General features: G+C 66.4%; 58 protein-coding genes, 1 tRNA gene, 1 rRNA gene and 1 pseudogene (1 of these 61 running past the window's edge). 21 read left to right on the top strand and 40 right to left on the bottom strand.

Annotated features, from left to right (window positions below):
* On the bottom strand, nt 1-404 hold the 5' end (the start) of the coding sequence (locus AB0I14_RS28595) for a class I adenylate-forming enzyme family protein (protein ID WP_358029195.1). 967 nt of this gene lie to the left of the window's left edge; only the first 404 of its 1371 coding nucleotides appear in the window; its start codon is at nt 402-404; its stop codon lies beyond the left edge, outside the window.
* 145 nt (nt 405-549) lie between these two features.
* Here AB0I14_RS28595 and AB0I14_RS28590 point away from each other — a divergent pair, with 145 nt between their 5' ends.
* Nucleotides 550-861, top strand: coding sequence for a 2Fe-2S iron-sulfur cluster-binding protein (locus AB0I14_RS28590; protein WP_358029193.1), 312 nt, complete (start codon nt 550-552; stop codon nt 859-861).
* Here the strand turns inward: AB0I14_RS28590 and AB0I14_RS28585 are convergent.
* From AB0I14_RS28585 to AB0I14_RS28570, 4 genes are all read right to left on the bottom strand, one after another.
* Entirely contained in the window at nt 846-1931 is a 1086-nt protein-coding gene (locus AB0I14_RS28585) for a CoA transferase (RefSeq protein WP_358029190.1), read from the bottom strand. The genes AB0I14_RS28590 and AB0I14_RS28585 overlap by 16 nt on opposite strands.
* Before the next feature lie 67 nt (nt 1932-1998).
* On the bottom strand, nt 1999-2955 hold the full coding sequence (locus tag AB0I14_RS28580) for an LLM class F420-dependent oxidoreductase (RefSeq protein WP_358029188.1): 957 nt from the start codon (nt 2953-2955) through the stop codon (nt 1999-2001).
* 1 nt (nt 2956) lies between these two features.
* Nucleotides 2957-3352: a cobalamin B12-binding domain-containing protein gene (locus AB0I14_RS28575; protein ID WP_358029186.1), complete on the bottom strand. Its 396-nt coding sequence runs from the start codon at nt 3350-3352 to the stop codon at nt 2957-2959.
* On the bottom strand, nt 3352-4941 hold the full coding sequence (locus AB0I14_RS28570; protein ID WP_358029184.1) for a methylmalonyl-CoA mutase family protein: 1590 nt from the start codon (nt 4939-4941) through the stop codon (nt 3352-3354). Before AB0I14_RS28570 ends, AB0I14_RS28575 begins: the two co-directional genes overlap by 1 nt.
* 256 nt (nt 4942-5197) lie before the next feature.
* On the opposite strand from AB0I14_RS28570, the gene AB0I14_RS28565 reads away from it, so the two are divergent.
* Genes AB0I14_RS28565 through AB0I14_RS28555 form a run of 3 tightly spaced genes read left to right on the top strand, consistent with a single transcriptional unit; the run spans nt 5198 to nt 7844 of the window.
* On the top strand, nt 5198-6046 hold the full coding sequence (locus AB0I14_RS28565; RefSeq protein WP_358029181.1) for an NAD(P)-dependent oxidoreductase: 849 nt from the start codon (nt 5198-5200) through the stop codon (nt 6044-6046).
* Nucleotides 6043-7545 (top strand): fatty acid--CoA ligase family protein, encoded by a 1503-nt coding sequence (locus AB0I14_RS28560; protein WP_358029178.1) that lies wholly within the window; start codon nt 6043-6045, stop codon nt 7543-7545. The genes AB0I14_RS28565 and AB0I14_RS28560 overlap by 4 nt, the downstream gene beginning before the upstream one ends.
* Complete coding sequence (locus tag AB0I14_RS28555) at nt 7542-7844, top strand: hypothetical protein (protein WP_358029176.1); 303 nt, start codon at nt 7542-7544, stop codon at nt 7842-7844. The genes AB0I14_RS28560 and AB0I14_RS28555 overlap by 4 nt, the downstream gene beginning before the upstream one ends.
* Nucleotides 7845-7857: 13 nt before the next feature.
* Here the strand turns inward: AB0I14_RS28555 and AB0I14_RS28550 are convergent, their stop codons facing one another.
* Entirely contained in the window at nt 7858-8493 is a 636-nt protein-coding gene (locus AB0I14_RS28550; protein ID WP_358029173.1) for a helix-turn-helix domain-containing protein, read from the bottom strand.
* A 90-nt stretch (nt 8494-8583) separates the two neighbouring features.
* Between AB0I14_RS28550 and AB0I14_RS28545 the strand changes: the two genes are divergently transcribed.
* Nucleotides 8584-9018, top strand: coding sequence for a nitroreductase family deazaflavin-dependent oxidoreductase (locus AB0I14_RS28545; RefSeq protein ID WP_358029171.1), 435 nt, complete (start codon nt 8584-8586; stop codon nt 9016-9018).
* Between the two features lie 114 nt (nt 9019-9132).
* Here AB0I14_RS28545 and AB0I14_RS28540 read toward each other — a convergent pair whose 3' ends face one another.
* The 8 genes from AB0I14_RS28540 to AB0I14_RS28505 all read right to left on the bottom strand — a co-directional run bounded on the left by AB0I14_RS28540 (nt 9133) and on the right by AB0I14_RS28505 (nt 16643).
* The gene (locus tag AB0I14_RS28540) at nt 9133-9870 is read right to left on the bottom strand and encodes an SDR family oxidoreductase (protein ID WP_358029168.1); all 738 of its coding nucleotides are present in this window, start codon (nt 9868-9870) and stop codon (nt 9133-9135) included.
* A 73-nt stretch (nt 9871-9943) separates the two neighbouring features.
* The gene (locus AB0I14_RS28535; RefSeq protein WP_358029165.1) at nt 9944-11029 is read right to left on the bottom strand and encodes a phosphotransferase; all 1086 of its coding nucleotides are present in this window, start codon (nt 11027-11029) and stop codon (nt 9944-9946) included.
* The gene (locus tag AB0I14_RS28530; protein WP_358029163.1) at nt 11026-12228 is read right to left on the bottom strand and encodes a cytochrome P450; all 1203 of its coding nucleotides are present in this window, start codon (nt 12226-12228) and stop codon (nt 11026-11028) included. Before AB0I14_RS28530 ends, AB0I14_RS28535 begins: the two co-directional genes overlap by 4 nt.
* Before the next feature lie 102 nt (nt 12229-12330).
* Nucleotides 12331-13323, bottom strand: a complete 993-nt coding sequence (locus tag AB0I14_RS28525; RefSeq protein ID WP_358029161.1) for a LacI family DNA-binding transcriptional regulator — start codon at nt 13321-13323, stop codon at nt 12331-12333.
* Nucleotides 13320-14630: an MFS transporter gene (locus tag AB0I14_RS28520; protein ID WP_358029453.1), complete on the bottom strand. Its 1311-nt coding sequence runs from the start codon at nt 14628-14630 to the stop codon at nt 13320-13322. Before AB0I14_RS28520 ends, AB0I14_RS28525 begins: the two co-directional genes overlap by 4 nt.
* A 120-nt stretch (nt 14631-14750) precedes the next feature.
* Complete coding sequence (gene ahpD / locus AB0I14_RS28515; protein WP_358029160.1) at nt 14751-15284, bottom strand: alkyl hydroperoxide reductase AhpD; 534 nt, start codon at nt 15282-15284, stop codon at nt 14751-14753.
* A 2-nt stretch (nt 15285-15286) separates the two neighbouring features.
* Entirely contained in the window at nt 15287-15874 is a 588-nt protein-coding gene (locus AB0I14_RS28510) for a peroxiredoxin (RefSeq protein WP_358029158.1), read from the bottom strand.
* Nucleotides 15875-15992: 118 nt separating this feature from the next.
* Nucleotides 15993-16643 (bottom strand): nucleoside/nucleotide kinase family protein, encoded by a 651-nt coding sequence (locus tag AB0I14_RS28505; protein WP_358029156.1) that lies wholly within the window; start codon nt 16641-16643, stop codon nt 15993-15995.
* 98 nt (nt 16644-16741) lie between these two features.
* Here AB0I14_RS28505 and AB0I14_RS28500 point away from each other — a divergent pair, with 98 nt between their 5' ends.
* The 4 genes from AB0I14_RS28500 (at nt 16742) to AB0I14_RS28485 (ending at nt 21244) form a co-directional block, all read left to right on the top strand.
* Nucleotides 16742-18175 carry a peptidase gene (locus AB0I14_RS28500; protein ID WP_358029154.1) on the top strand — a complete coding sequence of 478 codons (1434 nt, stop codon included), beginning with the start codon at nt 16742-16744 and terminating at the stop codon, nt 18173-18175.
* 27 nt (nt 18176-18202) lie between these two features.
* Nucleotides 18203-18757: a DUF4333 domain-containing protein gene (locus AB0I14_RS28495; protein WP_358029152.1), complete on the top strand. Its 555-nt coding sequence runs from the start codon at nt 18203-18205 to the stop codon at nt 18755-18757.
* A 93-nt stretch (nt 18758-18850) separates the two neighbouring features.
* Nucleotides 18851-20683, top strand: a complete 1833-nt coding sequence (locus tag AB0I14_RS28490) for a fatty acyl-AMP ligase (protein ID WP_358029150.1) — start codon at nt 18851-18853, stop codon at nt 20681-20683.
* Between the two features lie 231 nt (nt 20684-20914).
* Nucleotides 20915-21244, top strand: a complete 330-nt coding sequence (locus AB0I14_RS28485) for a hypothetical protein (RefSeq protein ID WP_358029148.1) — start codon at nt 20915-20917, stop codon at nt 21242-21244.
* 48 nt (nt 21245-21292) lie between these two features.
* Here the strand turns inward: AB0I14_RS28485 and AB0I14_RS28480 are convergent, their stop codons facing one another.
* The 3 genes from AB0I14_RS28480 to AB0I14_RS28470 all read right to left on the bottom strand — a co-directional run bounded on the left by AB0I14_RS28480 (nt 21293) and on the right by AB0I14_RS28470 (nt 23224).
* Entirely contained in the window at nt 21293-22189 is an 897-nt protein-coding gene (locus AB0I14_RS28480) for a hypothetical protein (protein ID WP_358029147.1), read from the bottom strand.
* A 195-nt stretch (nt 22190-22384) separates the two neighbouring features.
* Nucleotides 22385-22753: an STAS/SEC14 domain-containing protein gene (locus AB0I14_RS28475; protein ID WP_358029146.1), complete on the bottom strand. Its 369-nt coding sequence runs from the start codon at nt 22751-22753 to the stop codon at nt 22385-22387.
* 54 nt (nt 22754-22807) lie between these two features.
* Nucleotides 22808-23224 carry a hypothetical protein gene (locus AB0I14_RS28470; RefSeq protein WP_358029145.1) on the bottom strand — a complete coding sequence of 139 codons (417 nt, stop codon included), beginning with the start codon at nt 23222-23224 and terminating at the stop codon, nt 22808-22810.
* A gap of 316 nt (nt 23225-23540) precedes the next feature.
* Here AB0I14_RS28470 and AB0I14_RS28465 point away from each other — a divergent pair, with 316 nt between their 5' ends.
* Nucleotides 23541-24287, top strand: coding sequence for an ion channel (locus tag AB0I14_RS28465; RefSeq protein ID WP_358029450.1), 747 nt, complete (start codon nt 23541-23543; stop codon nt 24285-24287).
* A gap of 53 nt (nt 24288-24340) precedes the next feature.
* Here AB0I14_RS28465 and AB0I14_RS28460 read toward each other — a convergent pair.
* Nucleotides 24341-24424 (bottom strand) — tRNA-Leu (locus tag AB0I14_RS28460).
* A 52-nt stretch (nt 24425-24476) separates the two neighbouring features.
* Complete coding sequence (locus AB0I14_RS28455; protein WP_358029144.1) at nt 24477-25175, bottom strand: DUF6882 domain-containing protein; 699 nt, start codon at nt 25173-25175, stop codon at nt 24477-24479.
* Nucleotides 25176-25253: 78 nt separating this feature from the next.
* Here AB0I14_RS28455 and AB0I14_RS28450 point away from each other — a divergent pair, with 78 nt between their 5' ends.
* The gene (locus AB0I14_RS28450; RefSeq protein ID WP_358029143.1) at nt 25254-25634 is read left to right on the top strand and encodes a hypothetical protein; all 381 of its coding nucleotides are present in this window, start codon (nt 25254-25256) and stop codon (nt 25632-25634) included.
* Nucleotides 25631-25993 (top strand): DUF3817 domain-containing protein, encoded by a 363-nt coding sequence (locus AB0I14_RS28445; protein WP_358029141.1) that lies wholly within the window; start codon nt 25631-25633, stop codon nt 25991-25993. The genes AB0I14_RS28450 and AB0I14_RS28445 overlap by 4 nt, the downstream gene beginning before the upstream one ends.
* A 102-nt stretch (nt 25994-26095) precedes the next feature.
* Here the strand turns inward: AB0I14_RS28445 and rdgB are convergent, their stop codons facing one another.
* The 11 genes from rdgB to clpS all read right to left on the bottom strand — a co-directional run bounded on the left by rdgB (nt 26096) and on the right by clpS (nt 33459).
* Nucleotides 26096-26713 (bottom strand): RdgB/HAM1 family non-canonical purine NTP pyrophosphatase, encoded by a 618-nt coding sequence (rdgB, locus tag AB0I14_RS28440; RefSeq protein WP_358029140.1) that lies wholly within the window; start codon nt 26711-26713, stop codon nt 26096-26098.
* Nucleotides 26714-27493, bottom strand: a complete 780-nt coding sequence (gene rph, locus AB0I14_RS28435) for a ribonuclease PH (protein ID WP_055116103.1) — start codon at nt 27491-27493, stop codon at nt 26714-26716.
* Between the two features lie 17 nt (nt 27494-27510).
* On the bottom strand, nt 27511-28278 hold the full coding sequence (locus AB0I14_RS28430) for a cyclic nucleotide-degrading phosphodiesterase (protein WP_358029138.1): 768 nt from the start codon (nt 28276-28278) through the stop codon (nt 27511-27513).
* 64 nt (nt 28279-28342) lie between these two features.
* Nucleotides 28343-29167: a glutamate racemase gene (gene murI / locus AB0I14_RS28425; protein ID WP_358029136.1), complete on the bottom strand. Its 825-nt coding sequence runs from the start codon at nt 29165-29167 to the stop codon at nt 28343-28345.
* A 4-nt stretch (nt 29168-29171) separates the two neighbouring features.
* A complete protein-coding gene (locus tag AB0I14_RS28420; RefSeq protein ID WP_358029134.1) occupies nt 29172-29837 on the bottom strand; it encodes a rhomboid family intramembrane serine protease in 666 nt (221 codons plus the stop codon).
* A 10-nt stretch (nt 29838-29847) separates the two neighbouring features.
* Nucleotides 29848-30819 (bottom strand): cysteine synthase, encoded by a 972-nt coding sequence (locus AB0I14_RS28415; protein ID WP_358029132.1) that lies wholly within the window; start codon nt 30817-30819, stop codon nt 29848-29850.
* Between the two features lie 3 nt (nt 30820-30822).
* Nucleotides 30823-31095: a MoaD/ThiS family protein gene (locus AB0I14_RS28410; RefSeq protein WP_358029130.1), complete on the bottom strand. Its 273-nt coding sequence runs from the start codon at nt 31093-31095 to the stop codon at nt 30823-30825.
* Nucleotides 31096-31107: 12 nt separating this feature from the next.
* Nucleotides 31108-31521, bottom strand: coding sequence for a M67 family metallopeptidase (locus AB0I14_RS28405; RefSeq protein WP_358029128.1), 414 nt, complete (start codon nt 31519-31521; stop codon nt 31108-31110).
* 10 nt (nt 31522-31531) lie between these two features.
* Nucleotides 31532-32566, bottom strand: coding sequence for a P1 family peptidase (locus AB0I14_RS28400; protein ID WP_358029126.1), 1035 nt, complete (start codon nt 32564-32566; stop codon nt 31532-31534).
* A 5-nt stretch (nt 32567-32571) separates the two neighbouring features.
* On the bottom strand, nt 32572-33150 hold the full coding sequence (locus AB0I14_RS28395) for a DUF2017 domain-containing protein (RefSeq protein WP_358029124.1): 579 nt from the start codon (nt 33148-33150) through the stop codon (nt 32572-32574).
* A 6-nt stretch (nt 33151-33156) separates the two neighbouring features.
* Nucleotides 33157-33459 carry an ATP-dependent Clp protease adapter ClpS gene (gene clpS, locus AB0I14_RS28390; protein ID WP_358029123.1) on the bottom strand — a complete coding sequence of 101 codons (303 nt, stop codon included), beginning with the start codon at nt 33457-33459 and terminating at the stop codon, nt 33157-33159.
* Nucleotides 33460-33524: 65 nt separating this feature from the next.
* Here clpS and AB0I14_RS28385 point away from each other — a divergent pair, with 65 nt between their 5' ends.
* The 3 genes from AB0I14_RS28385 (at nt 33525) to AB0I14_RS28375 (ending at nt 38455) form a co-directional block, all read left to right on the top strand.
* Complete coding sequence (locus tag AB0I14_RS28385; protein ID WP_358029121.1) at nt 33525-34841, top strand: nicotinate phosphoribosyltransferase; 1317 nt, start codon at nt 33525-33527, stop codon at nt 34839-34841.
* Nucleotides 34842-34850: 9 nt separating this feature from the next.
* Nucleotides 34851-36920 (top strand): ATP-dependent DNA helicase, encoded by a 2070-nt coding sequence (locus AB0I14_RS28380; RefSeq protein ID WP_358029119.1) that lies wholly within the window; start codon nt 34851-34853, stop codon nt 36918-36920.
* 92 nt (nt 36921-37012) lie between these two features.
* A complete protein-coding gene (locus AB0I14_RS28375) occupies nt 37013-38455 on the top strand; it encodes a neutral zinc metallopeptidase (RefSeq protein WP_358029116.1) in 1443 nt (480 codons plus the stop codon).
* A 4-nt stretch (nt 38456-38459) separates the two neighbouring features.
* Here the strand turns inward: AB0I14_RS28375 and AB0I14_RS28370 are convergent, their stop codons facing one another.
* The 3 genes from AB0I14_RS28370 to AB0I14_RS28360 form a co-directional block, all read right to left on the bottom strand.
* Nucleotides 38460-39188, bottom strand: a complete 729-nt coding sequence (locus AB0I14_RS28370; protein WP_358029113.1) for an MspA family porin — start codon at nt 39186-39188, stop codon at nt 38460-38462.
* Between the two features lie 76 nt (nt 39189-39264).
* On the bottom strand, nt 39265-40044 hold the full coding sequence (locus AB0I14_RS28365) for a virginiamycin B lyase (protein WP_358029448.1): 780 nt from the start codon (nt 40042-40044) through the stop codon (nt 39265-39267).
* Between the two features lie 65 nt (nt 40045-40109).
* Nucleotides 40110-42731 (bottom strand): glycosyltransferase family 1 protein, encoded by a 2622-nt coding sequence (locus tag AB0I14_RS28360; RefSeq protein ID WP_358029110.1) that lies wholly within the window; start codon nt 42729-42731, stop codon nt 40110-40112.
* A 180-nt stretch (nt 42732-42911) separates the two neighbouring features.
* Here AB0I14_RS28360 and AB0I14_RS28355 point away from each other — a divergent pair, with 180 nt between their 5' ends.
* Together AB0I14_RS28355 and glgB are read left to right on the top strand one after the other, a co-directional pair.
* Nucleotides 42912-45008: an alpha-1,4-glucan--maltose-1-phosphate maltosyltransferase gene (locus AB0I14_RS28355; protein WP_358029107.1), complete on the top strand. Its 2097-nt coding sequence runs from the start codon at nt 42912-42914 to the stop codon at nt 45006-45008.
* 7 nt (nt 45009-45015) lie between these two features.
* Nucleotides 45016-47223: a 1,4-alpha-glucan branching protein GlgB gene (gene glgB, locus AB0I14_RS28350; RefSeq protein WP_358029104.1), complete on the top strand. Its 2208-nt coding sequence runs from the start codon at nt 45016-45018 to the stop codon at nt 47221-47223.
* A 6-nt stretch (nt 47224-47229) separates the two neighbouring features.
* On the opposite strand, the gene AB0I14_RS28345 is transcribed toward glgB, so the two are convergent.
* From AB0I14_RS28345 to AB0I14_RS28335, 3 genes are read right to left on the bottom strand one after another with little or no spacing between them, the layout of a single operon-like run.
* Nucleotides 47230-48144, bottom strand: coding sequence for a tetratricopeptide repeat protein (locus AB0I14_RS28345; protein WP_358029101.1), 915 nt, complete (start codon nt 48142-48144; stop codon nt 47230-47232).
* A gap of 13 nt (nt 48145-48157) precedes the next feature.
* A complete protein-coding gene (locus tag AB0I14_RS28340) occupies nt 48158-48541 on the bottom strand; it encodes a DUF3817 domain-containing protein (protein WP_358029098.1) in 384 nt (127 codons plus the stop codon).
* Between the two features lie 59 nt (nt 48542-48600).
* Entirely contained in the window at nt 48601-49803 is a 1203-nt protein-coding gene (locus AB0I14_RS28335; RefSeq protein ID WP_358029095.1) for an acetyl-CoA C-acetyltransferase, read from the bottom strand.
* Between the two features lie 83 nt (nt 49804-49886).
* On the opposite strand from AB0I14_RS28335, the gene mce reads away from it, so the two are divergent.
* Complete coding sequence (mce, locus tag AB0I14_RS28330) at nt 49887-50360, top strand: methylmalonyl-CoA epimerase (RefSeq protein ID WP_358029093.1); 474 nt, start codon at nt 49887-49889, stop codon at nt 50358-50360.
* Nucleotides 50361-50364: 4 nt separating this feature from the next.
* On the opposite strand, the gene AB0I14_RS28325 is transcribed toward mce, so the two are convergent.
* Entirely contained in the window at nt 50365-50646 is a 282-nt protein-coding gene (locus AB0I14_RS28325; RefSeq protein WP_358029090.1) for a hypothetical protein, read from the bottom strand.
* On the bottom strand, nt 50646-51317 hold the full coding sequence (gene nucS, locus AB0I14_RS28320; protein ID WP_358029087.1) for an endonuclease NucS: 672 nt from the start codon (nt 51315-51317) through the stop codon (nt 50646-50648). The genes AB0I14_RS28325 and nucS overlap by 1 nt, the downstream gene beginning before the upstream one ends.
* 46 nt (nt 51318-51363) lie before the next feature.
* Between nucS and AB0I14_RS28315 the strand changes: the two genes are divergently transcribed.
* The gene (locus tag AB0I14_RS28315) at nt 51364-52968 is read left to right on the top strand and encodes an adenylate/guanylate cyclase domain-containing protein (RefSeq protein WP_358029084.1); all 1605 of its coding nucleotides are present in this window, start codon (nt 51364-51366) and stop codon (nt 52966-52968) included.
* Here AB0I14_RS28315 and glsA read toward each other — a convergent pair.
* Nucleotides 52965-54248, bottom strand: a pseudogene (glsA, locus tag AB0I14_RS28310) (glutaminase A). The gene AB0I14_RS28315 and the pseudogene glsA overlap by 4 nt on opposite strands.
* Nucleotides 54249-54335: 87 nt before the next feature.
* Here glsA and AB0I14_RS28305 point away from each other — a divergent pair.
* Entirely contained in the window at nt 54336-55829 is a 1494-nt protein-coding gene (locus AB0I14_RS28305; protein ID WP_358029081.1) for a DNA-3-methyladenine glycosylase 2 family protein, read from the top strand.
* Nucleotides 55826-56323, top strand: coding sequence for a methylated-DNA--[protein]-cysteine S-methyltransferase (locus AB0I14_RS28300; protein ID WP_358029078.1), 498 nt, complete (start codon nt 55826-55828; stop codon nt 56321-56323). The genes AB0I14_RS28305 and AB0I14_RS28300 overlap by 4 nt, the downstream gene beginning before the upstream one ends.
* A gap of 108 nt (nt 56324-56431) precedes the next feature.
* Here AB0I14_RS28300 and rrf read toward each other — a convergent pair.
* Nucleotides 56432-56516 (bottom strand): 5S ribosomal RNA (gene rrf, locus AB0I14_RS28295); the annotation flags it as partial.

Genomic DNA, 56516 nt, shown 5'->3' with positions numbered 1-56516 from the left:
CCGGTGGTTCCCGAACTGAAGACGAACAGCGCGTCGCTATCCGGGTCGGGCCGACCGAACTGCCGGCGGCCCGGGGTGATCGGCTCGTCCAGATGCAGCATCGACATCTGCGAGGCCAGCACCTCGTGGTCACCCACCGCGTAACTCGGTTCGGTCAGCGCCAGGGCATGAGCGGCCTCGGTTTCTTTCCATGCCGGGCTGATCAACACCGCGACGGCACCCAGACCCCAGATCGCCCGCAACGCCACGACGAACTCGGGGCGATTGGACGACATGATCGCGACCCGATCGCCCGGGCGTACGCCGCGATGCTCCAGCGCGGTGGCCATCCCACTGGTCAGCGCGTCGAGCTCGGCCAGGGTGTACTCACGGTCGTCGAACGCGAGCACTGCGGACGTGCGCACGCAAGGAGCAGTTGTGACCTCAGTCAAGATCTACAACCCCTCTCCCGAGAACTCTCGTTGGGTGCCGAGCATCCCGAGAAGATACTATCATTTAGCGAGAATGGTATTCTCTTTCTATCAGAACGTACGTGCACAGGGGAGTCACATGACCGCAGAACCGATGGCCGGCAGCGAAGCGGACGGCAAGGTCACGATCGTGTTCGACCGCGAGCAGTTGTCCGTGCCCCGCAGGCAGGGCGAGACGCTGCTGGAGAGCGCGCGCCGGGCCGGCATGACGCCGCCGTTCTCGTGCGAGGCCGGCAACTGCGGCACCTGCATGGCCAAGCTCCTCGAGGGCACCGCCACCATGCGGGTCAACGACGCACTCGACGACGACGAGGTTGCCGAGGGCTACGTGCTGACCTGCCAGGCCGTCCCGGACTGCGATTCGGTGACGGTCTCCTACGACGAGGACTGAGCATTTGATGACGGCGCTGCCGATTCCCCGAAGGGGGCGGCAGCGTACTCATCGAACAACGGCGCGGGCCGGTAATCCGGGGAGTACCCGGCGACGTGCACCGGACTCCCCACCAACCGGAAATCCCCAGCGGTGACCAGCATCTCCGGCGTCGCGTCCAGCGCCTGAGGCAGAGTACGCACCGCAGCCGCCGGAATCCCCAGCGGTTTGAGCCGAGACTCCCAGCCTGCGGCGGTATCGGTCGCCAACACGGCAGTCACCACATCGAGAACCTCATCCCGTCGGGCGGCCCGTTCGGCCATGGTCTCGAAACCCTCGATCCCGGCCTCACCGGCGAACGACTTCCAGAAGCCGTCGTGGGTGATGAACAACGCCAGATAGCCGTCGGCGGTCGGAAACAGCTGCGCGGGTACGTAATAGGAATGTGCACCGAACGGATGGCGGCGCGGCTCGGTACCGTCGTTGAGGTAGGCCGAGGCGCGGTAGTTCAGCTGCGAGAGCATGACATCACGCAGCGAGACGTCCACCTGCCCGCCTCTTCCCGAGACGATCATCGCCAACAGGCCCAGCGCAGCGGTCAGCCCCGTCGAGTTGTCCGCCGACGAGTAGCCCGGGAGCGTGGGCGGCCCGTCGGGATCGCCGGTCATCGCGGCCACTCCGGTGGCGGCCTGGATGACGTAGTCGAACGCCGGGTCATCTCCCCCGTCCAGCCCGAATCCCGTCATCGCGACGCAGACGATCTCGGGGTTGAAGCGCGAGAGCGCTTGATACGTCAGCCCCAGCCGGCGGATCACCGACGGCTTCATGTTCACCAGCAGCGCATGCGAGTCAGCTACCAGCTCACCGAGTTTCGCCTGACCAGCTTCTGAGGCGAGGTCGAGGCAGATGCTGCGCTTACCCCGATTGAGGCTGGCGAAATAGCTGTCGCTGACTTGGCGTGAGATCTCACCGCCCGGCGGTTCGACCTTGATCACCTCGGCACCGAGATCGGCCAGCATCATGGTGGCGTACGGGCCGGCCAGCATGACGCCGACCTCGATGATGCGGATGCCCGCGAGCGGCCCGGTCATTTCGCCGAGACTACGGTTTGTGACGCGATCAAGCCGAAAAGTCGCCATAAAGCGTAGTTTCGGCGGCTCATCGCACGGCCTTGGCGAGTTCCGCGATCACCTCACGCGTCCGGTACTTCGACGCGATCAGCTCGTCACGGGTCTCCCCGATCGGCAACAACCGCACCGACAGATCTGTCACCCCGGCGTCGGCGAACTGCTTGAACCGCTTCAGGATTGACTCCTCGTCGCCCGCCGCGCACAGGTCGCCGACGTTGCGGGCCTCACCGCGGTCGAGCAGCCGCTGGTAGTTCGGCGACGTCTCGGCCTCGGCCAGGACGCGGTTGGCCCGGTCCTTGGCCTCCTCGATCTCGGAGTTGGCGCACAGGGTGACCGGGATGCCTGCGACGATGCGCGGTGCGGGCTTACCCGCTTCGGCGGCTGCCTTGTTGATCTTGGGTGCGATGTGCTCGCCGATCGCCTTCTCATCGGCCATCCACAGCGACGTACCGTCGGCATGCTCACCGGCGAGCTGCAGCATCACCGGGCCCAGTGCCGACACCAGTACCGGCATCGGAGTGTCGGCGGCAAGCACCGTCGGGTTGTGCACGGTGAACGAATCGTTCTCCACGTCAACGGGTCCGGGCCCGGCGATCGCGGTGTTCAAGACCTGCAGATAGTCACGCGTGTAGGCAGCGGGCTTCTCGTACGGCAGGCCCAGCATGTCGCGCACGATCCAGTGGTGCGAGGGCCCGACGCCCAGGGCCAACCGACCCGCCGACATCGCGTGTACCGAAAGTGCCTGGCGGGCCAGCGCGATCGGATGTTGGGCCTGCAGCGGCACCACCGCCGTGCCTAGCTCGATGCGCGTGGTGTTCGCCGCCATCAGCGCCACCATCGTCAGGCAGTCGAAGTCGTTGGGCACCTGCGGCATCCACGCACTGTCCAGTCCTGCCGATTCAGCCCACTGGATGTCGGAGACAAGCTTGGAGACCTTGCGGGCCATATCGCCACGCTCGGCCCCGATCATCACACCAAGGCGCATGTCAGCTCGCTTTCTCGGTCAGCGCACGAACATCGGTCACGAGGGTTTCGAGCGAGGTTCCGGTCGGGAACACCGCTGCTGCACCGGCATCGAGGAGTTTCTGCACATCGGACTGCGGGATGGTGCCTCCGACGACGACGGCGATGTCACCGGCGTCGGCCGCCCGCAGTGCCGCGACGGTCCGGGTGGTCAGCGCGACGTGCGCGCCGGACAGGATCGATAGGCCGACCAACGCAACGTCTTCCTGCAGCGCGATGGAGACGATGTCTTCGATGCGCTGCCGGATGCCGGTGTAGATGACCTCGAATCCGGCATCACGCAAGGTGCGCGCCACGATCTTGGCGCCACGGTCGTGACCGTCCAATCCGGGCTTGGCGACGAGTACCCGAGTCGCCATCAGAACACCACCGGCTGCTGGAACTCGCCCCACACGGACTTCAAGGTCGACACCATCTCTCCCACTGTGCAATACGCGTTGGCGCAGTCGATCAACCGGTGCATGAGGTTGTCGTCGCCTTCGGCACCTCTGGCCAACGCGGCCAGAGTCTCTTTGACCGCAATGTCGTCGCGCTCGGCCTTGACCTTCGACAGTCGCTTGAGCTGCAGATCGCGCCCCTCGGCGTCGAGCTCGTAGGTGTCGATGTCCGGTGCCGGCTCGTCGGTGACAAACCGATTCACCCCGACCACCGGACGTTCGCCCGACTCGGTTTCCTGGTGAATCTTGAACGCCTCGTCGGCGATCAGGCCCTGCAGGTACCCGTCCTCGATGCAGCGGACCATGCCGCCGTGCTTCTCCAGGTCGTCCATGATCTCGATGATCTTGGCCTCGGTGGCGTCGGTGAGCGCCTCGACGAAGTATGAACCGCCCAGCGGGTCGGCGACTTTGGTGACGCCGGTTTCGTAGGCCAGGATCTGCTGGGTCCGCAGCGCCAGCGTCGCCGATTCCTCACTCGGCAGGGCAAACGGTTCGTCCCACGCGGCAGTGAACATCGATTGCACGCCGCCCAGTACCGCGGCCATGGCCTCATACGCCACGCGGACCAGGTTGTTCTGCGCCTGCGGGGCGTACAGCGAGGCTCCGCCGGCCACGCAGCCGAAGCGGAACATCGAGGCCTTGTCGGTGGTCGCGCCGTAGCGCTCCCGCACGATCGTGGCCCAACGGCGCCGGCCCGCACGGTATTTGGCGATCTCCTCGAAGAAGTCGCCGTGGGTGTAGAAGAAGAATGAGATCTGCGGGGCGAACTTGTCGATCGTCATCCGACCGCGTTCGACGACGGTGTCGCAATAGGTGACGCCGTCGGCCAGCGTGAACGACATCTCCTGCACGGCATTGGCGCCCGCGTCGCGGAAGTGCGCACCGGCCACCGAGATCGCGTTGAACCGCGGCACCTCGGCCGCACAGAACTCGATGGTGTCGGCGATGAGCCGCAGCGACGGCTCGGGCGGCCAGATCCAGGTGCCGCGAGACGCGTATTCCTTGAGGATGTCGTTCTGGATGGTTCCAGTGAGCTTCTCGCGCGGCACGCCCTTCTTCTCGGCGGCGGCGACGTAGAAGGCCAGCAGGATGGCCGCGGTGCCGTTGATGGTGAAGCTTGTGCTGATCTTGTCCAGCGGGATGCCATCGAACAGGATCTCGGCGTCGGCCAGAGTGTCGACGGCGACGCCGACGCGGCCGACCTCTTCCCCGTACTCTTCGTCGTCGGAGTCGTAGCCACACTGCGTCGGCAGGTCCAGCGCCACCGACAGGCCCGTCCCACCCTGATCAAGCAGGTATCGGTACCGGCGGTTGGATTCCTCGGCGGTACCGAAGCCCGAATACTGCCGGAAGGTCCAGGTCTTCCCGCGGTATCCGGAGGCGAAGTTGCCACGGGTGAAGGGGTAGGTCCCGGGGGCAGGAGGCTCGACCGCGCGGTCGTCCGGTCCGTAGACGGGCGCCAGCGGGATGCCAGATGGGGTCTCTACGGGAGAGACATCTTGCTCGCTCATCAGTGGATAACGTACTTGCTAAAAATGAGAATGCCAATACCGCACGGTGGAAATGTGGCGCCTGTACAGGCCGGGAGCGCTCCGACCTGCACACTGAGGCCTGGTGAGCGTAGGGAGCGAACAGGTCTGGTCGGCACCGATTCCCCGGGCGCCACACCCGACGATTACGCCACTTGCTAAAAATGAGAATGCCAATACCATTTGGGTACGGTTGACAAACGGCGCATCGCGGACGCTGCGCTCGACGAGGAGGACCATGTCCAGCCAGCAAGAGTCATTCACCGATCGCACGCTGGTCGTGTCCGGCGGCAGCCGCGGGATCGGGCTGGCGATCGCGCTCGGCGCGGCCCGTCGCGGAGCGAACGTGGTGCTGCTGGCCAAGACCGCAGAACCCCACCCCAAGCTTCCCGGCACCGTGCACACCGCCGTCGCCGAGGTGGAAGCCGCCGGCGGCAAGGGCGTCGCGGTCGTGGGCGATGTGCGCAAGGAAGAGGATGTGGCCCGCGCGGTCGAGACCGCTGTCGAGCACTTCGGTGGCGTCGACATAGTGATCAACAACGCCAGCGCCATCTCTACCGACCCCACCGAGGCGCTGTCGGCCAAGAAGTTCGACCTGATGATGGACATCAACATTCGCGGCACCTTCCTGCTCACCAAGGCCGCGCTGCCGCACCTGCGCAAGTCCACCAACGGGCAGGTGCTGACCCTGGCCCCGCCGATGAACATGAACCCCTACTGGCTGGGCGCACACCCCTCCTACACCTTGTCCAAGTACGGCATGACGCTGCTGTCTCTGGGCTGGGCGGCGGAATACGCGGACGCCGGTATCGGATTCAGCTGCCTGTGGCCCGAGACCTACATCGCCACCGCTGCGGTGACCAACCTCGCCGACGGCGACAAGATGGCCTCGCAGTCCCGCAACCCCGAGATCATGGCGGATGCGGCCGTGGAGATCCTGTCCCGGCCGGCCGCCGAGGTGAACGGTCAGACCTTCATCGACTCGGAGGTTCTCAGCTCCTCTGGTGTCACCGACCTCTCCCGCTACGGCGGCGGGGATAATCCGATCATCGATATCTTCATCGACGCACCGGGACAGGGTCTATGAGCATCTCGCTACTGCTGGAGATGGCGGTCTCGGGCGGACCGGACCGCACCGCAGTGGTGTCCGACGATCTCCGCCTGACCACCGAGGAACTCAGCACTCTGGCCGACGGCGGGGCCGGCGTCATCGCCGCCTCCGAAGCTGCGCACGTGGCCTATGTCGGTACCGGCGGTGCGCTGCTTCCGCTGCTGCTGTTCGCCTCGGCCCGCGCCGCGGTGCCGTTTACGCCGCTGAACTACCGCCTCAGCCGCGACGGCCTGCACGAGCTGATCGAGCGCCTGCCCACCCCACTGGTGGTCGCCGATGCCGAATACGCCGACGTGGTCGCCGGGGCAGGTAAACAGGTGATCACCTCCGAGGAGTACCTGGCCGCGGCCCGCACTTGCGAACCTGCGGCCGAGTTCGCCGATCCCGACGCCGTGGCGGTCGTACTGTTCACCTCTGGCACTACGTCGCGCCCCAAGGCCGTCGAGCTCACCCACAACAACCTCACCAGCTACATCACCGGAACCGTCGAATTCGCCTCGGCCGCAGAGGAAGACGCCGCTCTGATCTGCGTCCCGCCGTATCACATCGCCGGGGTCAGCGCGGCCATGTCGAACCTGTACGCCGGTCGGAAGATGGTGTACCTGCGACACTTCGACGCCGGCAAATGGGTGGAGCTGGTCCGTACCGAGGGCGTCACGTCCGCAACCGTCGTGCCGACCATGCTGGACCGCATCGTCACCGCGCTGGAAGCGGCCGGCCTCGAGCTGCCCACCTTGCGCACCCTCGCCTACGGCGGCTCCAAGGTGGCGCTGCCGCTGGTCCGCAAGGCGCTGCAGCTGCTGCCGAACGTCGGCTTCGTCAATGCCTACGGATTGACCGAAACCAGTTCCACCATTGCGGTTCTGGGCCCCGATGATCATCGCGAGGCTCTCGCCGCCGAGGATGCGTCCGCCGCCCGGCGGCTCGGCTCCGTGGGCCAGGTGGTGCCCGGTATCGAGGTACAGATCCGAGCCGAGGACGGGACCGTCCTGGGCTCGGGCGAGACGGGTGAACTGTTCGTACGCGGTGAGCAGGTGTCGGGCCGCTACACCGACATCGGATCGGTGCTCGACGCCGAAGGCTGGTTCCCCACCAGGGACGTCGCGATGCTCGACGAGGGCGGCTACCTGTTCATCGGTGGACGATCCGACGACACCATCATCCGCGGTGGGGAGAACATCGCCCCGGCCGAGATCGAGGACGTGCTCGTCGAGCATCCTGAGGTCCGCGACGTCGCCGTCGTCGGTCCTGAGGACCCGCAATGGGGCCAGATCATCGTGGCCGTCGTGGTGCCCGTGGAGGGCACCTCCCCCGACCCGGATGCGCTGCGCGATCATGTCCGGAAGCAATTGCGCGGATCACGCACCCCTGACCGGGTGGTGTTTCGCGATGAACTACCCACCAACCCGACCGGCAAGGTTCTGCGCCGCCAACTCGTCGACGAACTCGCACCCGTTTCAAAGGAGTCAGCATGATCAAGAACGGAACCCGCCTCCAGAGCCAGGTGTGCGACACCCAGGTGATCGTGGTGCGCAGCGCCGACAGTCTCGATGATCTCCGCGCCGGCGGCGTCGCCATGGTTCCTCTCGATGCCGAGAAGGATTCGGGTGCAACGATCGATGCCGCATACTCCGACGGCAACCTGATGGGCAAGCGCTACGTCGACGAGGGCGGCGCCGAGGTCCTGGTCACCAAGGCCGGCGCCGGCACGCTGTCGGTCGGCACCACCGCGCTCAACCTCAAAGAAGCCAAGCCACTTCCGGCCAGCGACTAGGTCGGCATCGGGGCTAGGACTGCATCAGACTCGCGGCAACGGCCGCGGCCTGGGCCGCGCCGGCGGGCAGTGGAGTCGCCGCGGCGGCGCGTAGACCGTCCAGCAGCAAGGCAATCTGGCGGCGGGCGACCGCAGCGGCATCCGGGCCGCCATGGTCGGCCAGGCAGGCATTGAGCCAAAGCGCTGTGAACAGGTCGTCAACAGTGACGTCAGCACGCAGCGAACCGTCGGCCTGAGCGCCGGCGATCAACCGTGCGCCGAGTTCCAGACTGGCCTGGCAGATCTGCTCGATCGCCGGCGAGGCGTACCGCGAGGTGCACATGGCATCACTGAAGGCATGATCGCCGGCCTGCAGGTCGCACAATCCAAAAATGAAGGTGGCGAGGCGATCCCACGCTGAGTCGGCGGACAGCGCGCGCTCGGACAGGTCCTCCAGCGTCTGCGCAAGTAGGGCAGGCAACGCTGCGTCGATGAGGTCCTCGCGCGTCGCGAATCGGTTGTAGAGCGTGCCGATGCTGACCCCCGCGCGCGCCGCGATCGCTTCCAGCGGAGCGCCGAGCCCGCGCTCCTGAAACTCGGCCTGCGCGGCTTCGAGCAGTTTCTCGCGATTGCGGCGCGCATCGGCGCGTAACGCGCGTTGTACGGGCATCGCACCTCCAGACTTAAGTTGACATGCACCCTCAATATAGCGTTAGGCTGGGCCACGTAACTTGAGCCCATTCCTCAATTTGGAGAAATCGTGAAGCTGCCCTGGTACATCAAGCCCGGCAACAAGGCGATCGTCGCGCTGTCCCGGCTCGGACTCCGCTTCGGCGCAAAGGGTCCCGTAATCCTCACGGTCACCGGACGCAAATCCGGGCAACCCCGCGCGACACCGGTCACACCGATGTTCGTCGACGGCAAGCAATACGTCGCGGCGGCACCGGAGGCGGCGTGGATCGCAAATGTGCGGGCCGACCAGGCTGCGACGCTGAGCCGGGGTCGCCGAGTCGAGCAGGTACGGGTGGTCGAACTGTCCAACGAGGACGCCAGACCACTACTTCGCCTGCTGCCCAGCCTGATTCCCGGCTGGGTCGGCTTTCTTCGCCAGGGCGGGCTGGTGACCGACGGTGACCCCGACGAGTTCGAGGCGCTACTGGGGCGCATGCCGATCTTCCGGATGGATCCAGCATAGGTGCGCTGCAGATGATCGCCGATGCCATCGGTGTCGACCCGCTGGTCACCGATGCCGATGACGGCACCTTGCGCGATCAGATCCTCAAGGTCACCCTCGTATCCGGGACCTGCCTCAGGGGTGGCGGCTGGTCACTCCCCCGTCCACGACGAGCTGTGTGCCGGTGATGAACGACGCCTTCGGTGACATCAGGAACGCCACGGCGGCACCGATCTCGTCAGGCTGTCCCAATCGGCCCAGCGGCGCGGCCTGTTCGAAGCTCGCGCGGATCTCCTCGACGTCCAACGCGATCTGCAGCATCGGGGTGTGGATGAAGCCCGGGCACACCGCGTTGACGCGAATTCCCAACGGGCCCAACTGAGCAGCCATCGACCGCGTCATGCCCAACAGGCCGGCCTTGGAGGCGCAGTAGGCCGGGATGAACGGATTGGCGGCCAGACCTTCGATGCTGGAGATGCCGACCACCGCGGGTGATCCACCCGCCTTCGCGGATTTCTCCAGGTGCGGCAACAGCAACTGCACCAACAGCGCCTGCGCACGCAGATTCACGTCGAGCACCGCGTCCCAGGACTCCTCGGTGAAGGCGCCCACCGGCTCCGGGAGCACCCGGCCCGCGGCGTGCACCAGGCCGTCGATGCCGTCGAGCGCCTGGGCGGCCTCCTCGACGGCCGACGACAACGCAGCGGTATCGCACACGTCGATCACCGCCGAGGGCATGCCCAGCCCGTCGGCCACCTCGCGGACCCCGGGCGCTATGTCCCACAACGCAACCCGTCGGCCATCTGCGATCAGCGCCTCCGCGCTGGCCCGGCCGATCCCCGACGCTGCACCTGTCACCACCACACCTGTCATGCCGGACACCGTAGTGGTTCGGCGGGCCTTCAGATCGACGATTCCCGTCAGGCGGGCTGTTCGACCGAGCTTGCTAACCGACCAGATCGGCCAGTGCCTGCGCGGTCTGCAGATCCTCGTAGGCCGCCGAATACCGCTGGGCCAGTGCCAGGGCGATGTCCGGGCGCTGCCACAGCTCCCCCGCGCTGGCGGTGGCCAGCCACGTGGTCAACCCGTGCGCCACCGAGGCCCGGTAGCGGAGCCATATCTCATCCGCCGACGGCAGCTCATCGGCGGGAAGCTCCAGTGCATCCCGGTACTCCTCGAGCAACTGACGCTCGGCCATGCGGCGGTCCGCAGTAGTCAGCGCGCCCTGCAGGAAGTAACCGAGATCCAGCGAGAAGTTGCCCTGGCGAGCCACCTGCCAGTCGAGGAAGCCGACGTCACCATCGGGCAGCAGCCCCGGAACAACGTAGGTGTTCCCGATGTGCGGATCACCGTGCAGCAGTGTCTGCGACGTACCGGGCGTGGTGAGCGTCCGGATGAAGGGCTTCCAGATGCCCTCCACCAGATGGTCGATGGTCAGCGCGTGTACCGAGGCCGGCGCGTCGTCACCCAACCGCTCGAGCGCGGCAGGCAAGGGCGCCCACTGCATGCCGTCCCACGGTTCGAACGGCTCCAGCCACTCCAGGCCGGGTCGGCGAAGGCGCTCGCCCCAGAACGCAGCGTGCAGGCGGGCCAGACCGCGCACACCACAGGCGGCCTGCTCGACGGTCAGCGGCCGGGTCGCATCGCGGGGATCGGCGGAGCGGGCGGTGAGATCCTCCATGACCAGCATGAAGTCCTCGTCGCCGTCGTCGATCGGCGCCGCGTACACCTTCGGATATTCCAGTGGCAGATCGACTTTGGAGTTGAACAGCCGCGGTTCGTGCAGCAGACCGCTGGTGTACTTGATCATCTCCTTGTGGCCGGGGTCGACGGCCTTGGCGAACACCGTCGCAGGCCCCGAACCCGACGAGTACGTGACCGACAGGCGCGCCCGACGGTTGGTGCCGTCGTCGCGCATGTCGATGGTCACGCGGTCCACCACCGCGTCGGGGTGGTGGTCGGCCAACGCGGCCGTCAACCACTCGGGCGTGACCTGGCTCCAGTCCTTGGGGACGGTCAGCGCGGCCGTCACCGGATGAACACCGGCATCGAATCCCAGCCGCGGACAGTCGAAGTCGGCGACAGCTCGGCGTTGTCGAGGTCGACGTCCCACTCGGGGAAGCGCTTGAGCATCTCTTCCAACGCAATGCGGCCTTCCAGTCGCGCCAGCGCCGAGCCCAGGCAGTAGTGGGTGCCGACGCTGAATGCCAGATGCTGGTGCTGCTCGCGGTGGATGTCGAAAACCTCACCGTCGGGCGGGAATTGGCGACTGTCGCGGACGGCCGCACCGATCAGCATCATCATCACGCTGCCCTCGGGGACCGTCTGGCCGTGGAGCTCGACGTCGCGGGTGACGTAGCGAGCCACGTGCGGAGCCGGCGGTTCGAACCGCAGCAGCTCCTCGATGGCCTGCGGGATGAGTGCCGGATTCTCGACCAATTGGCGGCGCTGATCCGGATGCTCTGCGAGCACCTTTGCCGCCCAACCGATCAGCCGCGTGGTCGTCTCATTACCCGCACCCGCCACCACGTTGATGTAGATCAGCAGTTCTTCGCGGGTCAGCTTGCGGGTCACGCCCTGCTCATCGGTGAACTCGACGTTGAGCAGGTCGGTCATGATGTCGTCGGACGGGTTGTCCTTGCGCCAGTCGATGTAGGTCTCGAAGATCGAACCGTCGACCAGACCTTCCTGCGCCGCTTTCATCGGCTTGCCGGCCTCGGTCCGCAACTGATCGTTGCCGTGGTCGCGGATCATCTCCTGGTCGTCCTCGGGGATGCCCAACAGTGCGCTGATCACCCGCATCGGCATGATCGCGCCGAAATCCTTGATGAAGTCGACCTTGCCGGCACCCACCAGCGGGTCCAGCGACTGCGCGCAGAACTCCCGGATCTTGGGCTCCAGGGCATTGATCTTGCGTGGGGTGAACATCCGGGCCAGTAGCTTCCGGTGCACGGTGTGGATCGGCGGATCTTCGAAAATCAGGGCGCCCGAAGGGATGTCGATGTTGGCCTTGATCAGTTCGATGATCGCGCCGCGGGCCGAGCTGAAGGTCTCGTGGTCGACGAGTCCCTTGTTGACATCGGCGAAACGACTCAACGCGTAGAAGTCGTGCTGCTCGTTGTAGTACAGCGGCGATTCCTCGCGCAGCCGGGCGAACGTCGGATACGGGTTGGTGTTGATCTCGACGTCGTAAGGGTCGAAATACACGCTCTGGGTCGCGCTGGCTGTCACGGAAATCCACCTCTCTGTGTCCGAGAGCGGAGTTTACACACGGATGGTTATGCGCGTAAGTAAGTTGGCGGTTCCCGACCCGTCAATCGGTAAAACCCGAGGTCAAGTGGAGTCGCGCTGGACCAGCGTGGCGACCTCCGCGCTGCTCGGCTCGGCCTCGGCGGGGTACCCCAGTTCCGACATCATCGCGGCCACCGCGACGTCGACGATCGCCTTGGCGTCGAAGGCCACCGACGTCAACGGCGGGGCACTGACCGCACCCAGGTCGATCGCGTTGACACCCATCACCGCCATCTCCCGTGGACACTGCAGCCCAGCCTGTCGCAGCCCGTGCAGCACCACGAATGCCGTCTCGTCGCTCTGCGCGCAGATGGCCGTCACCCCGTCGGCAGCCCAGCGCGCGACGGTCTCGGCGGCGTTGGATCCGTCAGCGGCACAACTGGCCACGGCGATCTCGGGCAGACCACGCCGCTGCGCGGCGGCCCGCAACCCCGCGAGCCAGTAGTCGCCGAGCGGACGCAGTTCCTCTTCGGTGGTGTAGGCGAAAGCCAGGCGGGTGTGGCCGCGGCCCGCGAGATGATCCACCCGCATCTCGCCGATACTGGCGTCCAGCGAACCGATCGCGTGCAGCTGCGAGCTGCCCAGGTGAATCTGTGGGATACCGGCCGCGGTCGCTGCCGCCAGCGCATTGCCCGTCAGCGGAAAAGTGCTGGTGATCGCCATCGGGTTGAGGTCGGCGATCGCGTCGACGACGTTGCGGTCGTCCTCGGTTTCGAATTGCAGGGACAGCACGACGCCGTGCCGGGCCAACGCGGTGGTGAGCCGGCTGCCCACCTCGATGGGCAGGTTGCCGAGCGAGAGCCGCCCGACGATGTAGAGCACCACACCGCTACCGCCGACGGCGAGGTTGCGGGCCGCGAGATTGGGCCGGTAGCCCAGATCGGCTGCGGCCTTGCGTACTGCGGCCTGGGTCTGCTCCGAGATGCGTTGCCCTTGAACGTTGTTGAGGACATAGCTGACGGTCGCCGTGGAGACGTTGGCCAGCTTGGCCACATCGGCTTTCGTCGGTCGGGCCGTCGGCCTGGTGGTGCTCACGGTGCCATCGTGGCACGTTGCTGATCGGAAGGGTCGCCCTCGCCACACATTGGTTGCCCCGCACTCTCGCGCAATGTCAGGACAGTGGCCACCGAGACGACTCCCGCGGCAACCAGATACAGCGCGGGAGCCAGGTTGTTGCCAGTTGCCGCGGTGAGCCAGGTGACCACATACGGGGTGGTCCCGCCGAACAGCGCCACCGCGATGTTGTAACCGATCGAGAAGCCGCTGTAGCGGACCCGGGTGGCGAACAGTTCCACACCTGCCGTGACCGCCGTCGCGACGTACACCGATTCGATGGCGGCAAGCAGGCAGTGTCCGAGGATCGCCGCCGCCACCGATCCCGAATTCATCAGCAGGAAAAGCGGATACGCGCCCACCACGAATCCGGCCGAACCGGCGATCAGCAGCGGTTTGCGCCCGATCCGGTCCGACAGCGCAGCCAACGGCAGGATCAGGATCAAGGCCACCAGGCTGGCCAGGGTGATCGAGACGAACGCCTGGGTCTTACTGAAGTGCAGCGCCTTGATGAAGTAGGTCGGTAGGAAGGTGAAGACAACGTAGTAGCCGACGTTGAACACGATGAACAGTCCGATGACCTGCAGGATCGCGCGCCGCGCGGTGCCCACGGCTTCACGCAATGGCGAGGTGGACACCCGATCGGCCTCGTCGAGCTTGGCGAACTCAGGGGTGTCATCGAGCCGCAGCCGGATGTAGAGGCCGACCAGGCCGAGTGGTGCGGCCACCAGGAACGGGATGCGCCAGCCGTAGCTCTCCATTGCCTCGGGCGGTAGAAAAGCCTGCAGCAGCGTGACGGTGACCGAGCCCAGCAGGAAACCCAGCACCCCCGACCACGCGATGAACGTGACGGTGAGCCCACGCCGTCGGGTACTGGCGTACTCAGCGAGATAGACTGCGCCGCCGCCATATTCGCCACCGGCCGAGAATCCCTGCAGGCACCGCAGCAGGAGTAGGAGCAGCGGCGCAGCCACACCGATGGTGGCGTAGGTGGGCAGCAGGCCGATTCCCAGCGTGGCGGCCGACATCAGCAGGATCACCACGGCGAGCACCCGCTGACGGCCCCAGCGGTCGCCCAGCGGACCGAACACGAACCCGCCGAGCGGACGCATGAAGAATGCGGCGGCAAAGATGGCGAAAGTGTTGAGCAGCGCGGCTGTTTCGTTCCCGGCCGGGAAGAAGTTTCCGGCGATGTAGGTCGCCAGGAAGCCGTAGATGGCGAAGTCGAACCACTCGACCGCGTTGCCGATGGACGCACCCGTGATCGCCTTGCGCACGGTGGCATCGATATGGGGGCTGCGGGTACTTCTCTTCGGTGCCACCAACAGAAAACTCGCCTCCCGGAATCGCGAGAGGCGAGTTTATCTGTTGGGTTATGCGCGTAAGCCCCTTTTCGGGAGGCTTGACCTTCAGACTCCGGCGAGCGCGTCCGCGGTGAGCAACGCCTGGGCCACGCCGGACACGATCGACGCCAACCGGATGGCTTCGAAGATCGTCGTGCGGGACACGTCGGCGTCGCGCAGCACGGTCTCGTGCGCGGACAGGCAGTGCGAGCAACCGTTGATCGCCGAGACTGCCAACGACCACAGCTCGAAGTCCGCCTTGGGTACACCAGGGTTCGCGATGATGTTCATCCGCAGCCCCGCCCGCAGGTCGTCATAGCGGCCGTCGAGCTGACCCTTGGTGCGGTAGAAGACGTTGTTCATCCCCATGATCGAGGCAGCGCCGAGGGCGGCGTTGTACGCCTCCTCGCTCAGCACGTCGAGGGCGTCCTCGGAGATCTCCTTCAGCAGTTGCTGCGATTTGGTAGCTGCCGCCGTGGCGACCAGCGCACCCCACAGCTGCTGCTCGTTGAGCTCCGTGGACTTCACGATGCTGCCGAAGTTGAGCTTGAGATCCTTTGCGTACTCCGGCAGCGCTTCCTTGATGTTGTCGATGCTCATGACTAGACGGCCTCGGACAACAGCTCACCGGCGTTCAGCGTCGGGTCGCCCTTCTTCCAGTTGCAGGCGCACAGCTCGTCGGACTGCAGCGCATCGAGCACGCGCAGCACCTCGTCGACGTTGCGCCCCACCGAACCGGCGGTCACGGAGACGAACTGGATCTCGTTGTTGGGGTCGACGATGAAGGTGGCCCGGTCGGCGACACCGTCGGCGTTGAGCACGCCGGCCGCAGCGGTGAGTTCACGCTTGAGGTCCGAAACCATCGGGAAAGGCAGCTTCTTCAGGTCCTCGTGCTGCGCGCGCCACTGGAAGTGGACGAACTCGTTGTCCACCGAAACGCCGATCACCTTCGCGTCGCGATCCTCGAAGTCTTCGTTGAGCTTGCCGAACGCGGCGATCTCGGTCGGGCACACGAAGGTGAAGTCCTTGGGCCAGAAGAAGATGATCCGCCACTTGCCGTCGTCATCCTTGTTGGTGACGCGGGTGAAATAATCGTCGGGCTGCTTGGCGTCGACCTTGGACAGATCTCCGCCAACCACGGCCGTCAGGTCGTATTCCGGGAACTGAGAACCAATCGACAAAAGTGCCATTGCAACCTATCCAATCTCACGCTGATTTTCTGGAATCATTCCAGATTTACACCTCAATCTTGGCCCCCGCCGATGGTTATGGCAACTCGCTCGGCCGTGATTATGCACACAAACGACATCAGTGTGAGCCGGGCATCACGGCCGCAACCGACACAACCAGATCGGCCCGCTCCGCAGTGGCCGCCACCAACCGCGCATTGGGCTCGTCGACCTCGGCAACCCAACGCCGCGCGGCACCCGCCGGCTTGCCGAACGCGATGTGCCGGGCCACCAGACGCGCGACGCGGACATCGTCTTGGATTGCGCAGTACCAGGTTTCGTCGATCTCCGCGGCCACCGCCGACCACCCCGGGTCGTCGAGCAGCAGATAGTTGCCCTCGGTGAGCACCACAGCCACATCCGGGAACACCGGGATCGCGCCGGCGACCGGCTGCTCGATGTCCCGCTCGAAGCCCGGGGCGTAGACCACCTCGGCGCATCCGCGGATACGGCGCAGCAGTGCGGCGTATCCGGCAACGTCGAAGGTGTCCGGCGCACCCTTGCGGTCCAGCCGGCCAACCCTGCGCAGTTCGACGTCGGCGAGGTGGAATCCGTCCATCGGTACGTGCGCCACCGCGTCGTCGCCGAGCCGGTCCCGGGCGGCGGAGACCAGCGCCTCGGTCAGCGTGGATTTACCCGCCCCCGGCGCCCCCGCGATCCCGATGACTGACGTCCCCGGCTCTGCTGCACGGGCCAACACCCGGGCCACCAGATCGTCGAACGTGCACATAGCGCTGCCATTGTCCCGCAGGTCATCGATGGCCCGTGCCGAACGTCGTCGCGAGCAGGTAGAACTGGCTGGGGTGTATCGCGTGGAAGGCGGATCAGTTGGCGAGGCTTCGCTGGTGGCTCGGTCTGGCCTGTTGTGCGGCACTGCTGGCCGGGTGCGGGAACGCCCCCGTGATCGGGGGCAGGGCGACGTCGATGTTGTTCCTGCCTGACCGGGTAGGCGGCCTGCCGGTGACCGACGGCCACAGCGGCACCCGGCCCGAGGCGCCCGCGCCGACCCGCCGAGCCGAGAACACCGACGGTGGGCAGATCGATGACCTGGCCCTGCTGGCCGTCGACGACATCGAGGACTTCTGGTCGCAGAACTACACCGGCGGCTCACTGCCGGGAACATTCACCCCCGTTTCCCGGCTGGTGTCGTTCAACTCCGACCTCTCCCCCGGGCTCGAGATCTGCGGACAGAGCACAGTCGGTCTGACCAATGCCTTCTACTGCCTCAAGAGCGACGTGATGGCATGGGACCGTGGCGTCGCGATTCCGGTGGCGGCGCAGTACTTCGGCCAGATGGGCGTGGTCGGGGTGATGGCCCACGAGTACGGCCATGCCGTCCAGCAACAGGCGCGGCTGATCAACGAGAGCACGCCCGTGCTGGTGGCCGAGCAGCAAGCCGATTGCCTGGCCGGGGTTTACCTCCGCTGGGTGGCGGCCGGAAAATCGCCACGCTTCGAGTTGAGCACCGGCGACGGGCTCAACCACGTCCTGGCCGGGCTGATCTACATCCGCGATCCTCTGATGACCCGGATGGACGCCACGCTCACCGGCAACGAGCACGGGTCCGCGCTGGACCGGGTCAGCGCCTTCCAGATCGGCTTCAGCGGCAACGTCGACCAATGCGCGGCCATGGACTCCGCCGAGATCACCAAGCGTCGCGGTGATCTACCCAAATTCCTCGACTTCTTCGGCGCCCCGCAGAGCGCCAACAGCACGATCACGGTGAATCTGTTGGACAAGACCATGCAATCGCTGCGGCAGGTCTACGCACCCACCAACCCGCCCACGTTGAGTACCGAGCCGGCCGCGTGCCCCGACGCCGGACCGTCGCCGCCGGCGTCCTACTGCCCGGCGACCAACACCATCGTGGTCGACCTGGATGGACTGAAAGCACTCGGGGAAGCCAGAAACGAAAACGATGAACAGGAACTCCTGCAGGGCGACAACTCAGCGATCTCCGTCCTGACATCGCGGTACGCCATGGCGGTACAACACGAGAAGGGCCTGACGCTCGACACTTCCGTGGCCGCGATGCGCACGGGCTGCCTGACGGGCGTGGGTCAGGCCAGGATGGCCGAGCCCGGTCTGCCGATCACGCTGTCAGCCGGCGACACCGACGAGGCGATCAGCAGCCTGCTCACCAACGGGCTGGCCGCCAGCGACGTCAACGGCAGGGTGCTGCCGGCTGGGTTCACCCGCATCCTGGCCTACCGGTCCGGCCTGCAAGGCGATGACGCACAGTGCTACCAGAGGTTCCCGTGAGCCGATGAGCCCAGTCGAGGAGAACCGATGAGCGGTCCCGATCAACCGTGGTGGGCGCGGCCGGGCGGCGCACCCCTGCCGGGCGGCACGCCGCCACCGGGTGCTCCTCCGCCGCGGCCGGCATGGACACCCCCGCCCGCGCGCCAGCAGTCGCCTCAGCCGCCACAACACGATGCGTGGCCCGCACCGCCACCGCAGCACCAACCACGGCCCACGCCACCGCTGCCGTCGCGGCCCAAGCCCAAGCCCGCCGACCGACGTCTGCTCATCGGTGCGGCGATCGCCGTCATGGCGGTCGCGGTGATCGGCGCCGGGCTGTGGGCCTGGAGTCGCGCGGACACGAACAGCACCCGGCTAGACGTCCATCAGGCCGAGTCCGGCGTGGCCCAGATCCTGTCCGATCCGATCAACGGCTACGGGGCCAACCGCATCGTCGCGGTGGCATGCAACAACGGCCAGAATCCGGTCGTGCGGACCGGCGCGACGTTCACATGCGCGGTTGAGATAAACGACACGCTGCGCAGGGTGATCGTGGAGTTCACCGACGATAACGGGACTTATGCCGTGGACGGGCCTCGATAAATAGAGACGCACGACACATTTCCCGGACCTCGTGACAACCCACACCCGACCGCGCTGCCAGGCTTTATTAGAGCCGCTATTAGTCTTACCGGCATGGGTCGGGATCCCTTCGCAACCAGTGCCGTAGATACGTCGACGTCGAACATCGAAAATTACGTCCGCGACGACGGCACGATTGTCGTACCCGACGGCGTCACCCTGACGTCGTTTCTCGATCGCAATCGGTTCATCTACGGGGACGAGCCGTCCTACCGATTCCTCGACTACTCGACGGATCCCGACGGCCGTGCCGTCGAGCTCAGCTGGAACGCCCTGTGGTCGCAGGTGTGCGCTGTCGGCGCCCGACTGCAGCAGGTCACCCAGCCCCGCGATCGGGTAGCGATCCTGGCCCCGCAGGGTGTCGAGTACGTCGCAGCCTTCTTCGCGGCGGTGCACGCCGGCAATGTCGCCGTCCCGCTGTTCGCACCGGCCCTGGCCGGTCACACCGAGCGACTCGCCGCGGTACTGGCCGACGCCAAACCCACCGTGGTGCTCACCACGACCGCTGCGGCCGAGTCGGTCCGCACCTTCATCAAGACGCTGCCCGCCGCCGAGCGTCCGCGCATGATCGCCGTCGACGCCGTCCCGGACACGCTGGCCGAGATGTACGTCAGCCCCGAGGTCGACACCGACGACATCGCCTACCTGCAGTACACATCCGGGTCCACCCGCACGCCCGCCGGTGTCGAGATCACCCACCGCAACGTGTGTACGAATGTCATCCAGATGGTCCTGGCCGGCGACCTCGACACCGGTATCCGCAGCGTCAGCTGGCTGCCGCTGTACCACGACATGGGCCTGATCATGGTCATGTTCCCGGCGCTGTGCGGTGGCCACATCAGCCTGATGGACCCGATGGCGTTCGTCCGCCGCCCGTACCGCTGGATCAAGCGGTTGGCCGAAGAGGCTGCCCACGGGCGCACCTTCGCCGCTGCCCCGAACTTCGCCTTCGAGCTGGCTTCCGAGCGCGGCCTGCCGCCCGAGGGTGAGACGCTGGACCTGACCAACGTGGTCACGCTGCTCAACGGGTCCGAGCCGGTCACGATGACCGCTGTCGAGAAGTTCACCTCCGCGTTCGCCCCGTACGGGTTGCCCGCCACCGCGATCAAGCCGTCCTACGGCATGGCCGAGGCGACCCTGTCGGTCGCCAGCATCGCGCCGAGTGCCGCGGCCAGCGTGGTGTACCTCGACCGCGACCAGCTCAGCGCCGGACGCGCAGTGACCGTCGCCGCCACCGACGAAGGCGCTGTGGCACATGTGTCCTGCGGGCAGCCGATTCCGAACCAGTGGGCGGTGATCGCCGGACCCGATGGCGACGAGTTGGCCGACCGCACCGTCGGTGAAATCTGGCTGCACGGCAACAACGTCGGCCAGGGATACTTCGGCCGCGCCGAGGAGAGCGAGCGGGTGTTCGGCAACAAGCTGCAGACCCGGCTCACGACCGGTGGCCACGCCGCCGAGGTGCCCGACAACAGCCATTGGCTGGCCACCGGCGACCTCGGCGTCTACATCGACGGCGAGCTGTATCTCACCGGCCGGATCAAGGACATGATCCTGATCGACGGACGCAACCACTACCCGCACGACATCGAGACCACCGTCAGCGCGGCGTCACCCGCAGTGCGCTCGGGCTATGTCGCCGCGTTCTCGGTGGTCGGCGACCGCGGCGAGGAACTGGTGATCGTCGCCGAGCGCGCCGCCGGCGCCGGACGCGCCGAGCCGGGCCCGATCGTCGACGCGGTGCGTGCGGCCGTGTCACGCCACCACCAGATCCGGGTCGCCGATGTGCGGATGGTCGCGGCCGGCGTCATCCCCCGGACGACGAGCGGCAAACTGGCCCGAAATGCTTGTCGCGTCGAGTATTTGAGCGGGAAGTTCGACAAGTAGGGGTTGCTCTCGGCGTGGTTGGCGTGGTTGGCCGCGCCGAATGCGACGCTACGGTCGTGATCCGGCGCGCCGAGCAGCCATAGCGTTGATCTGGCGTGGGAGGCTTCCCTGATGACCCAACGTCGGTGGTGGATTCTCGGCGGGATCAGCGTTGTCGCGTTAGTCGCCATAGCTGCGGGCGCATTCGCACTGTCGAATCGCCCGGCCCCAGACTGCGCCGTTGTGCGGTCGATGCTCGACTACAACAAGCAGTTCGCCGAAGGTGTCATCTCGAAAACCAACGCCGGGAGTGAACCTACCGACGCTGAATACACGCAGTGGGTGGCGCAGCTGCGCGGGTTCGCTGATCAGATCCACGGCGACCAACGTCTTGCGGAACCTGCCGACAAGATGGCCGACCTGGCGGTCCAGATAGCCAAGCTCGCTCCACGGCCTCAGACCGATTCGTCGGCGATGCCTCAGCAGGCTACGGCACCACGACCGTCGTTACGCGAGTCCTTATACATCTCAAAGGAATTCAACGAGAATCTCACCGTGCTTGAGGGCGCGTGCTCAGGCTAGCGAGCAACCGCGTCTCGGTGAGTCCACGGCGCCGTCTGCACCGGACACCTAGAGCTGACTCATCGCCTGACCGAACGCCCCGTCGCACAGCAGGTCGATGCTGCGGGCCTGCGTGTCGATCCGGGTGATGCGCTGCACTGCATCGCTGTGCCAGAAGTAGGTGTCTCGACTGACCGCCCCGCCGGGCGGATTCTCGGTCTGCCCGACCGTCACCGAAGCGAGCCAACCGACCGCATCGGCCGTGGACTCGCCGACGGCATGCACGAAGAGCAGACTGCGGTGAGGCACGCTGAACACCGCCCCCAGCGGTGCAGCCCCACCCAGCACCGTCTCGATCAGTCGGGGCATGTTCAGGGCTTTCGAGGCGATGAAGAAGGAATCGCCGGTCAGCGCAAACACGTTGCGGTCCAACGCTTGTACGGCCACGGGCTCGCCATCGGTATTACGCTGGCCCACCTCATAGAGGAAATCCAGGTCCCGGCCGGCGACATGGTCGTCACCCACCGTCTTCACCACGGTCGGCAGGTCGCGGCTCAACTCAGCCACGAGACCGTCGAAGGCCGGGCGCGCATATCGCATCGACACCATGCCCGAGGTGTCCGGCGTCTGCAGGCGCGTGCGAATCTGCGCCAGAAACTCGGCGTCCGCCAGTTCGGCCGGCCCGGGGTCCGAGCGGCTGGCGAACTGCTGATCGAAATGAAACTCGACGGCGCCTACCCACTCGGCCGGCGGACGTTGCGCACATTGGAGCTGAAGGTTGTACAGCCGGTAGTGATTTCCCGTCTGGTCCATGAACCAGTCATCACCCAGTGCGTCCTGCGGGGCCGGACGCACCCGTACCCCACGACGTTCCAATGATTCCAACGCCAGCCGGCGCACGTGCCGACGCCGGTCATCGTCGGTGCTGACAGTCGGCTCGTTCCCGCTCGTCGACGACTCCCCCATGCTGACCCCCCGTAGTGATACTGATCGACTCAGCCATGATCCCACCGTCGTGGACGCCTAACCGGCACCAGTTCAGTAAGCACTCCCGACATGTCGGTCGGACACGTCCACCTACGGGACATCCGGTTCGACCTGCCCGACCGCGCGGGGCACGACGACTGATCGACTACCCGCGGCCCCTCAGCCCGCGGCCCCTCAGCCCGCGGCCCACTCCTTCGCCGCGTCGAGCTCACCAAGCCCAAAGACCTTGAGCTCCCCCGGAATCATCCACGCGAACGCATGCATGGCGTGGGCGACCCACTCCATATCGGATACGACTGCGATCCGTTTGAATGCGGAGTGATGGCGAAGCAGCGCGCCCAAGCCGAGCTTCAGGTCCTCGACCAAACCACCAGGGCCGAATCCCTCGTAGTCCGGTGAGATGACCTCGACGATCCGGATCTCGCCGGTCGCCAGCAATTCGTCCATCGTCGGCCGGAACTCGCGCAGGTCATCACCACGCACCCGGCCCGACACTCGGATACCGAACACACCCTGAGGCATGTCGGGAAGGACATCGATCATTGGTTCTCCTCCCGTCTCACGCTCAAGTCTGCACCCAGACGACGACGCTTCGATTCAGGACCGCGAAGACTCCCAGAGGCTGGATACTTCCGACGGTACGTTCTCGCGTTTGACGGCGCTCCTGGTCCACCCACCGTGGCTGCCGGGAGCGATCCGGTAGACGCCTTCATCACCTGAATACACCCAGAGCTGTTCGGGTTCCGTAGGCAACCAGGTGATCATCACCCCGGGGGTGCGGTAGGAGGAATGGTCGTGGAAGACCTCCTGACCGGCTTTGTCGCGAATCACGGGGACCCAGGTCTTCCCCCCGTTCTCGTCGGGTCCCTCCTCGGCGAAGGCGGTGTAGGCGTCCGACGGCGATGTCTGGTCGTGGCCGGGCGTGACGATGGCAGCGGCAGCGTTGTCGCTTTTGCCGCAGCCCACGACGATCGCCATCACTGCCAGAATCACTGCGATCAACCGCTTGCCCATGTATCGACCCCTTCGGTGCTGACGAGCGCGCCGTACGCCTTCGCCGCTTGACGAGATGGAACGATACGGTCTGGACACCGCGGCCGATCACTACCCCAGTGACTTGAACTCCAGCTGTGCGAGCAAGAGGGGCATCAGTTTCCGCTCCAACCCGCCCTTCGTCGACCACACGCCGACCGGTCCCGACGACGCATTCGCCGATGCCGACGTCGACAACATCGTGCAGATTCTCAACACCCTCAAGGGGAACGCCGTTCCAGTCGACGGGGTTGCCTGTGCTCGCCGCGGATTTGTACCGCACACTTTTGCGGTGACGATGCAACAGCGCCTCGACAGGTGGGAGGCACGCGCCGAATGGCCGCTGGCCTCGGTGGCCGCGGTGTTTCTCGCCGCCTACTCAGTGGAGGTGCTGGTACAGCCGCAGGGGTTGGCGGCGCGGGCCGTCGAGCTGGCGACTCTGGTCACCTGGGCCGTGTTCACGGTGGACTATGTGGCCCGGCTGTATCTGGCCGACGACCGCAAGCGCTGGTTCCGGACCCACCTGGTCGACCTGGCGATCGTGGTGTTGCCGCTGCTGCGGCCGCTGCGGCTGTTGCGTCTCATCGTGTTGATCGGTGTGCTTCAGAAGGCTGTCGGCCACGCGATCCGCGGCAAGGTCATTCTGTACACGATCTCGGGCGCGGTCCTGCTGGTGTACGTCGCGTCGTTGGCGGTCCTCCAGACCGAACGCGGCGCCCCCGACGCTCACATCACCAACTTCGGTGACGCGATCTGGTGGGCGATCACGACGATCACGACCGTCGGCTACGGCGACATGTATCCAGTGACCACGACCGGACGAGTCATCGCCGCGCTGTTGATGATTGGCGGGATCAGCCTGGTCGGCTCGATCACCGCGACGATCGCGTCGTGGATCGTGCAGACCGTGGCCGTCGATGACGCTGCCACTGCAGCCGTGACAGCGGCCCACATCAATGACCTGCGCGCCGAGATTGCGTCGTTGCGGGACGAACTGCGCAGAGCGCCGGCCCTCGACGGCTCTGGAAGCGACCACCGACCGTGAAACCTGGTACCGCAAGCGGTACCAGGTTTGGGAAACACATGTGAGTTGAAGAGTGCGGGCGGTGGGACTCGAACCCACACGTTCTTTCGAACACCGGCACCTAAAGCCGGCATGTATGCCAATTTCATCACGCCCGCGGCGTGCCGATCCTACCTGCTTACTCGGCGGCGATCGTGTCGGTCCCAAGGTCTAGTCGGACGGAAGCGCCTGCCCCGACATATCGATCAGCCGGTCCTGCTCGTCGAAACGGAACTCGGCATGCCCGTCGGGCAGCGTGATCCGCAGGCCCTCCGGCACTTCGTCGACCTGGACGCCACGCACATCGCCCCATGCCCACACGCTGCGAGGCGCGACCGGTAAAGCTTGCAACGCCTCGCCCACACTGCGCATCAGTCGGGGCACGGTCGGCTCGGGCAACCGCAGCCGATCGTCCGCCAACATAATTGCGCCGATCGTGGAGCCATCGGCCTCGAAGGTGTAGGTGGGCAATTGCCCGAGCAGGAGCGCCGCGACTCCGCCCATCCACCACGCGAACTCACGCGGGTCAGCCTCACCGAGTGGCACTTCTGCGTCACGCAACTCGGCGACGTCGTACTGCTCGCCGAAGGTGCGGATCAGTGCACTCCGCTCGACGACCGAGGGCGGGAAATCGGCGTTCGCCCATGCCCAGAGCCAGGTGCCGGGTCCCTGCGCAGCGGAGCCGAGCAGTTCGGCCTGAGCAACAAACGGGTCGGCGCCGCTCGTCGAGGCCTTGGAGAACACTCCGGCGCCAAGATCGAGGCTCCAGTCTCCGTCGTACGCCGAATTTTCACCGATGAGATCGGCGAGGTGGGCTTGCGTCTCGGCTTGGACGATCGCAGCGTCGAGGAGCAGGTCATAGAGCAGCACCGGAAAAGCCTAAGTGCCACTCACCGCCCATCCAGGCACTAATTTTCGGCCCCGAGCACCGCGCGGTACCGTGGACGAATGTCCACTACACGGCGTAGGAGACCAGCGCTCATCGCGCTGGTCTGTCTCGGCGCCGCCGGATGCCTCGCACTGGCTTGGTGGCAGTGGACGCGTTACGAATCCGCCTCGGGCACCTTCCAGAATTTGGGCTACGCCCTGCAGTGGCCGATGTTCGCCGGATTCTGTTTCTACGCGTACTACAAGTTCGTCCGTTACGAAGATGCCCCACCGGAGCGGCCCAGCGGTGACGTCACCGAGATTCCCGCGGGCCTGCTTCCGGAGCGTCCCAAGTCCGCGGCCGCGGACACCGGCGACCAAGAACTTTCCGAATACAACGCCTACCTCGCCGAGCTGGCCAAGTCCGACCAGCCCGAGAAGAAAGACAGGACCGATAGATGACCGAACCAGAAGCAGGCGCCGAGGTCACGCCGGTTGTTTCGACACCCAAGGAGACCATCCGCAAGGCCCTGCTGGGCTACCGCGTGCTGGCTTGGACGACCGGTATCTGGTTGATCGCGCTGTGCTACGAGATGGTGCTCAAGTACATCGTGCAGGTGGACAACCCGCCAGGCTGGATCGGCATCGTGCACGGCTGGGTGTATTTCGTCTACCTGCTGTTCACGGCCAACCTCGCGGTCAAGGTTCGCTGGCCGATCGGCAAGACCATCGGCGTGCTACTCGCCGGCACGATCCCGCTGTTGGGCATCATCGTCGAGCACTTCAATACCCTGGACCTCAAAAAGCGCTTCGAGCTGTAACACGGGCTGTCAGCGGATCCCCCCCGCGTTCGTAACGCTGCGGCGGCCTCAGCGCGAAATCCCCGCCACCACGTTACAAACGCGGCGCCGCCCTGAGACGCGCTACGACCCGGCCAGCTCCCGCAGGGCAGGCACCAACAACGCCAGCGCCCGGCCACGATGCGACGCCGCATCTTTCTCGGCGGGCGTCAATTCGGCTGCGGTGCGGGTAGATCCGTCAGGCAGAAACACCGGGTCGTACCCGAACCCGCCTTCGCCGCGAGGTTCGTGGGTGACTGTGCCGGGCCACTCGCCGCGCACCACCACCCTTTTCTCGCCGGACCCGGCGCCGTACACCAACGCACATGCCGACACGAAAGCCGCGCCACGGCGCGCATACGGCACATCGCCCAGCTGCGCCAACAGCAACGCGGTGTTGGCGGCGTCGTCGCCGTGAACACCTGACCACCGGGCCGACAAGACGCCCGGCATACCGTTGAGTGCGTCCACCGATATCCCGGAATCGTCTGCCACACATGCCAATCCGGTGGCACGGAACCCGTCCGACGCCTTTGCCAGCGCGTTGTCCTCGAAGGTCGCACCGGTCTCGGGCGCCTCGTCGTACGCGGCCACATCGGCCAGCGACAGCAGCGTCAGCCCGGTGATACCCGCAGCGTCCAGGACCCGCCGCAGCTCGGCCAGCTTCTTGGCATTGCGGCTGGCCACCAACAGCTCAGGCACTCAGCTTCCGAACGACTTCTTGGGCGCCGGCCCCTCCGGCAGCACACCCGGATACGGCAATTCCAGTGCCTCGCGCTGGACTACGAACAACTGCTCGCAACCCGCCAGCGCGGCGTCGAGCATCTTGTCCAGGGTGGAGCGCGGGAACGTCGCGCCCTCGCCGGTGCCCTGGATCTCCACCAGGGTGCCGGTGTCGGTGGCGACGACGTTCATGTCCACCTCGGCGCGCGAATCCTCGGTGTAGGGCAAATCCAGACGCACCCGACCGTCGACGACGCCTACCGACACCGCCGCGATGGCGCACGACAGCGGGCGCGGATCGGAAAGCCGTCCGGCCGCAGCGAGATACGTGACCGCATCGGACAGTGCCACGTACGCGCCGGTGATGGCGGCGGTACGGGTGCCGCCGTCAGCCTGCAGCACGTCGCAGTCGATTGCGATGGTGTTCTCCCCCAGCGCGCCGAGGTCGATGCACGCGCGCAGTGAGCGCCCGACGAGGCGGCTGATCTCCTGGGTCCGCCCGCCGACGCGCCCCTTGACCGATTCCCGGTCGGAGCGGTCATGGGTGGCGGCAGGCAACATGGCGTATTCGGCGGTCAGCCAGCCCTGCCCGGAACCCTTACGCCAGCGCGGCACGCCTTCGGTGACCGAGGCGGTGCACATGACACGGGTCTGGCCGAACTCGACCAGTACCGAGCCGGCGGGATGCGATGTGAAACCGCGGGTGATGGTTACCGGGCGCAGCTCGTCGTCGAGACGGCCGTCTTCTCGCTTGGACACCCGCCAACCCTAGCGGGTCAGCGTCGGGTGACGTCGAAGGTCTCGCCGCTCAGCACGGCATGCACCGGGCCGTCGAACTCGGCCTTGGCCTCGCTGATCACGTCCTCGCGCGAGGTCCACGGCGGAATGTGGGTAAGCAGCAGCTCACCGACGCCGGCTTCGGCGGCGGCCCGCCCGGCCTCGGTGCCCGACAGGTGCAGGTGCGGCGGTCGGGACGGGTCGTGCGTCCACGACGCCTCGCACAGGAAGACGTCGGCCCCCCGGGCCAACTCGACCAGTGCGTCGCAGTACCCGGTGTCGCCGCTGTAGACCAGCGTCGCCCCGGACGGATCGGTAAACCGCATGCCGAAGGACTCGGTCGGATGACACACCAGCCGGGGTGTCACGTTGAGCGTGCCGAGCTGCACCGGGGAGCCGTCCTCCCAGTTGCGCACCTCGAAGATGTCGGTGAAGTCGTCGATCTCTCCGCCCTCGGGCGAGGACGCCGCACCGAGCCGGGCCCAGGTGTTGACCGGCCCGTACATCAGCCCACGCTCGGTGGCCGGGATGGGGTGATAGCGCCGCCACACGAACAGGCCGGGCAGATCCAGACAGTGATCGGCATGCAGATGCGACAGCAACACGTTGACCGAATTCGGATCGGCATAGCGCTGCAGCGCACCCAGGACGCCCCCGCCGAAGTCGACGACCATCGGAGTCGTGTCAGGTGCGGTGACGAGATAGCCGGAGGCTGCCGAATCCGGGCCGACGACGCTGCCGGAGCATCCCAGGATGGTCAATCGCACAGTGTCTAGCTTGCCATGCTTGCTGTGCGCGTTGCCAAGACATCGCCGGTTTGGGCGACGGAGATCATTTTCCGGCGCCCACGTGACGCCGGACCTGACGCGCCCCGTCCAGCCCCGGCCCCAGGAAACGGGCGGCCAGTGTGGTGAACGCCTCAGGATCTCCGGTGGCCTCGAACACCCGTTGGGCCGGGCCGGATTCGTGAGGTTTCAGCAAATCGAGCTCGGTGAGCACCCGGAGCAGGTCCTTGGCGGTCTCCTCGGCCGAGGACACCAGGGTGACGTTGTCGCCCATGGCCAACTGGATGAGCCCGGACAGCATCGGATAGTGGGTGCACCCCAACACCAGGGTGTCCACCTCGGCGCGCTGCAGCGGTTCGAGATACCCCTCGGCCAGACCCAGCACCTGACGACCACTGGTGATTCCGCGCTCCACGAAGTCGACGAACCGCGGACAGGCCACCCCGAACACCTCGGTGTCGCGTGCCGCGGCGAACGCGTCCTGATACGCGCCCGAGGCGATGGTGGCGGCAGTGCCGATCACGCCGATGCGGCCGTTGCGGGTGGCGGCCACCGCGCGCCGGACCGCGGGCAGGATCACTTCGACTACGGGCACCGGTGAGTAGCGCTCGCGCGCGTCGCGCAGGCACGCCGAGGACGCGGTGTTGCATGCGATCACCAGAGCCTTGACGCCGCGGGCCACCAGGTCGTCACCGATGGCCAACGAGTGCGCCCGGATCTCGGGAATGGTCAGCGGCCCGTACGGACCGTTGCCCGTGTCTCCGACGTAGATGATGTCCTCGTCGGGCAGTTGGTCGATGATCGCGCGGGCCACGGTCAGGCCGCCGACGCCGGAGTCGAAGATGCCGACGGGGGCTAGTGGGTCGTTCATCCGGTCATGCACTCAGACGCGGCTGGGCGGAGCTCTTCTTCGCTTCCCGCGACTTGCGTTCCGGTCCGGACAGCAGGTACGCCGCCACCACACCGGCAAGGGCCCCACTCAGGTGGCCCTGCCAGGACACCCCCGCGTTACCGGGCAGCACCCCGAACAGCACACCGCCGTACACGAACAGCACGACGACACCGATCACGATCTCCCACACATTGCGGGTGAAGAATCCGAACACGATCAGGAACGCCAACCAGCCGAAGATCAAGCCGGATGCGCCGATGTGCGTGCTCGTGCACGGCACGCTCACGTAGGGACAGTGCAGGCCGATATTGCCGATCAGCCACGTGCCGAACCCGCCGAGAATCCAGACGATGGCGGTCGCGGCGATGAAGCGTCCCATCCCCGCCAGCGTCATGAGAAACCCGAGCACCAGCGCGGGCACGGTGTTGGCGATCAGGTGTGGCCAGCCGCCGTGCAGCAGGGGCGCCCACAGGATGCCCCACAGCCCATCGGTCTGCAGTGGCCGGATGCCGTCCTGGTCGAGCCGGTGGCCCATGGCGGTGTCGACGATCTCGATCACGTACAGCAGCGCGACGAAGGTGACGATCGTCAGGCCGCCGACCAGCCACGCGGGCCGCTTTTTCGGGGTGGTCGCAGGCAGGTTGCTCATATCCGACCGCTCACGCCCATAGCTGCCCTTCCAACGCATCCTCTGCGTCATCCAGGCTACCGGCGTACGCACCGGTCGACAGATACTTCCAACCGGCGTCGGCGACCACGAAGGCGATGTCGGCGCGCTCGCCGGCCTTGATCGCCTTGGCCGCCATCCCCAGCGCGGCGTGCAGCACCGCCCCGGTCGAGATGCCGGCGAAAATGCCTTCGCGGGTGACCAGATCACGGGTGCGTTTGACCGCGTCGTAGGAGCCCACCGAGAACCGCGTGGTCAGCACGTCGGCGTCATACAGCTCGGGGATGAACCCCTCGTCGATGTTGCGCAGCGCGTAAACGCCCTCGCCGTAGCGGGGTTCGGCGGCCACGATCTGTACACCGGGGACATGCTCGCGCAGGAAACGGCCGGTACCCATGAGCGTGCCGGTGGTGCCGAGCCCGGCGACGAAGTGGGTGATCTCGGGCAGGTCGGCCAGCAGCTCGGGACCGGTGCCGTAGTAGTGCGCGTCGGAGTTGGCCGGGTTGCCGTACTGATACAGCATCACCCACGAAGGGTTTTCTGCTGCAAGCTCTTTCGCCGTCGCCACCGCGGTGTTGGAGCCGCCCTCCGCTGCGCTGAAGATGATCCTCGCGCCGTAGAGTTCCAGGATCTGACGCCGCTCGATCGAGGTGTTCTCGGGCATCACGCAGATCATGTTGTAGCCCTTGAGCATCGCGGCCATGGCCAACGAGATGCCGGTGTTGCCGCTGGTGGGCTCCAGGATGGTGGCGCCCGGGCTCAGCAACCCGTCACGCTCGGCCTGCTCGATCATGCGCAGCGCGGGACGGTCCTTGATCGACCCGGTCGGGTTACGGTCCTCGAGCTTTGCCCACAACCGCACGTGCGGCCCGTCCTCACCATCGTCCCAACGCGGCGAGAGGTTCTGCAGCCCCACCAGCGGGGTGTTGCCGAGGGCCTGCAGCAGTGAGTCGTGCCGTGCCATCGGCTATCCGCCTGCCACCGCGGGCAGGATCGTCACCGAGTCGCCGTCGGCGATGGTGGTGTCCAGTCCGCCGGAGAACCGCACGTCCTCGTCGTTGACGTAGATGTTGACGAAGCGGTGCAGCTTGCCGTCATCGACGAGCCGGGTGGAGATCCCGGAGTAGTTGGCCTCCAGATCGCTGATCACCGCCGCCAACGTGTCGCCGGACGCACTGACGCGTTTCTGCCCGCCGGTGTGCGGGCGCAGGATCGTCGGGATCGAAACGGTTACTGCCATGTCAAAGCCTTTCTAATACTGCTCAACGATGTCGATGGGTTCCTCCGTGACGACACCGTCGATGATGCGGTAGCTGCGCAGTTCATGCTCGTCGGGGTCGCGGGTGGACACCAATATGTAGTGGGCGTCGGGTTCGGAGGCCAACGAAATGTCGGTGCGGCTCGGGTAGGCCTCGGTCGCGGTGTGTGAGTGATAGATGACGACGGGCACTTCGTCGGCGTCGTCCATGGCGCGCCACACCTTGAGCTGCTCGCCCGAATCGAACCGGTAGAACGTCGGCGAACGCTCGGCGTTGGCCATCGCGACGAAGCGTTCGGGCCGATCGGAGCCCTCCGGCCCGGCGATCACCCCGCACGCCTCGTCAGGATGGTCGGCGCGGGCGTGCGCCACCATGGCCTCGACGAGATCCCGGCGGATCACCAGCACTTGATCACTCCTATCGCACTTCCTTCCCGGAGAACGCTCCGGGCAACATGTCACGGTAGGTCGGTATTCCGGCCACCGGCTCGGCAGCCAGCAGCCCGACCAGCACGGCGCGGGCCAGCACGTCAGCCGCGGCCGCCCCGACCCTGGTCACGAGCGCCGTCTCCGGCGACATCGCCATCGGGGTCTTTTCGTCCGGCTCGACGGTCACCGCGCCGGTCGCCAGCGCAAACACCGTATCGCCATCGATCGGGGTGTGACACGGCTGGATGGTCCGGGCCAGCCCGTCGTGGGCGGCGACGGCCACCCGGCGGCACCCGGCCGGGCTCAGCGCAGCGTCGGTGGCGACCACCGCAATCGTGGTGTTCAACGGACTCAACCCGGTGTGATGGTCGGCGTAGGCGGCGAGCTGGTCGGCAGGCGGGGCGGTCAGCCCGAACTCCTGGATCAGCGCAGCCATCCAGGGCAGGCCGGTGGCCGGGTCGACCACGTCACCGGCGGCGTTGAGCACAACCAGGGCACCTACGGTCACCCCGCAGTCGAGCGTCACCGACGCGGTGCCGACGCCGCCCTTGAGCACTCCGGCCCGCGCGCCGACCCCGCCGCCCACGGTGCCGAGCGCGAACTCGGTGGACGCTGCCGCGGCTGCCGTATAGCCGAATTCGGCGGTCGGCCGGTTCGCCCAGGCGCCCACCGGTAGATCGAAGATCACCGCGGCGGGCACGATCGGCACCACGCCGCCGTCCATCGCCACTCCGCGGCCCTGCTCCTCCAACCAGGTCATCACGCCGTCGGCGGCGGCCAGGCCGTAGGCGCTGCCGCCGGTCAGTACCACGGCGTCGACATGGCGCACGGTGTTGATCGGGTCGAGCAGGTCGGTCTCGCGGGTACCGGGCGCGCCGCCCCGTCCGTCGACGGCACCGACGGTCCCCGGCGGGGTCAGCACGACCGTCGAGCCTGATGCCCATCCCGAGCCCAATGACACATCGGGGTCGATGCGGTGATGGTGGCCGACCAGGATGCCGCCGACGTCGGTGATCGAACCCATCAGGTCTATCTCCCCATCAGGCCCAGGACGAGGTACTCCTGAAGCACGGTCAGCCACTGGTAGACGTCCACGTGTCCGGCCATCGGATCCTCGGCGGGCAGCTGCTCGGGGCCCTGCGAGCCGATGTCGAGCATGGTGCCCAGCGCCAGCCGGATGTCGTTGACCGATGCGGCCCACGCCTCGGCATCGTCCTGCGTCAGCTCGAACTTTCCGCCGCCGTCCGGAATGGTGTCCAACAAACGTTGGGCCGCTTCGCGTTTGGCGTCGATGATGGCCGGCTCATGCAGTCCGCGCAGTGCGCTGTTGAGACTCTCGGCGGTGCCCGAACCGGCGGGATGCTCGGTCTGGGGCCGATAGAAATCCGGGAGCAGACGCTTCATCGTGGCGTCCTCGGGCGGCTGCGGATTGCCGGTCTTCATACCGGTGATCATCTCGAGTTCGTCTGTGGGCCCGGATGATCCGCGTTCGTCGAGCATCCCGAGCATCGAGGCGCCCAGGCTGGACAACAACGCGGCCTCGTGGCCCTCCAATGCCGAGCGGAACCGCAGACCGTCAGCGGTCTCGACCCGTTTCCATTTGCGCACAGTCGATCAGCGGTCCTGTTGCATGGTGGCCCACAGCCCCGCGGCGTGCAGTTTGGACACATCGGTTTCCATCGACTCGCGGCTGCCCGCCGACACCACTGCCTTGCCTTCGTTGTGCACCTGCAGCATGAGTTTGGTGGCGTGCGGCTCGGTGTATCCGAACAGTTTCTGGAACACGTAAGTGACATAGTTCATCAGGTTGACCGGATCGTCCCAGACGATGGTCACCCACGGGCTTTCGGTCGCCGCGGCTTCCTCGACGCTGCGCTCCTCGCGGGTCCCCGGTCGGGCCTTCGCCGGTGTAACCATGGGCCCACAATACCGGCAGGCGGCCCGCGATATTGAAGCAGCTGCGAACAGCTACGGTTGCTGGTGTGACCGTCGCGTTGCTCACCGACAAGTACGAGCTGACGATGCTCGCCGCCGCACTGCGCGATGGCACGGCGCACCGCCGCACCACGTTCGAAGTCTTCGCCCGCCGGCTGCCCGAAGGGCGCCGCTACGGCGTGGTCGCCGGCACCGGACGGTTTGTGGAAACGTTGGCGCAGTTCAGCTTCTCTCCGGAGGAATTGACCGAACTCTCCGAGTTCCTCGACTCCGCGACACTGGATTTCCTGGCGAGCTACCGGTTCAACGGTGACGTCGACGGCTACGCCGAAGGTGAGCTCTATTTCCCGGGTTCGCCGGTACTTTCGGTCCACGGAACTTTCGCCGAGTGCGTGGTGCTCGAGACCCTCGTGCTGTCAATCCTGAACCACGACACCGCGATCGCCTCGGCAGCGGCCCGGATGACCAGCGCCGCTCACGGCCGGCCGATGATCGAGATGGGCTCACGGCGTACCCACGAGTTGGCCGCCGTGGCCGCGGCGCGAGCGGCCTACCTCGCCGGGTTCACCGGTTCGTCCAATCTGGCCGCCCAGCAGCGCTACGGCGTACCCGCGCTGGGTACCGCGGCACACGCCTACACCCTGCTACACACCACCGAGTCCGGCCCCGACGAACAGGCGGCGTTCCGCGGCCAGGTGGCGGCGCTGGGCATCGATACCACCCTGCTGGTGGACACCTATGACATCACCGCCGGCGTGGCCAACGCGATCGCGGCCGCCGGCCCGCAGCTGGGCGCCGTCCGCATCGACTCGGGCGATCTCGGGGTACTGGCCCGCCAGGTGCGCCAGCAGCTCGACGGCCTGGGCGCCACCGGAACCCAGATCGTGGTCTCCGGTGATCTCGACGAGTTCGCCATCGCCGCCCTGCGCGCCGAGCCCGTCGACAGCTACGGCGTCGGTACCTCGGTGGTCACCGGATCGGGCGCACCGACCGCGGGCATGGTCTACAAGCTGGTCGAGGTCGACGGGATCCCGGTGGCCAAACGCAGCAGCCGCAAGGAATCCCACGGTGGTCGCAAGCAGGCCCTCCGGCTGGCCAAGGCCTCGGGCACGATCGTCGAGGAAGTGGTCCACCCGTACGGCCAGGCTCCGTCGGAGCCCTCGGGGCTCACCGCACGCCGGCTCACGGTGCCACTGGTCACCGGCGGCGTCCCCGCCGAAGGACACCACCCCATCACCGACCTGACCACCGCGCGCGAGCGGGTGGCCGCGGGACTGCACAGCCTGCCGTGGGACGGCCTCAAACTGTCCCGTGGCGAGCCGGCCATCCCCACCCGGGTCGTGGCGTCGGCCCAGATTCGTTAGTCACGCACCGTGCCCCCTACTTCGAAGCCGACTGGAACCAAGCCATCCCGCGAGGCGGCCAATGTGGTGACCAATCTCCTCAAGATCGCCGTGAAAGGGCTCGGCGGCGCCAGCCGCCCGGGCCAGGTCCAGATGGCCGAGGCAGTCGCGAACTCCTTCGAGTCCGGTGAACACCTGGCCGTACAGGCCGGGACCGGCACCGGCAAATCACTGGCGTACCTGGTGCCGTCGATCGCCCGGGCGCTGCAGACCGAGCAACCGGTGGTCGTCTCGACGGCCACCATCGCCCTGCAGCGTCAGCTCGTCGACCGGGACCTGCCCCGGCTGGTTAACTCGCTGGCCGATGCACTGCCCCGCAAGCCCACTTTCGCGCTACTCAAGGGGCGCGGAAATTATCTGTGCCTCAACAAGATTCACAACGGGGCCGAAGAACCGGGCGACCGTCCGCAGGATGAACTGTTCTCCCCCATGGCGGTCAGTGCGATGGGCCGCGATGTGCAACGGCTGACGGAATGGTCCTCGGACACCGAGACCGGCGATCGGGACGAGGTGACCCCCGGCGTGCCGGACCGATCGTGGTCACAGGTCAGTGTCTCGGCACGCGAATGTATCGGGGTGTCGCGCTGCCAGTTCGGTACCGAATGTTTCGCCGAGCGGGCGCGCGAGAAGGCCGGGGCCGCCGACGTCGTCGTCACCAATCACGCACTGCTGGCCATCGACGCGCTCTCCGATTTCTCGGTGCTGCCCGAGTACGAGTTGCTGGTGGTCGACGAGGCCCACGAACTGGCCGACCGGGTGACCGGGGTGGCCACCGCCGAATTGTCGGCGACCTCCATGGCCGTGGCGCACCGCAAGATGTCCCGTTTGGTGGATGACGAACTGGCGCAACGGTTCGAGGCTGCGGTCGCGACGTTGTCGTCGCTGCTGCACGAACTCGACGCCGGCCGCATCGATGTGCTCGACGAGGAATTGGCCACCTACCTGACCGCATTGCGCGACGCCGCCAATGCGGCGCGCACAGCCATCGACACCACACCCAGCGACCCGCAGGCCGCCTCGGCCCGCACCGAAGCCGTCACCGCGCTGGGCGACGTCAGCGACACCGCGACCCGGATTCTCACCTCGTTCGTCCCAGCCATCCCCGACCGCGTCGACGTGGTGTGGGTGGAACAGTCCGACGGGCCGGGCGCCGCAAACGCCACTGGCGGCAACACCGCAGCCCCCCGGCCCGGGCGCAGCCTGCTGCGGGTGGCACCGATGTCGGTGTCGGGCCTGTTGCGCACCAGGCTGTTCGCCAATACGACCGCGGTACTGACCTCGGCGACACTGACCCTCGGTGGCAACTTCGACGCGATGGCGCGCAACTGGGGGCTGGGCGGCTTCTCCGATGACGGCGAGTCTGCCAAACCTGGTTGGCGCGGCATCGATGTCGGATCACCTTTCGACCATGCCAAGTCCGCAATCCTCTATGTTGCCAAGCATTTACCGCCTCCCGGGCGGGACGGCACCGACACCCGGACACTGGATGAGATCGAAGGCCTGATCACCGCAGCCGGTGGGCGCACCCTTGGCCTGTTCTCGTCGATGCGCGCAGCCAAGGCCGCCGCCGAGGTCATGCGCGGGCGGCTGTCCACCCCGGTCCTGTGCCAGGGTGAGGACACCACTTCGGCTCTGGTGCAAAAGTTCTCCGATGATCCGGAGACATCGCTGTTCGGCACTCTGTCGCTGTGGCAGGGCGTGGACGTACCCGGACCATCGCTGTCGCTGGTACTGATCGACCGGATTCCGTTCCCCCGCCCCGACGATCCGTTGTTGACCGCCCGGCAACGGGCGATCAGCGCACACGGCGGCAACGGCTTCATGGCGATCGCCGCGAACCATGCCGCGCTGCTACTCGCTCAGGGCACCGGCCGGCTACTGCGCCACACCGACGACCGCGGCGTCATCGCGGTCCTGGACTCCCGGCTGGCGACCGCCCGCTACGGCGGTTACCTGCGTTCGTCGTTGCCGCCCTTTTGGTCCACCACCGACCCCGACCGGGTGCGTCAGTCGCTGAAGCGGCTGCGCGGCGCAGGCTGATATCGCAACCTGGGCTCGCTCGGTTAACTAGTGTGTGCGGCAAATACCCGCGCGGACGGTGGTGGCCGCCGAGTGCACCGGAAGGCGGCAGAATGAGCCGACGCACCCTGTTCGGCATCGCTTTTGCGGTGTGCACGGTGTTGCCGCTGGCCGCCTGCTCATCTCTGGTGAGCGGCACGCCGGTGTCGGTGTTCAGCGATCCCTTCTCGGTTGCCGGCATGCCCGCCACCGAGGGTTCGAGCGGTTTGCGCCCCGATGCCGAGAAGCCCACGCGCAAGGTCACCCACACTGACGGAGGCAAGAGCGACAACCTCGCTGCCAGTGCCGTCAGTGACCTTGAGCAGTTCTGGTCGGACGCGTACTCCGAGGCATTCCACGGTGAGTTCCAGCCGGTGCGCGCGCTGATCTCCTGGGATGCCGAAAGTTTCGACGGCCGGTTCTGCGGGATGGAGACCTACGGGCTGGTCAATGCCGCGTTCTGCAAACCGGATCGGACGATCGGCTGGGACCGGGGCGTGCTGATACCCAGGCTGCGCCAGCAGAACGGCGACATGGGTGCCGTGATGGTGCTCGCGCACGAGTACGGCCATGCGATCCAGCAGCAGGCCGGACTGGTCAACCGCAAGACGCCCACCCTGGTCGCCGAACAGCAGGCCGACTGCCTGGCGGGCACGTACATGCGATGGGTGGCCCAGGGCGATTCCCCGCGGTTCACGCTCAGCACTGCCGACGGGCTCAGCAAGCTGCTGGCCGCTGTGATCGCATTCCGGGATCCCCTGCTCACCGAGGCCGAAGCCCAGGTCGGGATCGACGAGCACGGGTCGGCGTTCGAACGGGTGTCGGCGTTCCAGTTCGGCTTCACCGAAGGTCCGGCGGCGTGTGCCGCGATCGACATCAAGGAGATCAATCAGCGGCGCGGCGAACTCCCCGTTCTGCTGCCCGAGGACCAGAGCGGCGATCTGGACATCACCGAACACTGGGTCCGCTCGATGGTCGACGCACTCAACATCCTTTTCAAGCCGGCCAGTCCCCCGCAGCTGAATTTCCGGCCCGACGCCGCGGCGGACTGTCCGAGTGCGCGGCCCAGCCCTCCGGTGTCCTACTGCCCTGACGACAACACCATCGTGATCGACCTGGCTGAGCTGCAACTGCTGGCCGAACCGCCGGACGAATTCGGCGGCGGCGGCCTGGCCGGCGGTGACAACACCGCATTTTCGGTGCTGATCTCGCGCTACATGGTGGCGCTGCAGCACGCCCGCGGCCTCGTGCTCGACAACGCCGAGGCGGCGCTGCGCACCGCCTGCCTGACCGGGGTGGCGACAGCCAAGATGATCAAGCCGGTGACCGTACCCAACGGTGACACCATCCTGCTGACCGCAGGCGACGTCGACGAGGCGGTATCGGGCATCCTCACCAACGGGCTGGCGGCCAGTGACGTCAACGGAGAGTCGGTTCCCTCGGGGTTCGCCCGCATCGATGCGTTCCGGGTCGGCATTCTCGGTGACGAGCAACGCTGCCTGAAACGCTTCGCGTGACGGCTCAGACCACCTTCGTGGTGCCGTACCAGGCGAGTACTGCCTCGGATTCGTCGGTCGAACGGGTCAGCACCGCATAGGACCTGATGAACGACTGGCCCACGCAGCCATCGATCTTCACCCGGAAGTTGCTGATCATCACCCACGGTTCGGTGCCCTTGAATTCCTTCTTCGCCACCGGGATGAGGTTGATGATGCCGGGTTTGAGACCGATCGTGATGCCGCCGCCGAGGTTCGCACCGGCGCCCGGCAGGATGCCCTCGGGCCAGGGTGAAGCCACATCGGTGCCGAGTAGCCCGATCGAGGTGTTGATGCCGGCGGTGCCGGTCAACGAGACACCGTTGGACGTGCTCATGTCGATCCCGCAACCGATCTGGTAGCCGGCCTCGAGTTTGCCCTGCGGCTCGTCACCGCCGCCGGGTCCGGCCATGGCACCGCGATAAGTTCCGCCGACGATGTATTCGCGGGACGAAATCGCTGTGGTCAGCGGTGGCGCCGCGGCCTGGGTCTCGTCACTGGCCGACACCGTCAGGTTCCAGCCGTCCGGGGTCTTGAGGGTGGCCGGTGCGGTCGACTCGACCAGATCGGCGGCGGCCGGTTCACCCGGCGCCGGCACCACGTCGGCGACCACCTCGATTTCGGGGGCGACGACGGGGTCGGCCCACGCCGGGGCAACCGAAGCCGCGCAGGCGAGAGACACCGCGGTGAGCAGTCCCAACGAGCGAATCAACACAGGCGGCCTCTCATTACAGCTCCCCGCGGGAACGTATGGCCTATCTACTTACCCGACCGGCGCCGGGCACCGGCACTCAGGTGGGCATTTTCAGGACGAATCCACACTCCAGCGCCACCCAGCAGGCGCCGTCGGGACCGATCGCCAACCCGTGCGGTTCACTGCCCGACGGCAGGTCGATGGTCACCACGTCACCGTCTCCGCTGATCCGGGCGATCTGGTCGGCGCCCCACAGACTGACCCACACTCCGTCGGTCGGGTCGGCGACCACCGCGTGCGGTTTGCCCGGCAGGTCAAGCTCCTGGATCGTATCGTGGACCGGGATTCTGCCGACCTTGTCCGCGCGGATCTCGGTGAACCACACCGCATCATCATGGGTGGCCGCGATACCGACCGGACCGGCTGCGGCAGTGGGCAGTTCGCGCACCGTGAGGGCTCCGTCGACCGTCAGCCGGCCCACCGCGCCGGTCTCGTTGAGGGTGAACCACAACGCGCCGTCCGGCCCCTTGGTGATCATCGACGGCATCCCGCCGACCGCGGCCTGGCTGCTGATCTCACCATCGACGCCGATCCGGCCGATCTCGCCCGACGACATCGTGGTGAACCACATCGCGTCGTCGGGGCCCGCGGTGATCCCGAACGGCGCACTGCCCTCGGGTAATTCGAACGAACTCAACTCACCCGCCGTCGTGATCCGGCCGATGCGGTCATCACCGGAGCGGGTGAACCACAGCGCCCCATCCGGTCCGGGCGCGATGATCGACGGACGCGAGCATTCTCCGACCGGGTACGTGCTGACCTCGCCGGCGGCCGAGACCCGGGCCACGGCGCCACTGTGCACCAGGGTCACCCACATCGCGCCGTCGCTTCCGGCTGCCAGCGCGTACGGTCCGCCGTCGAGCTGAACTTTGAGCGCTCTACTCAAGCCAGCGCCACCAAGCCCAACTCGTTGTCAGCCGTCAGCAACCGATGGTGCGGCAGCACCCGGACGGTGTAGCCCACCGGCCCGGCCACCGGCAGCGGCGTGCTGGTCGAGAACACCTCGGTCCCGCCGTCGGCCGAACCGGCGTGCGTCATCGGCACGGTCACCGGATTCACGATCACGTCCCCGGCGTCCACCCGGCCCAGCACGGCCTGCACCGTGACCTCGTCGGGCCGCAGTCCGGCGAGCTGCACCGTGGCGGTCAGCGTCAACTGCGACCCCAACAGCGGTGTGTCGGGCAATCCGTAGCTGTCCACATCGCTGATCTGGATCTTCGGCCACGCATCCTCGGCACGCCGCCGGTACTCGGCCAGTTCCCGGGCTGCACCGAACGGCTCACCAGAGGTGGCCTCGACGGTCGCACGCAGTGACAGGGCCGCCGGCACGTAGTACTTCTCGGTGTAGTCCCGCACCATGCGTGAGGCCAGCACCTTCGGCCCCAGAACCTGCAGTGTGTGGCGCACCATCTCGACCCAGCGGGTCGGGACACCCTGGTCGTCGCGCTCGTAGAACTTGGGCGTGACCGCATGCTCGAGCAGGTCGTACAGGGCGGCGGCCTCCAGATCGTCGCGGCGGGCCTCGTCGTCCACCCCGTCGGCGGTCGGGATCTCCCATCCGTTCTCGCCGTCGTACCACTCATCCCACCAGCCGTCCCTGATGGACAGGTTCAGCCCGCCGTTGAGCGCGCTCTTCATGCCCGACGTGCCGCACGCCTCCAACGGCCGCAGCGGATTGTTGAGCCAGACGTCGCAGCCCCAGTACAGAAACCGGGCCATCGACATGTCGTAATCGGGCAGGAACGCGATGCGATGGCGCACCTCCGGACGGTCGGCGAACCGCACGATCTGTTGGATCAGCGCCTTGCCGCCATCGTCGGCCGGATGCGACTTGCCGGCCACGATCAGCTGCACCGGCCGTTTCTCGTCGAGCAGCAATTTCTCCAGCCGCTCCGGGTCGCGCAACATCAGCGTCAAGCGCTTGTAGGTCGGCACCCGCCGGGCGAATCCGACGGTCAGCACCGACGGGTCGAAAGCCGTTGCGATCCAGCCGAGTTCGGCGTCGGACGCGCCGCGTTCCAGCCAGGAACGGCGTAACCGGTCGCGGACGTCGGCGATCAGCGTCTCCCGCAACTGCGATCGGATCCACCACATGTGGCCCGGGTCGACCTCCTGCAGGCGTTCCCACACCGCCGGCTCGGCGGCCTCAGAACCGATCAGCTCGCGGCCCAGGGCCAACCACTGCGGCGCCGCCCAGGTCGGTGCATGCACGCCGTTGGTGATCGAGCCGATCGGCACCTCGGCGCGGTCGAATCCCGGCCACAGGTCGTTGAACATGGTCCGGCTGACCCGTCCGTGCAGCAGCGACACCCCGTTGGCCCGCTGTGCCAGCCGCAGACCCATGTGCGCCATGTTGAACTTCGACGGATCGTCCTCGGCACCGAACGCGACAACCCGCTCCAGGGGAACCCCGGGCAGCAGACGACTGTCGGGCGGTCCGCTCCATTGATGCTCTTCGCGCGAGCGCTCATCGGCTGGACTGCCGAAGTAGCGTCTGATCATCTCGACCGGGAACCGGTCGATCCCGGCGGGCACCGGGGTGTGGGTGGTGAACACCGTGGAGGAACGCACCACCGTCAATGCGGTGTCGAAATCCAGCCCCGCCGCGACCAGTTCGCGGATACGTTCCACGCCGAGGAAGCCGGCGTGGCCCTCGTTCATGTGGAAAACCTCAGGGGCAGGAAGGTTTTCGATCTCGGAGAACGCGCGGATCGCGCGGACTCCGCCGATACCCGCCAGGATCTCCTGTTTGATCCGGTGCTCCTGGTCGCCGCCGTAGAGCCGGTCGGTGACCCCGCGCAGGTCGTGCTCGTTCTCCGGCACGTCGGAATCGAGCAGGAGCAGCGGAATCCGGCCAACCTGGGCTACCCAGACCCGGGCCCGCAGTTCACGGGCGTCCGGCAACGCCAACTCCACCAGTACCGGAGCCCCGGACGCGTCGGTGAGCAGACGCAACGGCAGCCCTTGCGGGTCCAGCGACGGGTAGGTCTCGTGCTGCCACCCGTCGGCGGTCAGGGACTGCCGGAAGTACCCCGAGCGGTAGTACAGACCCACCGCGATCAACGGCAGCCCCAGATCCGATGCGGATTTCAGATGGTCACCCGCCAGGATGCCCAGACCGCCCGAATAGTTGGGCAGCACCTCGGCGACACCGAACTCCATCGAGAAGTAGGCGATGCCCTTCGGCATCGCGACCCCGTCGTCGATCTGCTGCTGGTACCACAGCGGACGGCTCAGATAGTTGTCCAGGTCCGCGGCCAACTCGTCGAGCCGGCCCAGGAACGATTCGTCGCCGGCCAGTTCGTCGAGTCGTTGCGGACTGACCGCCCCCAGCAACGCGACGGGGTCACCGTTGGTCTGCTGCCACAGCTCGGAATCGAGCACGGCAAACAGATCCTGGGTGGGCTTGTGCCACGACCAGCGCAGGTTGATCGACAGCCGTTCCAGCGCCGCCAACCGCTCGGGAAGGTGCGCGCGGACGGTGAACCTTCTGAGGGCTTTCACGCGACCCAACCTTACTGACAATTCCGTTTCGTGCAGCGATGAGCGATACCCGTGCAGATGCCGTTCAGGCCGCGCTTAACGCCCGCGAGATTGGGCAGCCCACTACGGTGGGTATCAGACGCGACAAGGCGAGTGAACGAGAGACAGCCGCTTGACCGAGACGACGTGAGGAGTGGATGGGTGGCCGGTCGTATCGGAATCGACGATGTCGCGCCTGTGATCTTCGGCGGACAGTTCCCCGCAAAAGCCGTCGTCGGCGAGGTGGTGCCGGTAAGAGCCACGGTCTGGCGCGAAGGCCATGACGCGGTCGCGGCCACATTGGTGGTGCGGTATCTCGGTACGGATTACCCGCGGCTGGCCACCGGACCCGGCACCGCGGCAGTGCCCGTGTCGATCGACACCGGGTTGCCCACCAACCCTGGGGTGCGTCCTTCACAACGCATCAAGCCGCAGACCCTGCCCATGTCCACCGGACACACCCCCGATGTCTTCCACGGCCAGTTCACGCCCGACACCGTCGGCCTGTGGACCTACCGGGTCGACGGCTGGGGCGATCCGCTGGCGACCTGGCGGCATTCGGTCGAAGCCAAACTCGGCGCAGGTCAGAGCGAGGCCGAGTTGTCCAACGACCTTCTGGTCGGGGCACATCTGATCGAGCGTGCTGCCGCCGGGGTGCCCCGCAAACTGCGCGATCCGCTGATCGAGGCCGCCGCGGCACTGCGCACCCCCGGTGACCCGTTCCGGCGCGCGGGGGTCGCCCTGTCCGAAGAGGTCACCGAACTGCTCGACCAGTACCCGCTACGCGAGTTGGTCACGCGCGGTGAGCAATACGGTGTCTGGGTGGACCGGCCACTGGCCAGGTTCTCCTCGTGGTACGAGATGTTCCCGCGGTCCACGGGTGGTTGGGACAAGGCCGGGCATCCGGTGCACGGGACATTCGCCACCGCAGCCGAGCAACTTCCCCGGATCGCCCGCATGGGTTTCAACATCGTCTATCTGCCGCCCATACATCCGATCGGAAAGGTGCATCGCAAGGGACCCAACAACGCGGTCACCGCCGCACCGGACGACGTCGGATCACCCTGGGCCATCGGCAGCGACGAGGGCGGCCACGACGCCGTGCATCCCGCACTCGGCACGATCGACGACTTCGATGCCTTCGTGGCCGCCGCCCGCAAGCAGGGCGTCGAGGTGGCGCTGGATCTGGCGCTGCAGTGCGCGCCCGATCATCCCTGGGCCGCAGCGCATCCGGAGTGGTTCACCGTGCTGCCCGACGGCACCATCGCGTATGCGGAGAATCCGCCCAAGAAGTACCAGGACATCTACCCGCTCAACTTCGACAATGATCCCGCCGGCCTGTACCGCGAGGTGCTGCGGGTCGTTCGGTTCTGGATCTCGCACGGTGTCAAGGTCTTTCGTGTGGACAACCCGCACACCAAACCGCCGAACTTCTGGGTCTGGCTGATCTCCGAGGTCAAGAACGAGGACCCGGACGTCCTGTTCCTGTCCGAGGCGTTCACCCGGCCGGCCCGGCTCTACGGGTTGGCCAAACGCGGTTTCACCCAGTCCTACAGTTATTTCACCTGGCGCACCAACAAGTGGGAACTCACCGAGTTCGGCAACGAGATCACCGCGAACGCCGACAGCGCTCGGCCGAGCCTGTGGGTCAACACCCCCGACATCCTCCACGAGTCACTGCAGCACGGTGGTCCCGGCATGTTCGCGATACGCGCGGTGCTGGCCGCGACCATGAGCCCGTCGTGGGGCATGTATTCGGGCTTCGAACTTTTCGAGCACCGAGCCGTCCGAGAGGGCAGCGAGGAGTACCTGGACTCCGAGAAATACGAGCTGCGACCCCGCGACTTCGCCGCGGCGGTGGCCGAAGGCCGTTCGCTCGAACCGTTCGTGTCCCGCCTCAACGAGATCCGGCGCCTGCACCCGGCCCTGCGCCAGCTTCGCACCCTCACCTTCCACCATGTCGACAACGACGCACTACTCGCCTACAGCAAGTTCGACCCGATCACCGGAGACACCGTGCTCATCGTGGTCACGCTCAACCCGTTCGGCCCGGAAGAAGCCATGTTGTGGTTGAACATGGAGGCACTGGGTATGGAATCGCATGACCGGTTCTGGGTACGTGACGAGATCACCGGCGAGGAATACCAATGGGGACAGTCGAATTACGTTCGCATCGATCCCGCCAAGGCGGTGGCGCATGTGCTGAACATGCCACTCGTACCCTATGAGCAACGACTGGGCTTGCTACGCAGGGAATGAGAACAAGATGACAAGAAGCAACCACCTCACCGACAGACATCTGCGGCCCGACCCATCAGACATCCAGCGGCTGCTGATCGGCCAGCACCACGACCCGCATTCGGTGCTGGGCGCCCACGAGTACAACGGCCGGACCGTGATCCGGGCCTTCCGCCCACACGCCGCCAAGGTCGTGGCGGTGATCGGCGGTGACCGATTCCCCATGCAGCACATCGACTCCGGACTTTTCGCGGTGGCCGTTCCGTTCACCAAACTGGCCGACTACCGCCTGGAGATCGGCTATCCCGGCGCCGACGAAACGATCTTCACCCACACCACCGCCGATGCCTACCGCTTCCTGCCCACGCTCGGCGAACTCGACCTGCACCTGTTCTCCGAGGGCCGCCACGAACGCCTGTGGGAGATCCTGGGCGCACATCGGCGCAGCTTCAGCACCCCCGACGGGCTCGTCCAGGGCGTGTCGTTCGCAGTGTGGGCACCGAACGCCAAGGGCGTCAGCGTGATCGGTGACTTCAATCACTGGGACGGCAACGAGGCGCAGATGCGGGCTCTGGGCTCGTCGGGGGTCTGGGAACTGTTCTGGCCAGGGTTTCCTCCCGACGGTCTGTACAAGTTCCGCATCCACGGCGCGGGCGGCATCACCGCCGACCGTGCCGACCCGATGGCATTCGCCACCGAGGTGCCGCCGCAAACCGCATCCCGGGTCACTGCCAGCTCCTACACCTGGGCCGACGGCAAGTGGATGACCCGGCGCGCCGCACAGAATCCGGTGTTCGAACCGATGAGCACCTACGAGGTGCACCTGATGTCCTGGCGTCCCGGGCTCAGTTACCGGCAGCTGGCCACCGAGCTCACCGAATACGTTGTGGAACAGGGTTTCACCCACGTCGAACTGCTCCCGGTGGCGGAGCATCCATTCGGTGGATCGTGGGGCTATCAGGTCACGTCCTACTACGCACCGACCTCCCGGTTGGGAACCCCTGACGACTTCCGGTACCTGGTGGATTCACTGCACCGCGCCGGGATCGGGGTCATCGTCGACTGGGTCCCGGCCCATTTCCCCAAAGACGCCTGGGCCCTTGGCCGCTTCGACGGCACCCCGCTCTACGAGCATTCCGACCCGCGCCGCGGTGAGCAGCTTGACTGGGGCACTTACGTTTTCGACTTCGGCCGGCCCGAGGTGCGCAACTTCCTGGTCGCCAACGCGCTGTATTGGCTGCAGGAGTACCACGTCGACGGCCTGCGAGTGGACGCCGTCGCCTCGATGCTCTACCTCGACTACTCCCGCCCCGAGGGCGGCTGGACGCCCAACATCCACGGTGGCCGGGAGAACCTGGAGGCCGTCCAGTTCCTGCAGGAGATGAACGCCACCGTGCACAAGGTGACCCCGGGAATCGTCACCATCGCCGAGGAGTCGACCTCCTGGCCCGGTGTGACCCGACCGACCAGCCTTGGCGGCCTTGGGTTCTCGATGAAGTGGAACATGGGCTGGATGAACGACACCCTCGACTACGTCAGCCATGACCCGGTGCATCGCAGCTATCACCATCACGAGATGACGTTCTCGATGCTGTACGCCTTCAGTGAGAACTACGTGTTGCCGATCAGTCACGACGAGGTCGTACACGGCAAGGGCACGCTGTGGAGCCGGATGCCCGGCGACGACCACGCCAAGGCCGCCGGCCTGCGCAGCCTGCTGGCCTATCAGTGGGCCCACCCGGGTAAGCAACTGTTGTTCATGGGCCAGGAATTCGGCCAGCGGGCCGAGTGGTCAGAGGAACGCGGGCTGGACTGGTTCCAACTCGACGAGCAGGGCTTCTCCGGCGGCGTGCAACGGTTGGTGCGCGATCTCAACGGGATCTACCGCCGTCACCCGGCATTGTGGAGCCGCGACACCAGCCCCGAGGGCTACTCGTGGATCGATGCGAACGACTCGGCCAACAACGTGCTGAGCTTCCTGCGGTTCGGTGCCGACGGTTCGGTGCTGGCCTGCGTGGTCAACTTCGCCGGCAGTGAGCACAGCGAGTACCGGCTGGGCCTACCGCATGCCGGCGACTGGCAGGAGGTGCTCAACACCGACGCGACCATCTACAACGGGTCGGGCATCGGGAACTTCGGTGCGGTGCAGGCCACCGACGAGCCGTGGCACGGCCGCCCGGCCTCGGCGGTCATGGTGCTGCCGCCGCTGGCGATGCTGTGGTTCGAGCCCGCCTGACGCGTTCTAGTACAGCGCGTTGGCCAGATTGCGGCGGCCCGCGACGACCTCGGGATCAGCCGGGTCGAACAGGTCGAACAACTCGATGAGCCGGGTCCGCACCGCGGTCCGGTCGTCGCCCGCCGTGCGCTTGACCAATGCGATCAGCCGATCGAAGGCCGCCGACACGTTTTGAGCCAGAATCTCGGCGTCCGCAGCGGCGAATGCCGCCTCGATGTCGTCAGGAGCGGCGTCGGCAGCGGCGACCGCATCGGGGCGCTGCGCGCTGGCCCGCTGCAGGAACGCGATCTGCCGGACCGCGCCCTTGGCCTCGGAGTGATTGGGCTGGGCATCGAGAATCGCCTGGTAGGCAGCTGCTGCGGCGTCGAAGTCGCCTTCGTCCAGGTATGCCCTGGCCGCGGCCAGCTCGGGATCGACCTGCTCGGGCTCATCGTCACCGTCACCGTCACCGGATCCGGTCAACTTGCCCGCCGTTGCCTCAAGCAGTGAATCGACCCAGCGACGCAGTTCGTCTGCCGGTTGCGAGCCCTGGAAGCTGGCGATCGGCTGGCCTCCGGCCAGTGCAACGACGGTGGGCACGCCCTGGATGCCGAACATCTGCGCCACCCGCGGGGTGGTGTCGACGTTGACCAGCGCCAGTGACCACTTGCCATTGTCGGCGGCGGCCAGGCCCGCGAGGGCATCCCCCAGCGCGGCACTGGAATCGCTGCGTGGCGACCACAGCAGCACCACCACCGGTACCTGGCCCGAGCGGACCAGCACCTCGGCTTCGAAGTTGGCTTCGTTGACCTCGGTGACGTTCGGGCCGCCGGGCGCGCTGGGGCCGCCGCCGGAGCCGCCCGCCGTGGGCCGCTGCTTGAGTGCCGAGAGGTCAACCGCGCCGGCCAGCGCCGGCCCGACAGAAGGTCGTGGACGTGTCACGCCATCAAGTCTGTCACGTCGTTTCCGCGGCAGGCCCGCCCGGTTGCGTCACCAGCGCCGGAGCTTCGCCCGATTCGATCCGGGCGGTCCGGTCAGCCCACATGACAAAGATCACACTGCCCAATGGCACGATGCTGGCCAGCAACGCCAGAATCCAGGTGCCGATGTCCCATTTACGGGCCACACCGACCAGCACGGCCGCGACCACGAACGCGATGAAAACACCGCCGTGGACCGGGCCGAACACCTTCACACCGATCTCGGTGCGCGGACTACCCAGGTACTTGAAGTACATGCCGACCAGCAGTCCGGCCCAGCTCACCGCCTCGGCGAAGGCGATGAGCCGGAACCAGCCGGCAATCGTGCGCAGGTCGAAGGAGCGTGTCATGGCCGCCATTGTGCCGGAGCGGACGGCCAGCTACTACGCCGTGTCGTTTTTGAGTCGCCGGTTAGCTGTCAGCGACGCAGGATCAGGGCATCACCCTGGCCACCGGCACCACACAGCGCGGCCACCGCGTAGCCGGACCCCTTACGGGCCAGTTCCAGCGCCGCATGCAGCGTGATGCGCGCACCGGACATCCCGATCGGGTGGCCGATGGCGATCGCGCCGCCGTTGACGTTCACCTTGGAGGCGATGGACGCCTCGTCCAGCCCCAATTCGCGGGCCGAGGCCAGCGACACCGCGGCAAACGCCTCGTTGATCTCGAGGACGTCCAGCTGATCGACGCTGATGCCCTCCCGCTCGACCGCCTTCTTGATCGCGTTGGCGGGCTGGCTCTGCAGCGTGGAGTCCGGGCCGGCCACCACACCGTGCGCACCGATCTCACACAGCCAGTCCAGGCCCAGCTCCTGCGCCTTGGCCTTGCTCATCACCACAACCGCGGCCGCACCGTCAGAGATCTGCGACGACGAGCCGGCCGTGATGGTGCCGTCCTTGCGGAAGGCCGGACGCAGGCCGCCCAGCGATTCGGCCGTCGTGTTGGCCCGGATGCCCTCGTCCTCGGCGAACTCGATCGGGTCGCCCTTGCGCTGTGGGATCGACACCGGCACCACCTCGTCGGCGTACACCCCGTCCTTCCACGCCGCGGCGGCCTTCTGGTGCGACTGGGCGGCAAACTCGTCCTGCTCGGCGCGGGTGAACTTGTCGACGTCGTTGCGCTGCTCGGTGAGCGCGCCCATCGGCTGATCGGTGAACACATCGTGCAGACCGTCGTAGGCCAGGTGGTCGACCAGCGTCGCATCGCCGTACTTGTAGCCCTCACGGCTCTTGGGCAGCAGGTGCGGGGCCTGGCTCATCGACTCCTGACCACCTGCGACGACGACCTCGAACTCACCGGCCCGGATGAGCTGATCGGCGAGTGCGATCGCGTCGATGCCCGACAGGCACATCTTGTTGATGGTCAGCGCGGGCACGTCCCAGCCGATGCCGGCGGCCACCGCGGACTGGCGGGCGGGCATCTGGCCGGCTCCTGCGGTCAGCACCTGGCCCATGATCACGTAGTCGACCAGCGAAGCGTCTACCTTCGCCTTCTCCAGGGCACCGCGAATCGCGACCGCGCCCAGGTCACTGCCGGAAAAATCCTTCAGCGAGCCCATCAACCTGCCGACCGGAGTACGCGCTCCAGCAACGATCACCGACGTGCGAGTTTCCGCAGTCATTTCCTACCTCCAAGGCCTGGTTTCCAAAGCTGTGTGGGCGATCACACATACGCAAACGTTCAGGTAGAGGTTACCGTTACGTTATGACCGCCGATCAGGTTGATGCCCGTCCACTGCTCGCAAGCGCGCTGGTGACGGCGATCGATCACGTCGGCATCGCGGTCGCCGATCTGGACGCCACCGCCAAGTGGTACCACGACAACCTCGGCATGATCGTCCTGCACGAGGAGATCAACGAGGAGCAGGGCGTCCGCGAGGCGATGCTCTCGGTCCGCGGCGCGCCCAAGGGCAGTGCCCAGATCCAGCTTCTGGCCCCGTTGAACGAGAAGTCGACGATCGCCAAGTTCATCGACACCCGCGGCCCCGGCCTGCAGCAGCTGGCCTACCGGACCAGCGACATCGATGCCCTGTCCGAGCGGCTGCGCAGCAACGGCGTGCGGCTGCTCTACGACGCCCCCCGCAAGGGCACGGCGAACTCGCGCATCAACTTCGTCCACCCCAAGGACGCTGGCGGCGTGCTGATCGAGCTGGTCGAACCCGCCACCGACGAGCACTGACCGCTCAGGACCACTTTCTCGTCGGGCCGCGGTTGGCCCGGTTCGCCCAGCAGGCGGTATGCCAATGCCTGCGGTCATCAACATCACCGACGTCGATCGGCAGCACCACCACATGCGCGGTGGCCACACGAATCTCGTGGTCACATCCGGGGCATCGATAGACCTTCACCGCACGCGACGCGGCGACCACCCGCACCTCGTAGTCGTAACCGTCGGGCCCCGTCTCGACGCGACGCGATGGCGGCAAGGGCGCCAACCGCCGGTGCTCACGGGGCCGGCGACGCATCAGAACAGCCGATATTCGTCGCTGTCCATGCCCCGCATCTGGTCATAATCCAAAGTCACGCAACGGATTCCACGATCAGTAGCCAGGGTTCGGGCCTGCGGCTTGATCTGCTGGGCGGCGAACACGCCCGCCACCGGGGCCAGCACGGTATCGCGGTTGAGCAGGTCGAGGTAACGCGTGAGCTGCTCCACGCCGTCGATCTCCCCGCGTCGTTTGATCTCCACGGCCACCGAGCGGCCCAGCTCGTCGCGGCACATCAGATCCACCGGGCCGATCGCGGTCGGGTACTCACGGCGCACCAGCGTGTAGCCGGCCCCCAGGAGCTCGACGTGTTCGGCCAGCAGCACCTGCAAGTGCGCCTCCACGCCGTCCTTCACCAGACCGGGATCGACACCGAGTTCGTGGCTGGAGTCATGCTCGACGTCCTCGACCGTGATGCGCAACTGCTCACCGGCCTTGTTCTCGACCACCCACACCTGCACGCCATCGTTGTCATCCTCGGTGAGCCAGCACGGCGGGCTCATCCAGTTCAGCGGCTTGTAGGCGCGATCATCGGCATGGACACTGATCGAACCGTCGGACTTGAACAACAACAGCCGGCGGGCCGAAGGAAGGTGGGCGGTAAGCCGCCCGACATAGTCGACGGTGCACTGGGCAATCACGAGGCGCACCCGATCCACCTTAAGGGCACATGCGACGAACTAGGCTGACGCCACAATGAACTCCGACAAATCGCTGGCACGACGGCTGGGCCGCGTCCTTGAGGGTGTCACCCGCCAGAACAGCCGGATCCCGATCACCCCGGAATACGGATCGTGGGTGCTGGGCCGGGTATCGGAGAGCCAGCGCCGGCGCAGAGTGCGCATCCAGGTCATCCTCACGACATTCGTGATCCTGGTGAACCTGCTCGGTATCGGCATCTCGATGATCATCGTCACCCTGTTGTTCCCAGCGCCGGATGTGTTCGATCCGCAGGTCCGCTGGATCACCTTCATCGTGGCCCCCATCTACATGGCCACGGCATTGATCGTCGGGGTGTTCTGGGCTACGACCCGGGTGATCGACAATGTGCGCTGGGCCATCGAAGAACGCCCACCCACGATCGCCGACCAACGGAACACGTTCTTCGCCCCGTTCCGGCTCACCCGCGTTCTGCTCGTCCTGTGGGGGCTCGGCGCCGCCCTCCTGACCACGCTCTTCGGACTCGTCGACACCAATTACATTCCGAAGTTCCTGCTGGGCATCACCTTTCCCGGCATCGTGGTGTCGGTCAGCTGCCATTTGTTCACCGAGTTCGCACTGCGGCCGGTTGCCGCGCAGGCGCTGGAGGCCGGCCCGCCGCCGGTTCGGCTGGCTCCGGGCATCATGGGGCGCACCATGGTGGTGTGGGCACTCAGCTCGGGCGTGCCCATCATCGGCATCATGCTGGCCGCGATGTTCGCGTTGACGCTCAACAACCTCACCGCAACCCAATTCGCCTATGCCGTCATCGGTCTCGGCTCGTTCGCATTGATCTTCGGCTTCCTGCTGATGTGGATCCTGTCCTATCTGACCGCAACCCCGATCCGAGTGGTGCGTGCGGCCCTCAATCGCGTCGAACAAGGTGATCTCGACACCAATCTGGTGGTGTTCGACGGCACCGAACTCGGCCAGCTGCAACGCGGATTCAACTCGATGGTGCACGGCCTGCGCGAGCGCGAGCGGGTTCGCGATCTGTTCGGCCGTCACGTCGGCCGCGAGGTCGCCGCCCTGGCCGAACAGGAGAAGCCCGTCCTCGGCGGCGAGGAACGCCACGCCGCAGTGATTTTCGTCGACGTCATCGGCTCGACGCAGCTGGTGACCACGCGGCCCGCGGTCGAGGTGGTCGATCTGCTCAACCGGTTCTTCGCAGTCATCGTCGACGAGGTCGACAATCATCGCGGGCTGGTCAACAAATTCGAGGGCGATGCGATCCTCGCGGTGTTCGGTGCGCCGGTCTCACTGCCCAACGCCGAAGACGAAGCCCTGGGAGCCGCACGGGCGATCGCGCGGCGGCTGGGTACCGAGGTGCCCGAGCTCGAGGCAGGCATCGGGGTCGCGGCAGGGCAGGTGGTGGCGGGCAACGTCGGCGCCAAGCAACGATTCGAGTACACCGTGATCGGAGAACCGGTCAACGAAGCCGCGCGGCTGTGTGACTTCTCCAAGCAGGTGCCCGGGCACCTGGTGGCCTCATCTGACACGATTGCCAACGCGTCCGAAACCGAAAGGGCCCGTTGGTCGCTGGGTGAATCGGTGACGCTGCGGGGCCTGGCCGAGCCAACCCGGGTGGCCGTTCCGGCCTAACCGGCGCCTGACAGTCGCGCCGCGTCAACCGCCTCGTCGAGAGTACGGAACACGATCGCGTCGTAGTCGTCACGCCGGTCCGCGGGCACCACGCGACCGTCGGGGTCGACGAGGTAGGCCTCCTTGCCTGCGGCGGCCAGGCCGGCCCGCATTCCGGTCAGCATGCCGCGCGCGGCATCGTTGATGTCATCGACCCGGGTGACATCCAGCACGGCCACGTCGTAGCCACCGCGGTCGCGCTCGACGGTCCGCAGCACCTGCTCAGCCCCGGCGAACAACAGATCCCCCTGGACCTCGTAGATCCGGATGCCCCGGCCTGCATCGAACACCGCCCGGAGCGTCGACGACGACTCACGGGTGACGCTGAGGAAGTGCAATCCCAGCTGCGAGGACAGGTTTCGGCACACCTGTACGCCCCGCACACTGTTACCGCGGGCATCCAGACGTGGCGAGTAGACGCCGATGCCGAGTTGGCCGGGCAGCACCGCCACGATGCCGCCACCGACCCCACTCTTGGCGGGCATGCCCACAGCACTGACCCAATCGCCTGTCGCGTCGTACATCCCGCAGGTCACCATCACACTGAGGGTGCGGCGAACCACGTTCGCGTCGATCACCCGTCTGCCGGTCAACGGATTGAGCCCGCCCCGCGCCAACGTGGCGGCCATGCGAGCCAGGTCGGTACTGGTCACCTTGACCGAACACTGCCGGAAGTAGACGTCCAGCACCTCGTCCGGATCACCGTTGAGCACACCGAAACTGGCCAGCATGTAGGCGATGGCCCGATTCCGGTTACCGGTGGCCTTCTCCGAGGCGTACACATTCATGTCGATCTCGAGCCGTCTACCCGCACATGCCGAGTAGAACTCGTGGATGCGGTCGAACTGCTCGTCGGGGCCCGTTCCGGGGATCAGCGAAACCGCCGCAATCGCACCGGCGTTGATCATCGGGTTCTTCGGCGTCTTGGTGACATCGTCGACGCTGATTTAGTTGAACGCTTCACCGGAGGGTTCGACGCCGATCCTGGCGTCGACAGCATCCTGGCCGATCTCATCCAGCACCAAGGCATAGGTGAACGGCTTCGAAATGGACTGGATGGTGAATTCGATTGCAGCATCGCCAGATTCGTAGACATAGCCGTCCGAGGAAGACAAGCTCAGCCCGAAACCCTCGGGATCGACGTTGGCGAGTTCGGGGATGTAATCGGCCAGGGCGCCGTCACGCACGTCGATCTGCTCGGCACGAATCCGGTCCAGGTAGTGCTGCACCAGCTCGGCCACAGGTCGGAGTCTAGCCGCGAGCCAACTATCACGACCATGTCGTTTTTCCGCTAGTGAAGCGTCGGATGGCGTGCCATCGTGGAACACATGCACGAAGATTTCGACCGCTGTTACCGGGCAGTCCAGTCCAAGGACGCACGGTTCGACGGTTGGTTCGTCACCGCCGTACTCACCACGGGCATCTACTGCCGCCCCAGCTGCCCGGTGCGCCCACCATTTGCCCGGAACATGCGGTTCTATCCGACTGCCGCGGCGGCCCAGGCAGCCGGGTTTCGGGCGTGCAAACGGTGCCGTCCTGACGCGTCCCCCGGTTCCCCGGAATGGAATGTGCGTGGCGACATCGTCGCGCGATGCATGCGGCTCATCGCCGACGGCACCGTAGACCGCGAAGGGGTGGCAGGTCTGGCCGCCCGCGTCGGCTACACCACCCGGCAACTACAACGCATCATGCAGGCCGAGTTGGGGGCCAATCCCCTGGCGCTGGCCCGGGCACAACGCACGCAGACAGCGCGGGTTCTGATCGAAACCACCGAGCTGCCGTTCGCGGACGTCGCATTCGCCGCCGGATTCGCCAGTATCCGGCAGTTCAACGACACCGTGCGTGCGGTGTGCGATCTGACACCCACCCAGCTTCGGCAACGGGCCCGGAGCCGATTCACCACCGAGGTTTCCGCCGCTCCCGGCGTTCTGTCATTACGGCTGCCGGTACGGACCCCGTTCTCCTACGAGGGGTTGTTCGGTCATTTGGCCGCCAGTGCCGTACCGGGGTTGGAAGAGGTGCGCGAAGGGCAGTTCCGGCGCACCCTGCGGCTGCCGCACGGCCATGGTGTGGTCGGTCTGACACCGCAGCCCGACCATGTCCGGTGCCAGTTGGTGCTCGACGACTTCCGTGACCTGTCGGCCGCCATCGCGCGGTGCCGCCGGTTGTTGGACCTCGACGCCGATCCTGAGGCGGTGGTGGACGCGCTCCAGGCCGATCCGGGGCTCGCCGCGGTGGTGGCCAAGGCGCCGGGGCAGCGCATCCCCCGCACTGTCGACGAAGCCGAACTCGCGCTGCGGGTGGTGATCGGCCAACAGGTGTCGATCAAAGCGGCAAGCACACACGTCGGTCGCCTGGTCGCCGGCTACGGAACGCCGATCTCCGACGAGGCCGGCGGGCTGACGCACGTGTTTCCCGGCATCAATGATCTGGATGGGTTGGACCCCAGCCATCTCGCGATGCCGGCATCCAGGAAGCGGACGGTCACAGCGCTGGTGGCGGCGATCGCGGACGGGGATCTGATCCTCGATCCCGGATCCGACTGGGAGCGGGCCCGCGAACAGCTCCTTGCGCTTCCCGGCGTCGGCCCGTGGACCACGGAGGTCGTCGCCATGCGCGGCCTCGGTGATCCAGATGCCTTCCCCGCCACCGATCTCGGCGTGCGCGCCGCCGCCGACCATCTGGGCCTGACGCCGGACGGGCTCGTCGAACACAGCAGCAGATGGCGACCATGGCGCGCGTATGCGACGCAACACCTCTGGACCACACTGGACCACGCGGTGAACGAATGGCCCCCGCACGATCGACAGGAGAAGTCATGACGACACTGCACTACCGCACGATGGACAGCCCGGTCGGTCTCCTCACGCTGGCCGGCCGCGATGGAAAACTCATGCACCTACGGATGGTCGATCAGACGTATGAACCGAGCCGCGATGGCTGGGAGTGCGACGAGACTGCCTTCTCGGACGCCGTCGGCCAACTGACCGACTATTTCGCCGGCGACCGTACCGAATTCGACCTCGAGCTCGACATGGTGGGGACCCAGTTTCAACGCCGCGTGTGGGAGGCCCTGCTGACCATTCCTTACGGCGAGACCTGCTCATACGGTGAGATCGCCCGTCAGATCGGCTCACCGGCCGCCTCTCGAGCGGTCGGCCTGGCCAATGGGCACAATCCGATCGGCATCATCGTGCCGTGTCACCGAGTGATCGGTGCGAATGGCAGCCTCACCGGATACGGCGGCGGCCTCGACCGCAAACGGGCGCTGTTGGAATTGGAGAAAAGCCGCGCAACGCCGGCTCTTTTCAATTGAGATTGAGTTAGGGACGTTTCCAATTCTGAATAGGAATTGCAAACGTCCTTACATACAAAAATGCCCGAGCCCCCCAATCGAAATTGGGGGGCTCGGGACTTAATTTGTGTTCGGCGGTGTCCTACTTTTCCACCCGACAGGGTAGTATCATCGGCGCTGGCAGGCTTAGCTTCCGGGTTCGGGATGGGACCGG

Source organism: Mycobacterium sp. NPDC050441, assembly GCF_040655355.1.
Lineage (GTDB): Bacteria > Actinomycetota > Actinomycetes > Mycobacteriales > Mycobacteriaceae > Mycobacterium.
Note: the sequence above shows the minus strand (reverse complement) of the source record. Positions and strands in the feature narration are given on the sequence as shown.

Excerpts from the sequence above, each read along its gene's own strand:
- AB0I14_RS28540 (WP_358029168.1), bottom strand. The coding sequence starts at position 9,870 with ATGACAGGTGTGGTGGTGACAGGTGCAGCGTCGGGGATCGGCCGGGCC.
- AB0I14_RS28415 (WP_358029132.1), bottom strand. The coding sequence starts at position 30,819 with ATGGCACGGCACGACTCACTGCTGCAGGCCCTCGGCAACACCCCGCTG.
- AB0I14_RS28505 (WP_358029156.1), bottom strand. The coding sequence starts at position 16,643 with ATGTGCACGTTCGACGATCTGGTGGCCCGGGTGTTGGCCCGTGCAGCA.
- AB0I14_RS28570 (WP_358029184.1), bottom strand. The coding sequence starts at position 4,941 with ATGAGCGAGCAAGATGTCTCTCCCGTAGAGACCCCATCTGGCATCCCG.
- AB0I14_RS28560 (WP_358029178.1), top strand. The coding sequence starts at position 6,043 with ATGAGCATCTCGCTACTGCTGGAGATGGCGGTCTCGGGCGGACCGGAC.
- AB0I14_RS28315 (WP_358029084.1), top strand. The coding sequence starts at position 51,364 with ATGAACTCCGACAAATCGCTGGCACGACGGCTGGGCCGCGTCCTTGAG.
- AB0I14_RS28445 (WP_358029141.1), top strand. The coding sequence starts at position 25,631 with ATGACCGAACCAGAAGCAGGCGCCGAGGTCACGCCGGTTGTTTCGACA.
- AB0I14_RS28555 (WP_358029176.1), top strand. The coding sequence starts at position 7,542 with ATGATCAAGAACGGAACCCGCCTCCAGAGCCAGGTGTGCGACACCCAG.
- AB0I14_RS28365 (WP_358029448.1), bottom strand. The coding sequence starts at position 40,044 with ATGTGGGTGACCCTGGTGCACAGTGGCGCCGTGGCCCGGGTCTCGGCC.
- AB0I14_RS28575 (WP_358029186.1), bottom strand. The coding sequence starts at position 3,352 with ATGGCGACTCGGGTACTCGTCGCCAAGCCCGGATTGGACGGTCACGAC.
- AB0I14_RS28420 (WP_358029134.1), bottom strand. The coding sequence starts at position 29,837 with ATGAGCAACCTGCCTGCGACCACCCCGAAAAAGCGGCCCGCGTGGCTG.
- AB0I14_RS28450 (WP_358029143.1), top strand. The coding sequence starts at position 25,254 with ATGTCCACTACACGGCGTAGGAGACCAGCGCTCATCGCGCTGGTCTGT.
- AB0I14_RS28490 (WP_358029150.1), top strand. The coding sequence starts at position 18,851 with ATGGGTCGGGATCCCTTCGCAACCAGTGCCGTAGATACGTCGACGTCG.
- AB0I14_RS28300 (WP_358029078.1), top strand. The coding sequence starts at position 55,826 with ATGACGACACTGCACTACCGCACGATGGACAGCCCGGTCGGTCTCCTC.
- AB0I14_RS28375 (WP_358029116.1), top strand. The coding sequence starts at position 37,013 with ATGAGCCGACGCACCCTGTTCGGCATCGCTTTTGCGGTGTGCACGGTG.
- AB0I14_RS28470 (WP_358029145.1), bottom strand. The coding sequence starts at position 23,224 with ATGGGCAAGCGGTTGATCGCAGTGATTCTGGCAGTGATGGCGATCGTC.
- AB0I14_RS28590 (WP_358029193.1), top strand. The coding sequence starts at position 550 with ATGACCGCAGAACCGATGGCCGGCAGCGAAGCGGACGGCAAGGTCACG.
- AB0I14_RS28305 (WP_358029081.1), top strand. The coding sequence starts at position 54,336 with ATGCACGAAGATTTCGACCGCTGTTACCGGGCAGTCCAGTCCAAGGAC.
- glgB (WP_358029104.1), top strand. The coding sequence starts at position 45,016 with ATGACAAGAAGCAACCACCTCACCGACAGACATCTGCGGCCCGACCCA.
- AB0I14_RS28485 (WP_358029148.1), top strand. The coding sequence starts at position 20,915 with ATGCTCGACTACAACAAGCAGTTCGCCGAAGGTGTCATCTCGAAAACC.
- AB0I14_RS28465 (WP_358029450.1), top strand. The coding sequence starts at position 23,541 with ATGCAACAGCGCCTCGACAGGTGGGAGGCACGCGCCGAATGGCCGCTG.
- AB0I14_RS28510 (WP_358029158.1), bottom strand. The coding sequence starts at position 15,874 with ATGGCACTTTTGTCGATTGGTTCTCAGTTCCCGGAATACGACCTGACG.
- AB0I14_RS28340 (WP_358029098.1), bottom strand. The coding sequence starts at position 48,541 with ATGGCGGCCATGACACGCTCCTTCGACCTGCGCACGATTGCCGGCTGG.
- AB0I14_RS28495 (WP_358029152.1), top strand. The coding sequence starts at position 18,203 with ATGAGCGGTCCCGATCAACCGTGGTGGGCGCGGCCGGGCGGCGCACCC.
- AB0I14_RS28400 (WP_358029126.1), bottom strand. The coding sequence starts at position 32,566 with ATGGGTTCGATCACCGACGTCGGCGGCATCCTGGTCGGCCACCATCAC.
- AB0I14_RS28410 (WP_358029130.1), bottom strand. The coding sequence starts at position 31,095 with ATGGCAGTAACCGTTTCGATCCCGACGATCCTGCGCCCGCACACCGGC.
- ahpD (WP_358029160.1), bottom strand. The coding sequence starts at position 15,284 with ATGAGCATCGACAACATCAAGGAAGCGCTGCCGGAGTACGCAAAGGAT.
- AB0I14_RS28550 (WP_358029173.1), bottom strand. The coding sequence starts at position 8,493 with ATGCCCGTACAACGCGCGTTACGCGCCGATGCGCGCCGCAATCGCGAG.
- AB0I14_RS28335 (WP_358029095.1), bottom strand. The coding sequence starts at position 49,803 with ATGACTGCGGAAACTCGCACGTCGGTGATCGTTGCTGGAGCGCGTACT.
- AB0I14_RS28480 (WP_358029147.1), bottom strand. The coding sequence starts at position 22,189 with ATGGGGGAGTCGTCGACGAGCGGGAACGAGCCGACTGTCAGCACCGAC.
- AB0I14_RS28580 (WP_358029188.1), bottom strand. The coding sequence starts at position 2,955 with ATGCGCCTTGGTGTGATGATCGGGGCCGAGCGTGGCGATATGGCCCGC.
- AB0I14_RS28565 (WP_358029181.1), top strand. The coding sequence starts at position 5,198 with ATGTCCAGCCAGCAAGAGTCATTCACCGATCGCACGCTGGTCGTGTCC.
- AB0I14_RS28475 (WP_358029146.1), bottom strand. The coding sequence starts at position 22,753 with ATGATCGATGTCCTTCCCGACATGCCTCAGGGTGTGTTCGGTATCCGA.
- AB0I14_RS28325 (WP_358029090.1), bottom strand. The coding sequence starts at position 50,646 with ATGCGTCGCCGGCCCCGTGAGCACCGGCGGTTGGCGCCCTTGCCGCCA.
- AB0I14_RS28585 (WP_358029190.1), bottom strand. The coding sequence starts at position 1,931 with ATGACCGGGCCGCTCGCGGGCATCCGCATCATCGAGGTCGGCGTCATG.
- clpS (WP_358029123.1), bottom strand. The coding sequence starts at position 33,459 with ATGGTTACACCGGCGAAGGCCCGACCGGGGACCCGCGAGGAGCGCAGC.
- murI (WP_358029136.1), bottom strand. The coding sequence starts at position 29,167 with ATGAACGACCCACTAGCCCCCGTCGGCATCTTCGACTCCGGCGTCGGC.
- mce (WP_358029093.1), top strand. The coding sequence starts at position 49,887 with ATGACCGCCGATCAGGTTGATGCCCGTCCACTGCTCGCAAGCGCGCTG.